The sequence below is a fragment of the Zhengella sedimenti genome (assembly GCF_046506625.1).
In the GTDB taxonomy this organism is placed as follows: Bacteria; Pseudomonadota; Alphaproteobacteria; order Rhizobiales; family Rhizobiaceae; genus Zhengella; species Zhengella sedimenti.
The window spans coordinates 224,630-279,042 of sequence record NZ_JBKFFP010000002.1 but is presented as its reverse complement, the minus strand read 5'-3'; the positions used below and the strand labels follow the sequence as shown (position 1 = coordinate 279,042).

General features: G+C 65.5%; 56 protein-coding genes, 2 tRNA genes and 1 pseudogene (2 of these 59 running past the window's edge). 26 read left to right on the top strand and 33 right to left on the bottom strand.

Translation table 11 applies throughout. From position 1 onward, the window contains the following. From rplI to ACLB6G_RS07000, 5 genes are all read right to left on the bottom strand, one after another. Nucleotides 1-431 carry the 5' portion of a 50S ribosomal protein L9 gene (gene rplI / locus ACLB6G_RS07020; RefSeq protein ID WP_410355430.1) on the bottom strand. The gene continues 178 nt to the left of window position 1, outside the view, so the window shows 431 of its 609 coding nt (coding positions 1-431); its start codon is at nt 429-431; the stop codon falls past the left edge of the window. 31 nt (nt 432-462) lie between these two features. After that, nucleotides 463-1,416 carry a DUF2232 domain-containing protein gene (locus tag ACLB6G_RS07015; RefSeq protein ID WP_410355429.1) on the bottom strand — a complete coding sequence of 318 codons (954 nt, stop codon included), beginning with the start codon at nt 1,414-1,416 and terminating at the stop codon, nt 463-465. Nucleotides 1,417-1,561: 145 nt separating this feature from the next. Next, nucleotides 1,562-1,810 (bottom strand): 30S ribosomal protein S18, encoded by a 249-nt coding sequence (gene rpsR, locus ACLB6G_RS07010; RefSeq protein WP_371273580.1) that lies wholly within the window; start codon nt 1,808-1,810, stop codon nt 1,562-1,564. A 12-nt stretch (nt 1,811-1,822) separates the two neighbouring features. After that, complete coding sequence (gene rpsF, locus ACLB6G_RS07005) at nt 1,823-2,272, bottom strand: 30S ribosomal protein S6 (RefSeq protein WP_410355428.1); 450 nt, start codon at nt 2,270-2,272, stop codon at nt 1,823-1,825. Nucleotides 2,273-2,553: 281 nt separating this feature from the next. Next, a complete protein-coding gene (locus ACLB6G_RS07000; RefSeq protein ID WP_410355427.1) occupies nt 2,554-2,853 on the bottom strand; it encodes a hypothetical protein in 300 nt (99 codons plus the stop codon). A gap of 202 nt (nt 2,854-3,055) precedes the next feature. Here ACLB6G_RS07000 and fabD point away from each other — a divergent pair, with 202 nt between their 5' ends. The 7 genes from fabD (at nt 3,056) to gmk (ending at nt 9,360) form a co-directional block, all read left to right on the top strand. After that, entirely contained in the window at nt 3,056-3,997 is a 942-nt protein-coding gene (gene fabD, locus ACLB6G_RS06995; RefSeq protein WP_410355426.1) for an ACP S-malonyltransferase, read from the top strand. A 40-nt stretch (nt 3,998-4,037) separates the two neighbouring features. Further along, on the top strand, nt 4,038-4,775 hold the full coding sequence (fabG, locus tag ACLB6G_RS06990; RefSeq protein WP_410355425.1) for a 3-oxoacyl-[acyl-carrier-protein] reductase: 738 nt from the start codon (nt 4,038-4,040) through the stop codon (nt 4,773-4,775). 145 nt (nt 4,776-4,920) lie between these two features. After that, nucleotides 4,921-5,157, top strand: coding sequence for an acyl carrier protein (locus ACLB6G_RS06985; RefSeq protein WP_410355424.1), 237 nt, complete (start codon nt 4,921-4,923; stop codon nt 5,155-5,157). An 83-nt stretch (nt 5,158-5,240) separates the two neighbouring features. Beyond that, nucleotides 5,241-6,503 carry a beta-ketoacyl-ACP synthase II gene (fabF, locus tag ACLB6G_RS06980; protein ID WP_410355423.1) on the top strand — a complete coding sequence of 421 codons (1,263 nt, stop codon included), beginning with the start codon at nt 5,241-5,243 and terminating at the stop codon, nt 6,501-6,503. Nucleotides 6,504-6,581: 78 nt separating this feature from the next. Beyond that, entirely contained in the window at nt 6,582-7,760 is a 1,179-nt protein-coding gene (gene mltG / locus ACLB6G_RS06975; RefSeq protein ID WP_410355422.1) for an endolytic transglycosylase MltG, read from the top strand. A gap of 27 nt (nt 7,761-7,787) precedes the next feature. Next, nucleotides 7,788-8,675: a YicC/YloC family endoribonuclease gene (locus ACLB6G_RS06970; RefSeq protein WP_410355421.1), complete on the top strand. Its 888-nt coding sequence runs from the start codon at nt 7,788-7,790 to the stop codon at nt 8,673-8,675. Between the two features lie 10 nt (nt 8,676-8,685). Beyond that, a complete protein-coding gene (gmk, locus tag ACLB6G_RS06965; RefSeq protein WP_410355420.1) occupies nt 8,686-9,360 on the top strand; it encodes a guanylate kinase in 675 nt (224 codons plus the stop codon). Nucleotides 9,361-9,377: 17 nt separating this feature from the next. Here the strand turns inward: gmk and rsmA are convergent, their stop codons facing one another. The 6 genes from rsmA to lptF all read right to left on the bottom strand — a co-directional run bounded on the left by rsmA (nt 9,378) and on the right by lptF (nt 17,008). After that, nucleotides 9,378-10,223, bottom strand: a complete 846-nt coding sequence (gene rsmA, locus ACLB6G_RS06960) for a 16S rRNA (adenine(1518)-N(6)/adenine(1519)-N(6))-dimethyltransferase RsmA (protein WP_410355419.1) — start codon at nt 10,221-10,223, stop codon at nt 9,378-9,380. Beyond that, nucleotides 10,220-11,233 (bottom strand): 4-hydroxythreonine-4-phosphate dehydrogenase PdxA, encoded by a 1,014-nt coding sequence (gene pdxA, locus ACLB6G_RS06955; RefSeq protein WP_410355418.1) that lies wholly within the window; start codon nt 11,231-11,233, stop codon nt 10,220-10,222. The genes rsmA and pdxA overlap by 4 nt, the downstream gene beginning before the upstream one ends. A 4-nt stretch (nt 11,234-11,237) precedes the next feature. Beyond that, nucleotides 11,238-12,179 (bottom strand): SurA N-terminal domain-containing protein, encoded by a 942-nt coding sequence (locus ACLB6G_RS06950; RefSeq protein ID WP_410355417.1) that lies wholly within the window; start codon nt 12,177-12,179, stop codon nt 11,238-11,240. Between the two features lie 83 nt (nt 12,180-12,262). Beyond that, nucleotides 12,263-14,671, bottom strand: a complete 2,409-nt coding sequence (locus ACLB6G_RS06945; protein ID WP_410355416.1) for an LPS-assembly protein LptD — start codon at nt 14,669-14,671, stop codon at nt 12,263-12,265. A 31-nt stretch (nt 14,672-14,702) separates the two neighbouring features. Continuing rightward, complete coding sequence (gene lptG, locus ACLB6G_RS06940; RefSeq protein WP_410355901.1) at nt 14,703-15,797, bottom strand: LPS export ABC transporter permease LptG; 1,095 nt, start codon at nt 15,795-15,797, stop codon at nt 14,703-14,705. Continuing rightward, the gene (gene lptF, locus ACLB6G_RS06935; RefSeq protein ID WP_410355415.1) at nt 15,797-17,008 is read right to left on the bottom strand and encodes an LPS export ABC transporter permease LptF; all 1,212 of its coding nucleotides are present in this window, start codon (nt 17,006-17,008) and stop codon (nt 15,797-15,799) included. The genes lptG and lptF overlap by 1 nt, the downstream gene beginning before the upstream one ends. A gap of 233 nt (nt 17,009-17,241) precedes the next feature. Here lptF and ACLB6G_RS06930 point away from each other — a divergent pair, with 233 nt between their 5' ends. Then, a complete protein-coding gene (locus ACLB6G_RS06930) occupies nt 17,242-18,723 on the top strand; it encodes a leucyl aminopeptidase (protein WP_410355414.1) in 1,482 nt (493 codons plus the stop codon). 3 nt (nt 18,724-18,726) lie between these two features. Here ACLB6G_RS06930 and ACLB6G_RS06925 read toward each other — a convergent pair whose 3' ends face one another. After that, nucleotides 18,727-19,149 (bottom strand): MarR family winged helix-turn-helix transcriptional regulator, encoded by a 423-nt coding sequence (locus ACLB6G_RS06925; protein ID WP_410355413.1) that lies wholly within the window; start codon nt 19,147-19,149, stop codon nt 18,727-18,729. 136 nt (nt 19,150-19,285) lie between these two features. Between ACLB6G_RS06925 and ACLB6G_RS06920 the strand changes: the two genes are divergently transcribed. Continuing rightward, nucleotides 19,286-19,822 carry a cytochrome b gene (locus ACLB6G_RS06920; RefSeq protein ID WP_410355412.1) on the top strand — a complete coding sequence of 179 codons (537 nt, stop codon included), beginning with the start codon at nt 19,286-19,288 and terminating at the stop codon, nt 19,820-19,822. A gap of 11 nt (nt 19,823-19,833) precedes the next feature. Here the strand turns inward: ACLB6G_RS06920 and ACLB6G_RS06915 are convergent, their stop codons facing one another. Then, the gene (locus ACLB6G_RS06915; RefSeq protein ID WP_410355411.1) at nt 19,834-20,124 is read right to left on the bottom strand and encodes a hypothetical protein; all 291 of its coding nucleotides are present in this window, start codon (nt 20,122-20,124) and stop codon (nt 19,834-19,836) included. A gap of 94 nt (nt 20,125-20,218) precedes the next feature. Here ACLB6G_RS06915 and ACLB6G_RS06910 point away from each other — a divergent pair, with 94 nt between their 5' ends. The 3 genes from ACLB6G_RS06910 to ACLB6G_RS06900 are packed head-to-tail and all read left to right on the top strand — an operon-like array spanning nt 20,219 to nt 21,987. After that, complete coding sequence (locus tag ACLB6G_RS06910; protein WP_410355410.1) at nt 20,219-20,668, top strand: DNA polymerase III subunit chi; 450 nt, start codon at nt 20,219-20,221, stop codon at nt 20,666-20,668. Next, nucleotides 20,665-21,366 carry a class I SAM-dependent methyltransferase gene (locus tag ACLB6G_RS06905; protein ID WP_410355409.1) on the top strand — a complete coding sequence of 234 codons (702 nt, stop codon included), beginning with the start codon at nt 20,665-20,667 and terminating at the stop codon, nt 21,364-21,366. The genes ACLB6G_RS06910 and ACLB6G_RS06905 overlap by 4 nt, the downstream gene beginning before the upstream one ends. A gap of 21 nt (nt 21,367-21,387) precedes the next feature. Continuing rightward, entirely contained in the window at nt 21,388-21,987 is a 600-nt protein-coding gene (locus ACLB6G_RS06900) for a hypothetical protein (RefSeq protein WP_410355408.1), read from the top strand. A gap of 12 nt (nt 21,988-21,999) precedes the next feature. Here the strand turns inward: ACLB6G_RS06900 and ACLB6G_RS06895 are convergent, their stop codons facing one another. The 4 genes from ACLB6G_RS06895 to ACLB6G_RS06880 all read right to left on the bottom strand — a co-directional run bounded on the left by ACLB6G_RS06895 (nt 22,000) and on the right by ACLB6G_RS06880 (nt 26,372). Continuing rightward, complete coding sequence (locus tag ACLB6G_RS06895) at nt 22,000-23,043, bottom strand: aldo/keto reductase (RefSeq protein ID WP_410355407.1); 1,044 nt, start codon at nt 23,041-23,043, stop codon at nt 22,000-22,002. A gap of 97 nt (nt 23,044-23,140) precedes the next feature. Then, on the bottom strand, nt 23,141-23,947 hold the full coding sequence (locus ACLB6G_RS06890) for a crotonase/enoyl-CoA hydratase family protein (RefSeq protein ID WP_410355406.1): 807 nt from the start codon (nt 23,945-23,947) through the stop codon (nt 23,141-23,143). After that, nucleotides 23,944-25,836 carry an ABC-F family ATP-binding cassette domain-containing protein gene (locus tag ACLB6G_RS06885; protein WP_410355405.1) on the bottom strand — a complete coding sequence of 631 codons (1,893 nt, stop codon included), beginning with the start codon at nt 25,834-25,836 and terminating at the stop codon, nt 23,944-23,946. Before ACLB6G_RS06885 ends, ACLB6G_RS06890 begins: the two co-directional genes overlap by 4 nt. Nucleotides 25,837-25,877: 41 nt before the next feature. Next, nucleotides 25,878-26,372 carry a DinB family protein gene (locus ACLB6G_RS06880; RefSeq protein WP_410355900.1) on the bottom strand — a complete coding sequence of 165 codons (495 nt, stop codon included), beginning with the start codon at nt 26,370-26,372 and terminating at the stop codon, nt 25,878-25,880. An 87-nt stretch (nt 26,373-26,459) separates the two neighbouring features. Between ACLB6G_RS06880 and ACLB6G_RS06875 the strand changes: the two genes are divergently transcribed. The 3 genes from ACLB6G_RS06875 to trhA all read left to right on the top strand — a co-directional run bounded on the left by ACLB6G_RS06875 (nt 26,460) and on the right by trhA (nt 28,521). Further along, nucleotides 26,460-27,152: a glutathione S-transferase family protein gene (locus ACLB6G_RS06875; protein WP_410355404.1), complete on the top strand. Its 693-nt coding sequence runs from the start codon at nt 26,460-26,462 to the stop codon at nt 27,150-27,152. A 124-nt stretch (nt 27,153-27,276) separates the two neighbouring features. After that, nucleotides 27,277-27,699 carry a nucleoside-diphosphate kinase gene (ndk, locus tag ACLB6G_RS06870; protein WP_410355403.1) on the top strand — a complete coding sequence of 141 codons (423 nt, stop codon included), beginning with the start codon at nt 27,277-27,279 and terminating at the stop codon, nt 27,697-27,699. Nucleotides 27,700-27,864: 165 nt separating this feature from the next. Further along, the gene (trhA, locus tag ACLB6G_RS06865) at nt 27,865-28,521 is read left to right on the top strand and encodes a PAQR family membrane homeostasis protein TrhA (protein ID WP_410355402.1); all 657 of its coding nucleotides are present in this window, start codon (nt 27,865-27,867) and stop codon (nt 28,519-28,521) included. Between the two features lie 14 nt (nt 28,522-28,535). On the opposite strand, the gene ACLB6G_RS06860 is transcribed toward trhA, so the two are convergent. The 6 genes from ACLB6G_RS06860 to ACLB6G_RS06835 all read right to left on the bottom strand — a co-directional run bounded on the left by ACLB6G_RS06860 (nt 28,536) and on the right by ACLB6G_RS06835 (nt 33,762). Beyond that, nucleotides 28,536-29,003: a molybdenum cofactor biosynthesis protein MoaE gene (locus ACLB6G_RS06860; RefSeq protein ID WP_410355401.1), complete on the bottom strand. Its 468-nt coding sequence runs from the start codon at nt 29,001-29,003 to the stop codon at nt 28,536-28,538. A gap of 4 nt (nt 29,004-29,007) precedes the next feature. Continuing rightward, nucleotides 29,008-29,259: a molybdopterin converting factor subunit 1 gene (moaD, locus tag ACLB6G_RS06855; protein WP_410355400.1), complete on the bottom strand. Its 252-nt coding sequence runs from the start codon at nt 29,257-29,259 to the stop codon at nt 29,008-29,010. A gap of 31 nt (nt 29,260-29,290) precedes the next feature. Further along, nucleotides 29,291-29,881 (bottom strand): CDP-diacylglycerol--glycerol-3-phosphate 3-phosphatidyltransferase, encoded by a 591-nt coding sequence (pgsA, locus tag ACLB6G_RS06850; RefSeq protein ID WP_410355399.1) that lies wholly within the window; start codon nt 29,879-29,881, stop codon nt 29,291-29,293. A 100-nt stretch (nt 29,882-29,981) separates the two neighbouring features. Beyond that, the gene (uvrC, locus tag ACLB6G_RS06845; protein ID WP_410355398.1) at nt 29,982-32,048 is read right to left on the bottom strand and encodes an excinuclease ABC subunit UvrC; all 2,067 of its coding nucleotides are present in this window, start codon (nt 32,046-32,048) and stop codon (nt 29,982-29,984) included. Next, nucleotides 32,045-32,806, bottom strand: a complete 762-nt coding sequence (locus tag ACLB6G_RS06840) for an SDR family oxidoreductase (protein ID WP_410355397.1) — start codon at nt 32,804-32,806, stop codon at nt 32,045-32,047. The genes uvrC and ACLB6G_RS06840 overlap by 4 nt, the downstream gene beginning before the upstream one ends. An 11-nt stretch (nt 32,807-32,817) precedes the next feature. Next, nucleotides 32,818-33,762: a calcium/sodium antiporter gene (locus ACLB6G_RS06835; protein WP_410355396.1), complete on the bottom strand. Its 945-nt coding sequence runs from the start codon at nt 33,760-33,762 to the stop codon at nt 32,818-32,820. Between the two features lie 294 nt (nt 33,763-34,056). Between ACLB6G_RS06835 and ACLB6G_RS06830 the strand changes: the two genes are divergently transcribed. Beyond that, nucleotides 34,057-34,728 (top strand): outer membrane protein, encoded by a 672-nt coding sequence (locus ACLB6G_RS06830; protein WP_410355395.1) that lies wholly within the window; start codon nt 34,057-34,059, stop codon nt 34,726-34,728. Nucleotides 34,729-34,805: 77 nt separating this feature from the next. On the opposite strand, the gene ACLB6G_RS06825 is transcribed toward ACLB6G_RS06830, so the two are convergent. The 4 genes from ACLB6G_RS06825 to ACLB6G_RS06810 form a co-directional block, all read right to left on the bottom strand. Further along, complete coding sequence (locus tag ACLB6G_RS06825) at nt 34,806-35,405, bottom strand: glutathione S-transferase family protein (RefSeq protein ID WP_410355394.1); 600 nt, start codon at nt 35,403-35,405, stop codon at nt 34,806-34,808. Nucleotides 35,406-35,443: 38 nt separating this feature from the next. Continuing rightward, nucleotides 35,444-36,115, bottom strand: coding sequence for a ribonuclease T2 family protein (locus ACLB6G_RS06820; protein ID WP_410355393.1), 672 nt, complete (start codon nt 36,113-36,115; stop codon nt 35,444-35,446). A gap of 7 nt (nt 36,116-36,122) precedes the next feature. After that, a complete protein-coding gene (locus ACLB6G_RS06815) occupies nt 36,123-36,551 on the bottom strand; it encodes a hypothetical protein (RefSeq protein ID WP_410355392.1) in 429 nt (142 codons plus the stop codon). Nucleotides 36,552-36,679: 128 nt separating this feature from the next. Then, nucleotides 36,680-37,528, bottom strand: coding sequence for a 23S rRNA (adenine(2030)-N(6))-methyltransferase RlmJ (locus ACLB6G_RS06810; RefSeq protein WP_410355391.1), 849 nt, complete (start codon nt 37,526-37,528; stop codon nt 36,680-36,682). A 93-nt stretch (nt 37,529-37,621) separates the two neighbouring features. Here ACLB6G_RS06810 and ACLB6G_RS06805 point away from each other — a divergent pair, with 93 nt between their 5' ends. Together ACLB6G_RS06805 and ACLB6G_RS06800 are read left to right on the top strand one after the other, a co-directional pair. Then, nucleotides 37,622-39,757: a molybdopterin-containing oxidoreductase family protein gene (locus ACLB6G_RS06805; protein WP_410355390.1), complete on the top strand. Its 2,136-nt coding sequence runs from the start codon at nt 37,622-37,624 to the stop codon at nt 39,755-39,757. Further along, entirely contained in the window at nt 39,754-40,410 is a 657-nt protein-coding gene (locus tag ACLB6G_RS06800; protein ID WP_410355389.1) for a DUF6946 family protein, read from the top strand. Before ACLB6G_RS06805 ends, ACLB6G_RS06800 begins: the two co-directional genes overlap by 4 nt. Before the next feature lie 47 nt (nt 40,411-40,457). Here the strand turns inward: ACLB6G_RS06800 and ACLB6G_RS06795 are convergent, their stop codons facing one another. The 3 genes from ACLB6G_RS06795 to purM all read right to left on the bottom strand — a co-directional run bounded on the left by ACLB6G_RS06795 (nt 40,458) and on the right by purM (nt 42,934). Continuing rightward, nucleotides 40,458-41,159 carry a glutathione S-transferase family protein gene (locus ACLB6G_RS06795; RefSeq protein WP_410355388.1) on the bottom strand — a complete coding sequence of 234 codons (702 nt, stop codon included), beginning with the start codon at nt 41,157-41,159 and terminating at the stop codon, nt 40,458-40,460. A 90-nt stretch (nt 41,160-41,249) separates the two neighbouring features. Next, nucleotides 41,250-41,873, bottom strand: a complete 624-nt coding sequence (purN, locus tag ACLB6G_RS06790) for a phosphoribosylglycinamide formyltransferase (RefSeq protein ID WP_410355387.1) — start codon at nt 41,871-41,873, stop codon at nt 41,250-41,252. Beyond that, nucleotides 41,870-42,934: a phosphoribosylformylglycinamidine cyclo-ligase gene (purM, locus tag ACLB6G_RS06785; protein ID WP_410355386.1), complete on the bottom strand. Its 1,065-nt coding sequence runs from the start codon at nt 42,932-42,934 to the stop codon at nt 41,870-41,872. The genes purN and purM overlap by 4 nt, the downstream gene beginning before the upstream one ends. Nucleotides 42,935-43,132: 198 nt before the next feature. Between purM and ACLB6G_RS06780 the strand changes: the two genes are divergently transcribed. The 6 genes from ACLB6G_RS06780 (at nt 43,133) to ACLB6G_RS06755 (ending at nt 46,268) form a co-directional block, all read left to right on the top strand. After that, nucleotides 43,133-43,687, top strand: coding sequence for a CDP-alcohol phosphatidyltransferase family protein (locus ACLB6G_RS06780; RefSeq protein WP_410355385.1), 555 nt, complete (start codon nt 43,133-43,135; stop codon nt 43,685-43,687). Then, nucleotides 43,662-44,813 (top strand): AI-2E family transporter, encoded by a 1,152-nt coding sequence (locus ACLB6G_RS06775; RefSeq protein ID WP_410355384.1) that lies wholly within the window; start codon nt 43,662-43,664, stop codon nt 44,811-44,813. Before ACLB6G_RS06780 ends, ACLB6G_RS06775 begins: the two co-directional genes overlap by 26 nt. Nucleotides 44,814-44,819: 6 nt before the next feature. After that, the gene (hdaA, locus tag ACLB6G_RS06770) at nt 44,820-45,530 is read left to right on the top strand and encodes a DnaA regulatory inactivator HdaA (RefSeq protein WP_410355383.1); all 711 of its coding nucleotides are present in this window, start codon (nt 44,820-44,822) and stop codon (nt 45,528-45,530) included. A 67-nt stretch (nt 45,531-45,597) separates the two neighbouring features. After that, a tRNA-Pro gene (locus tag ACLB6G_RS06765) sits at nt 45,598-45,674 on the top strand. Nucleotides 45,675-45,856: 182 nt separating this feature from the next. Further along, complete coding sequence (locus ACLB6G_RS06760; RefSeq protein WP_410355382.1) at nt 45,857-46,162, top strand: ETC complex I subunit; 306 nt, start codon at nt 45,857-45,859, stop codon at nt 46,160-46,162. Between the two features lie 29 nt (nt 46,163-46,191). Then, nucleotides 46,192-46,268: transfer RNA gene (locus tag ACLB6G_RS06755), tRNA-Arg, on the top strand. A 119-nt stretch (nt 46,269-46,387) separates the two neighbouring features. Here ACLB6G_RS06755 and ACLB6G_RS06750 read toward each other — a convergent pair. The 3 genes from ACLB6G_RS06750 to ACLB6G_RS06740 are packed head-to-tail and all read right to left on the bottom strand — an operon-like array spanning nt 46,388 to nt 53,022. Beyond that, complete coding sequence (locus tag ACLB6G_RS06750) at nt 46,388-47,263, bottom strand: transglutaminase family protein (protein WP_410355381.1); 876 nt, start codon at nt 47,261-47,263, stop codon at nt 46,388-46,390. A gap of 2 nt (nt 47,264-47,265) precedes the next feature. After that, nucleotides 47,266-49,665, bottom strand: a complete 2,400-nt coding sequence (locus tag ACLB6G_RS06745; RefSeq protein WP_410355380.1) for a circularly permuted type 2 ATP-grasp protein — start codon at nt 49,663-49,665, stop codon at nt 47,266-47,268. Continuing rightward, nucleotides 49,666-53,022, bottom strand: coding sequence for a transglutaminase family protein (locus ACLB6G_RS06740; RefSeq protein ID WP_410355379.1), 3,357 nt, complete (start codon nt 53,020-53,022; stop codon nt 49,666-49,668). It lies immediately after the preceding gene. A gap of 154 nt (nt 53,023-53,176) precedes the next feature. Here ACLB6G_RS06740 and ACLB6G_RS20835 point away from each other — a divergent pair. After that, nucleotides 53,177-53,395, top strand: a pseudogene (locus ACLB6G_RS20835) (transposase); the annotation flags it as partial. A gap of 544 nt (nt 53,396-53,939) precedes the next feature. Then, nucleotides 53,940-54,413: the 5' portion of a selenium-binding protein SBP56-related protein gene (locus ACLB6G_RS06730; protein WP_410355378.1), read on the top strand. 927 nt of this gene lie beyond the right edge of the window; only the first 474 of its 1,401 coding nucleotides appear in the window; it begins with the start codon at nt 53,940-53,942; the stop codon falls past the right edge of the window.

Genomic DNA, 54,413 nt, shown 5'->3' with positions numbered 1-54,413 from the left:
ACGTTCAGCGTGACCGTCACTTCCACTTCCGGATGCAGGGCGATGGAGACGCTCGACAGGCCGATGGCCTTGATCGGCTGGTTGAGGTTGACCATGTTGCGGCCGACCGGGAAACCTTCGCCGCCAAGGATGTCAGCCACGTCGCGGGCCGCGACCGAGCCGTAGAGCTGGCCGGTTTCGCCGGCGGCGCGCACCACGACGAAGGTCTTGCCGTCGAGGCCCTCGGCGATCTTGGCAGCCTCGGCCTTGCGCTCGTTGTTGCGGGCTTCGAGCTGCGCGCGCTCGGCCTCGAATCGGGCCTTGTTGGCAGCGTTGGCGCGCAGGGCCTTGCCTTTCGGCAGCAGGTAGTTGCGGGCGTAGCCGTCCTTGACCTTCACGGTGTCGCCCATGTGGCCGAGCTTGGCGATGCGTTCAAGCAGAATGACGTCCATCGGTGTTGTCCTTTCGATTGTCGTTCGGTGTTCAGGGAAGGGGAGGCGGGCCGCCGGCATCGGACATGCCGGCCGGCCTGCGGGTGTCGGTCAGTCCTGCCAGCGCGAAGACGAACAGGACGGGAATGAAGAACAATGCGGCCAGGTAGGCGGCGCCGAGTGCCGCAGGGCGCCAGGGCTTGCCCATCGAACGGGCATGCAGCATGGCGAAACCGGCCATCATGAACCCGGCGGCCATGGCACCGGACACCGCGGCCCCGATATGTCCCGGCGCACCGGAGACCAGCGTCAGCAGCATCGCCCCGGCAAAGACCGGCAGCGCCGTGCGCGGCATCCTGAGCGCGAGCGGCCAGATGTCGTCGGGCCGCCTCAATTGGCCGGCACGTTTCGCGAACGCCATCGCCGTGTAGAAATTGGCCATCAGCACGCAGACCCATACCCAGGGAAGCTGCGCAGGCACGAGCGTTGACAGCATGGACGCAATCTGGTCGCGCTGTTCCGCACTCAGCTGCATTTGCGGGTCCGCCTGGCGCATCGCTTCCACCAGCCTTGCCGCAAGCTCTGCCACGAAGGCATCGCCGTAACCGTGGACGGCGCCGGTCAGGATGAAACCGGCGGCCACCGCGACGGCAACGTAGAAAAGAATGTCGGCGAGCGGAAACCAGACCAGCTTGCCGGCCGGTCCGCCCACTTCCTCGGCAGGGCGCGCAAGGCCGGCCAGTTGCGCCGCCAGCATGGAGGGGATGACGATGATCGCGGCAGCGACCACGGCGCCCAGCATGCCGGCGACCGCGGCGACAGCGGCGACAGCCGTCAGCGCGGCCACGAATCCGGACATCGCGCCGAAACCGAGCGCGGCCAGCATCAAGGGCAGGGGAGAGAGCATGAACAGAAAGGCCATGCCGCCACTCATCGCGGCCGAAAGGGCGGCTGCGGCAAGGCCGGCCAGAACGCCGGCGCCAAGGGCAATGGTCTGTCGCTTCATCGTTGTCGCTGTCCTGCTCGTCTCAAGCAGTTAGGGGACTTGTCCCCAACCCGGGTTTTGCGTGGCGTCCGCATGCCGTTCATGCGGGGCCTCTCGGCATGGGAAGGCCGGCGGCCTGGTGCCGCCGGGCCTCTTGTCGGTCTGGTTACTGCACCACGTAGGGGAGCAGGCCCAGGAAGCGGGCGCGCTTGATCGCACGGGCGAGTTCGCGCTGCTTCTTCTGGCTGACCGCCGTGATGCGGGACGGCACGATCTTGCCACGCTCGGAAATGTAGCGCTGCAGGAGCTTGATGTCCTTGTAGTCGATCTTCGGCGCATTGGCGCCGGAGAACGGGCAGGTCTTGCGGCGACGGTGGAACGGACGCCGGGTCGGGATCTGGTTGATGTCGACCATGGTCGCTTCTCCTTAGTTGTCGCGGCGCGGGCCGCGGTCGCCGCGATCGCCGCGGTCGCCACGATCACCGCGGTCGCCACGATCACCACGCGGGCCGCGATCGCCACGATCACCACGATCGCCGCGCGGGCCGCGGTCGTCACGGCGCGTCATCATCGCGGACGCACCTTCCTCGAGTTCCTCGACGCGCACCGTCATGTAGCGCAGCACGTCTTCGGACAGGCGCTGCATGCGCTCGATCTCGTTGATGGCGGCGGACGGAGCCGTGATGTTCATCAGCGTGTAGTAGGCCTTGCGGTTCTTGTTGATCCGGTAGGCGAGGGACTTCAGTCCCCAGTTCTCGACCTTGCCGACAGATCCGCCAGCCTGCTCGACGATTCCCTTGTACTGTTCGACAAGGGCATCGACCTGCTGCTGGGAGAGGTCCTGACGGGCAAGGAAGACATGTTCGTAAAGAGCCATTTTCTCTTGCCTTTCTTCCGTTTCGTCCACCGGCCTGGCGGCTGAGCCTCTGCGACTTTCCGGATTTTACCCGCCTGGCAGCGGGGAAGAAAGGCGCCTGGGTGCGGTCGAGAGCGGAGACGGGAAGGGAGGCCGAAGACCTTTTGGCTTCTGCTTTGCCCCCGAAAAGGCAAAACCCTCCGTTCAACCCCCGGCCAGAACCGGCAGAACGGGGCGCTTATACAGGTTTTTGGCGTGCTGGCAAGCCCGCCTGTGAGAGGCGCGGCGATTGCCAGGCGCAGTCAGTTGTTGTCGGGATGGGTCTCTGCCTGCCAGGCAAGTCGCGCCGACGCGACGGTGGCGGCGGTCGCCGCGGCCACGAAGACGGCGCCGAGCACGAGGGTGGCCACCCTTCCGAAATGCAACAGACCGCCCACGGCCCACGCCGAAAGGACAGCGGCCGCATAGGCCTCCGTGGCAATGAAGAGCGTGGTTCCGGCAATGCCCGCGAGTACAGCCGCATTGACGATGCGCTGCGCCGGAACGGCCGGCTGGTTTGCGGCGACGTCAGCGGCAGCAGGTGACGGTTGGATACTGGTCATGAGAAAAAGCCTCGGCCGCTGCCGACATGGAGCGGAACGCAAGGATCGTCACGCCCGAATATGGGCCAAATTGTGGCGCTGAGCCACCCGCGACAGTCTGTATGCGCACGCCTGCAAGGCTTGCGCCCGCTTGACTTTCGCGCGTCACCTGCGCAACGAGGGCCACATACAGGTGTCAGGATGTTTCAGGGAGCAATTCACCATGGCCATCGCGTTCACGTTTCCCGGCCAGGGCAGTCAGTCTGTCGGGATGGGCAGGGACCTCGCAGAGGCCTTTCCGGAGGCGCGTGCGGTTTTTGACGAGGTGGACGAGGCGCTTGGCGAAAAGCTGTCGGCGATCATGTGGGACGGACCCGAAGAGACGCTGACGCTCACCGCCAATGCGCAGCCGGCACTCATGGCCGTCTCGATGGCCGTGATGCGGGTGATGGAATCGCGCGGCTTCTCGCTCGCCGGCAAGGCGACTTGCGTCGCCGGTCACTCGCTCGGCGAATACTCTGCGCTGTGCGCCGCCGGCATGTTCTCGATTGCCGACACGGCCCGGCTTCTGCGCATCCGCGGCAATGCCATGCAGGCCTCCGTGCCCGCAGGCGAGGGTGCCATGGCGGCCATCATAGGGCTTGAAGAACCGGACGTCGCCGCTGCCTGCGAGGAGGTCGCTGTCATAGGCCCGTGCCAGATCGCCAATGACAATGGCGGCGGCCAGATCGTCATTTCCGGCGCGAAGGCGGCAGTGGAGAAGGCGGCGGAACTGGCGTCGGGCAAGGGCGCCAAACGCGCCATCATGCTGCCCGTTTCCGCGCCCTTCCACTCCGCGATGATGGCGCCGGCTGCCGATGCAATGCGCGAGGCCCTGGCGTCCGTCGAAAAGAAGGCGCCCTCCGTGCCGGTCATCGCCAATGTGACGGTCTCGCCGCTCACCGATCCGGAAGAGATCGCCGCGCGCCTCGTCGAGCAGGTGACCGGACGCGTGCGCTGGCGCGAGACAGTGCAATGGTTCGCCGCCAACGGCATCGATACCGCCTATGAGATCGGCTCCGGCAAGGTCCTGACCGGCCTCGCCCGGCGCATCGACAAGTCCGTCTCCGGCATCGCCGTCAACACGCCCGCCGACATCGAATCCGCGCTCGCCGCGCTGGCCTGACCGCCGCCCGCGACGCACGAACCGCGAAAGGAACCTCCCCATGATCGACCTGACCGGCCGCAAGGCCCTTGTCACCGGCGCCACCGGCGGCATCGGCGAATCGATTGCCCGCCAGCTTCACGCGCTCGGCGCGACCGTCGGCCTGCACGGAACGCGGGTCGAGAAGCTGGAGAGCCTCGCCGCCGATCTTGGCGAACGCACCGTGCTGCTGCCGGCCAACCTGTCCGACCGCGATGCGGTGAAGGAACTGGGGCAGAAGGCCGAGGCGGAACTCGAAGGCGTGGACATCCTTGTCAACAATGCCGGCATCACCCGCGACGGCCTGTTCGTGCGCATGTCCGACGCCGATTGGGACGCCGTTCTGGAGGTCAACCTGACGGCGGTCTTCCGCCTGACCCGCGAACTCACGCATCCCATGATGCGCCGCCGCTTCGGCCGCATCGTCAATATCACCTCTGTCGTCGGCGTGACCGGCAATCCCGGCCAGGCAAATTATTGCGCCTCCAAGGCCGGCATGATCGGTTTTTCCAAGTCGCTCGCCCAGGAGATCGCCAGCCGCAATGTCACCGTCAATTGCGTGGCGCCGGGGTTCATCGAATCCGACATGACCGGCAAGCTCAACGACAAGCAGAAGGACGCCATCATGGGCGCCATCCCGATGAAGCGCATGGGCAAGGGCGAGGAGATCGCCTCCGCGGTCGCCTGGCTCGCTTCCGACGCGGCCGGCTACGTCACGGGACAGACCATTCACGTCAATGGCGGCATGGCGATGATCTGAACCGGCGAATTTGGGGCAGGTGTGGTGCGGTCAAGCCCCCAAGTTTTGGCTATTTCCCGTTTCCCCGCCATCTTTCAGCTTGATTACCGGCAGGCCTGCCGTTAACGAAGGCGCACATTTTTCAAACCAAGTCGAGGGTTCCGACATGAGCGATATCGCAGAACGCGTCAAGAAAATCGTGGTTGAGCATCTGGGTGTTGATGCCGACAAGGTCAACGAGGGCGCGTCCTTCATCGATGACCTGGGCGCCGACAGCCTGGACACCGTTGAACTCGTGATGGCGTTCGAGGAAGAGTTCGGCGTCGAGATTCCCGATGATGCCGCCGAGACGATCCTGACCGTCGGCGATGCCGTGAAATACATCGAGAAGGCCTCGGCCTGATCGCTGCTGCCTGGGCGGCCCGGCGGGCCGCCCGCACAGCGCCTGCTTTTCCGTTAAAGCGCTGAACCATTGGAGGGTCTCGCATGCGGCGAGTCGTTGTCACCGGTATCGGCCTGCTTTCGCCCTTCGGAATGGGCGCGGAGCACACGTGGGCGCAAATCCTCGCCGGCAAGTCCGCCTGCCGCAAGATCGATGCGTTCGAGACCGATGACCTTGCGTGCAAAATCGCACACGTCATCCCGCGCGGCGACGGCACCGGAAACACCTTCAATCCCGACCAGTTCCTGGAACAGAAGGAACAGCGCAAGGTCGGCACCTTCATCCTCTATGGCATCGCCGCCGCAGAGGAGGCGATCGCCGATTCGGGCTGGGAAGCGAAGTCCTACGAGGACCAGTGCGCCACCGGCGTGCTGATCGGTTCCGGCATCGGCGGCGTTGACGGGATTGCGGAGAGCACGCTGACCCTGGCTGACCGGGGCCCGCGCCGAATATCCCCCTTCTTCATTCCCGGCAACATCATCAACCTGATTTCCGGCCAGGTCTCCATCCGGCATGGATTCAAGGGTCCGAATCATGCGGTCGTGACGGCCTGTTCCACAGGCGCGCACGCCATCGGCGATGCTGCCCGCCTGATCATGCTGGGCGATGCCGACGTCATGGTGGCCGGCGGCGCCGAGGCGCCCATCACCCGCCTTTCCATGGCTGGCTTTGCCGCCTGCAAGGCGCTTTCGACCAAGCGCAATGACGACCCCGAACGTGCCTCGCGACCCTACGACGCCGACCGCGACGGCTTTGTCATGGGCGAGGGCGCCGGTGTCGTCGTGCTCGAGGAACTGGATCATGCGCTGGCGCGCGGCGCGAAGATCTACGGCGAGGTTATCGGATACGGCCTGACCGGCGATGCCTACCACATCACCGCCCCGGCCGAGGATGGCGACGGTGCCTATCGCTGCATGCAGGCGGCGCTGAAGCGCGCCGGAATGGCGCCCGTCGATCTCGACTACATCAACGCCCATGGCACCTCCACGATGGCCGATGTCATCGAACTGGCCGCGGTCGAGCGGGTGCTTGGCAACGCGGCATCGAAGGTTTCGATGTCATCGACCAAGTCGTCGATCGGCCATCTGCTCGGTGCCGCCGGGGCGGCCGAAGCGATCTTCTCGCTTCTGGCCATCCGCGACAACATCGCGCCCCCGACGATCAACCTGGACACGCCATCGGTCGAAACCGTGATCGACCTGGTGCCGAACAAGGCGCGGGAGCGCCAGATCGACGTGGCGCTTTCCAATTCCTTCGGCTTCGGCGGTACGAACGCGTCGCTCGTGTTCCGCCGCTACCAGGGCTGAGACCGGACCGCCTTTTCGCCATAATGGCTGCCGAAAAGGCGCTTCGTGAATGACGAAGTGAGGCATGGCGGACAAACGATGAACGATACGCCGCAAAACCGTTTCGGCCGCAGTGCGGGCGGGTCCAACGGACCCATCGTGCCGAAGTCGCCGAGCCAGGCCTTCCGGCCGGAACAGGGCACGCCGCCGCCAAGGCGGTCGCGTGCCGCACGCAACCAGTTCGTGGTCTTCCTGAATTTTGCCCTGTCCACGATCATCCTCACCGTCATCGTGGTCGGGATCGCGCTCTGGTTCGGCCGGCAGGAGTTCATGGCGCCCGGCCCCTCGTCGACAGCGACGACGTTCTCCGTGCCACGGGCAGCCGGCACGAGCCAGATCGCGGCGCTTCTGGCGCGCCGAAACCTCATCACCGACGAGCGGATCTTCTCGCTGGGTGTTCGCGCCTTTGGCAATGACGGGACGCTGAAGGCGGGCGAATACGAGATCAAGGCCGGCGCCTCCATGAAGGACATCATGGAATTGTTCAAGAGCGGCCGCTCCATCCTCTATTCGCTGACTGTCCCGGAGGGTTTCACCGTCGCCCAGGTGCTCAAGCGCATCGAGGCGAACGACGTGCTGACGGGGGGCATGCCCGAAGAACTCCCGCCAGAGGGCAGCCTGATCGCCGACACGCAGAAGTTCGAGCGGGGAACTGCGCGTGCCGATCTCATCGAGCGCATGCGCAAGGCCCAGGAACAGCTCGTCCAGCGCATCTGGGAGCGCCGCGACCCGGATATCCCGGTCAAGGACATCAACGAGTTCGTGACGCTGGCCTCGATCGTCGAGAAGGAAACCGGCGTGGCCGACGAACGGCCGCGTGTCGCCGCTGTCTTCATCAACCGCTTGCGCAAGGGCATGCGCCTGCAATCGGACCCGACCATCATCTACGGCCTGTTCGGCGGTGAGGGCAAACCGTCCGACCGGCCGATCTATCGCTCCGACATCGAGAAGCCGACACCCTACAATACCTATGTGATCGACGGGCTGCCGCCCGCGCCGATCGCCATTCCGGGCCGCGCGGCGCTTGAGGCCGTTGCCAATCCCTCGACAACGAACGACCTTTACTTCGTGGCCGATGGCACCGGCGGCCACGTCTTTGCCGAGACGCTGGACGAGCACAACGAGAATGTCCGCCGCTGGCGCGAAATCGAGCGGCAGAGGGAAGCGGAGGCGCGCAAGGCGGCCGAAGGTCAGGACGGCGAGAAACCGGCCGAGTGAACGTCCGGCGAGCGGGGGAGGCGGGAGATGGCGTTGCAGAGCATGACGGGCTTCGCCCGCGCGGAGGCTGAGGCAGTCGGCGCCACCTTCGCCTGGGAACTCAAATCGGTCAACGGCAAGGGCCTCGAGGTGCGCCTGCGGCTCCCGCAGGGCCTGGAGCGCCTTGAACAAGCCTGCCGCGCCGCCATCCAGCGCCGCTTTTCCCGGGGCAATGTCCATGCCGGCCTCACCGTCACGCGTGCTGCGGGGCAATCTTCGTTTTCCGTCAACCGGGCTTTCCTCGAGGAAGTCGCCGTCCTGGCCCAGCACCTGAGCAAGGAATACGGGTTTCGCCCCGCCTCGGCAGACGGCATCCTGGCGCTGCGCGGCGTTCTCGACCAGGGCGATGCTGCGGAAAGCGCGCAGGAACGCGAAACCTTCGATGCCGCGGTCCTCGATCGTCTCGAATCCGCCCTGGACGAACTGGCCGGGATGCGGAGCCAGGAAGGCAAGGCGCTCAGCGCCTTCCTTCTGCTGCAGATCGACGAGATCGAGGTCCTTGCCCTGCGCGCCAGGGCCGATCCCTCCCGTGAACCGGGTGAAATCGCCAGGCGGCTTGCCCAGCAGGTCGACCTCCTCATGGCGTCCGGCAAGCAGTTTGACGCCGACCGGCTTCACGCCGAAGCCGCGCTGCTGGCATCCAAGGCCGACATCAGGGAAGAACTGGATCGCCTGATGACCCATGTGGCCTCGGCGCGCGAATTGATCGCCTCTGGCGGGCGGGTGGGGCGAAAGCTCGATTTCCTGGCCCAGGAGTTCAACCGCGAGGCCAATACCCTGTGCTCGAAATCCAACGCCGCCACGGTGACCGCGATCGGCCTTCAGATGAAGGTGGCCGTCGACCAGTTCCGCGAGCAGGTCCAGAACATTGAATGAGGTGCCGGCCATGACGAACACGCAGACCAGGGGTGCCGGTCTTCCCTCCGCCGCAATCCGGCGCCGCGGGCTGATGCTGGTCCTGTCATCGCCGTCGGGTGCCGGAAAGTCGACCATTGCGCGGAACCTTCTGGAAAACGACAAGCAGCTTGAACTCTCGGTCTCGGTCACGACGCGTCCGCGCCGGCCCTCCGAGATCGACGGCGTGCACTACCATTTCGCCACGCAGCGCGATTTCGAGCGCATGCGGGATACCGACGCCCTGATCGAGTGGGCCGAGGTTCACGGCAATTTCTACGGAACGCCGCGTGAAGCGGCAGAGAATGCGCTGGCCGAGGGCCGCGACATGCTGTTCGACATCGACTGGCAGGGCGCCCAGCAGATGAAGGAGAAGATGCGCGCCGACATCGTTTCCATCTTCATCCTGCCGCCCTCCATGGCCGAACTGAAGGCACGGCTGAAGCGCCGCGCCGAAGACAGCGACGAAGTCATCGAGCGGCGCCTCGCCAATGCGCGGTCGGAGATCGAGCACTGGCGTGAATACGATTATGTCGTGGTCAATGACGATCTCGACAGGGCTTTCACCGCAGTGCGGGCCATTGTTTCTGCCGAACGCCTGCGCCGCGACCGGCGGCCGGGCCTGTTCGATTTCGTCAGCGGGCTTCTCGACGAACAGCCGGCCTGACCGCGGGCCGCCGCCGTTCAGGCGAGATTTGCCAGCCGGACGAATTCGCCGATGGTCAGCGTTTCGGCACGCCGCGTCGGGTCGATCCCCGCTTTCGCCAGAAGTGCTTCACCGCCGAGCGATTTCAGGCTCTGGCGCAGCATCTTCCGGCGTTGCCCGAAGGCGGCGAGCGTCACACGTTCCAGCCTGTTCAGCGCGCAGGGTTCCGGCGTGACGCGGGGAACCAGGTGAACCACGGCGGAACTGACCTTGGGTGGCGGCGAAAAGGCTTGCGGCGGAAGCTCGAAGGCAATCCGCGCCTGCGAACGCCATCCCGCCAGCACGCCGAGCCGTCCGTAGGCTGAGGTGCCGGGCGCCGCGACGATGCGCTGCGCAACCTCCTTCTGGAACATCAGCGTCAGCGAACGGTAGAAGGGCGGCCATGGCTCGGCCGTCAGCCAGCCGGTGAGCAGTTCCGTGCCGATATTGTAGGGCAGGTTCGCCACGATCCGCACATCGTCATGGCCCCCGGCGAGTGCCGCGAATTCCGTTTGGAGCGCGTCGCCCGCGACGATATCGAGCCGGCCCGGATACCGGGCGGCGATTTCGGCCAGCGCCGGCAGGCAGCGCTCGTCGCGCTCGACCGCGATCACGCGCTTCGCCCCGCCGTGCAGCAGCGCCCGTGTCAGTCCGCCCGGTCCCGGTCCGACCTCGATCACGGTGACACCCTCCAGCGGCCCGGCGATCCGTGCGATCTTGGCGGTGATGTTGAGGTCCAGGAGGAAATTCTGGCCGAGCGACTTCTTTGCCGCCAGCCCGTGCGCGGCGATCACGGCACGCAGCGGCGGCAAACCGTCCATGCTGGTTCCCTCTGTCCGGTTCATGTCCGCCCGCTTTCGTGGGACGCCATGTCCGCAGCCATCCGCAGCGCCGCGATGAAGCTGTCAGGCCGCGCAATGCCCTTGCCCGCGATGTCGAAGGCGGTGCCGTGGTCGGGCGACGTGCGGATGAAGGGCAGGCCGAGTGTCGTGTTGACGGCATCGTCAAAGCCGAGCGCCTTGGCCGGGATCAAGGCCTGGTCGTGATACATGCAGATGGCAACATCGTAGCTGGCCCGCGCGCGGTCATGGAACATCGTGTCGGCGGGCAGGGGGCCGGCAATGTCATGGCCCTGCGACCGCAGCCGGTCGAGCACCGGCCCGATCACTTCGATTTCCTCGCGGCCGAGGCTTCCGCCTTCGCCGGCATGCGGGTTCAACCCGGCCACCGCGATGCGCGGCTGCTTGAGCCCGAACCGTGCCTGCATGTCGCGCGCCGTGATGACCAGGGTTTCCTCCAGCAGGTTCGGCGTCAGCGCTTCCGGAACGTCCGCCAGCGGTATGTGGATCGTGACCGGAACGGTGCGCAACTTCGGTCCTGCCAGCATCATCACCGGCCGCACGGCCTTGCCGGTGGCGTCGAGGGCCAGCTTCGCCAGATATTCGGTATGGCCGGGAAAGGCGAAACCGGCCTCGTAAAGCGGCTTCTTCGCAATCGGCAAGGTGACGATGGCGGCCGCTTCGCCGGCCATGGTGTCGGTCACCGCCCGTTCGATCGCGCCGGTGATCATGCCGGCATGGGCAGGATCGGGAACGCCGGCGCGGACTGGATGGGTGCAGGGCAGGTGGAGCACAGGGAGCGCCTGCCCGAATACGTCAGCCGCCTGCGCCGGCCGCGAGATTTCCTGCACCGGCAGGGTGTGGCCGGCCTCGATGGCCCGGGCGCCAAGGACGGTGCTGTCGCCGATGAGATAGAATGGCGGCAGGCCCGCGGCGTCGCGCCCTAGCCAGGCCGAAGCTGCGATCTCCAGGCCGATGCCGGCCGGGTCGCCGCCAGATACCGCGAGCAGGTTCAAGGGCTTAACGCTTGACGATCCGGGCCCTGTCGCGCAGTTCCTTCATGTACTTGTCGCTCAGCTTCTTCGCCTGCTCATCCATGTCGCCCTCGTTGGTGAACACCATCTGGGCGACGCGATCGTCGGAAACCAGCTTTGCGCGGCAGATGGCGATGAATTCGGCGCCACGATCGGTCACGCGCACCTTGGTCGCCTGGCCTTCGTTGATCGCCTTGATGAGCGGCGCCCAGTCCGGCGGCAGTTCCGGCTCGAGAACGCGGCCGAGATCGCGAACCGTCACGTCAAGCAGGCCCTTGGCCTGGTTGTGTGTCTGGTCGCACCCGTTGAAGCGGGCGCGCATGTTCTCGGCTTCACGCTTGCGCGTGTTCAGCTTTGCATTGCGCTCCGCCGCGGGCACGACGAAGATGACCTGCTGCAGGATGTATTCCGTTGCGGTCGGCTTGTCGCCGCCCTGCTTGAGCATGCGTTGCACGACGTCCTGCTCGCTCATCTGGCCTTCGGCCCGGAAACGCGCGCGCAGCAGCGCCTGCCAGCCCATCTGGACGCGGATGAATTCCTTGAAATGGGCGGACGTCACGCCGGATTGGGCGAGAATACCCGAAAGCTGCTTCGTCGAGAGCTTGTTCTGCTTGGCGAAATTCGCGAAATTCTCGTCGATGGCCGTCTGTGGAATATTCACGTTGAGACGCTTCATTTCCACCGAGCGCAGCGCCTGGTCCACCATCTCGTCGGCGGCCATGCTGTTGAGGTTGCCGCTGCGCCGCTGCAGCCGCAGGAATGCCGCCCGCCGCGCAATGTCATAGCTCGTAACGGGCAGGTTGTTGACGATGTAGCGGATCTCGGACGCCTGGGCCGGCGTGGAGAAGCCGGCCTCGGACAGGGGTGACAGGACGAACGCGGTAGCGAGCGCGCCGGCAAACAGGATTGTCTTCATGCGAAGGGTCATGGCGGCTCCGTTGAACTGGCGTGTTGGTGTCTTGGCTCCCCGGGTGCCCATTGTATGCGGCAAAAGCATGACGTCAAACCGCGTCAATCGCTTCGCACCGCCTGCCCGGAACCGAAATCGCCCAGCGTCCGGAAGGCAAGGCGGAAACCGAAGGAGCGCGTCGGATCGGCGGTCGGGAACCGCGGATTGCGCACTTCCGAAAAATTCATGCCGAAAGTGAAGCACTCGTCATCATACAGGAAACCGATCCGCTTGCCGGTCACGATGTCGTACTGGAGATTGTAGGTCAGCCCGCCGCTGACCCTCCAGTATTCGGCGATCTTGAGGCTTGCATCGCCAGCCACCTCGACCCGGCGCTCGGGGAACGAATAGGTCGGCTGCGGGGCGATGTCGGTATAGCGCAGCAGGATCGAACCGCGGTCATGCACCAGGCCGGCGCGCGCTTCGAAGCGGCGCAGGCTGAACGTATCCTTGTCGAACCGTCCGGACACCGAGGCGGTCAGGCCGTTCGGGCTTGCCAGGCCGAACATGCCCACATAATCCGAGCGCGCCGTTTCGAGGCCGGACTCCGCGCCTGCCGCCACCAGGTCAGGCTGCGCATAGGGGTTTTCGCCCGCCAGGTGGAAGGATTGGCCGAACAGGCCGTTGGCGGTCCAGCCATTGGCGAAGCTGCCGGAATAGCGCAGGCCCAGGTTGGCGCGCGTCCCGCCCTCGATGCGGTCCCATCCGGCGAACTTGTCGCGTTCGAACAGGTTCGCGGCATCGAAGACAAGGCTCTGGGAATCCTCGTTGGGCAGGCCCAGCGCCGCCTGGTAGGGCGCGTCCGGCCGCGCGAAGATCTGCGCCATCGGCTCGAAGACATGCGTGGCCGACGTCGTTGAGAACAGGATCGGCCAGCGCAGTTCCAGGCCCGCCGTCGCCATGTAGCGGAACCAGGCGTTGCGCGTATTCACCGCCACGCCGATGTTCCGGCCCAGATCGCCGATGGCATCGCGCGAGGCCTGGTTGAAATCGGTGAAGAAGCCATCGCCGCGCAAGCCCAGCATGGGCGTGATGACCAGGCCATTCTCTGTGATGAAATTGCGCTTCCACTCCAGTTCGGCCGATATGCGCTGGCTGGTTCCGGCAAGGCCCGGGAGCGTGTTGATGCCGTAGATGCCGTTGCCCAGGATCGGGTTGCCGATATCGGTCAGGATCTGGCTTTCCAGCAGGTTGTTGCCGGTATGCGTGACGTCGCGGTAGATGCTCTGCGCGTTGATGTCGAGCGAAAGCTCGCCGCCGGCGACCGGTTCGTCGAAGGTCTTGGAATAATCGAAGGAGGGCAGGGCCCAGGCCTGCCGCTCGTCGCGGGCGCCCGCCGTCCCCTTCAGGGCGTTTTCCTGCACGTCGAACTTCATGAAGCGCAGGTCGAAATAATTCCGGTCGTTCAGCCCCGTCAGGTAGATTTCCGAACGGTGGACGCTGTCGTCGAAGCCCTCGATGCCATAAACCCGCGAGAAATTCTTGTCGGTCTGGTACAGCAGGTCCCAGCCGAAGATCCAGCGCGGATTGAGCTGGAACTTGCCCTTCGTGCCGACCATGTAGCGGTCCCGCACGGAGCGGCTGACATTGTCGCTCTTGAACGCGTTCGGGGCGCGCTGCCGGATGCCGGCGCCCTTGATGAAGAACTCGCCATTGTCGAACCGCTTGCGGAATTCCACCTCGCCCATGAAGCCCTGGCGCGAATAGTAGGTGGGTGTCAGCAAGAGGTCGTAGGTCGGGTCGAGCGCGACATTGAACGGCGTTCCGATGCCCCAGCCGAGTTCGGAATCGTTGGAGATGCGCGGGAACAGGAAACCTGTCTTCTGCCGGATCGTCGGATCCGCCATCGAGAAGCTCGGCAGATAGGCGATCGGTATGCCCAGGAACTCGAAGCTGGCGTCCTTGAACCGGACGACCCGTTCCTGGCCGTCCCAGATGATGCGGCGTGCCTTGATCTGCCAGACCGGCGCGCGCGAGGGATCTTCCGCGCAGGGTTCGCAGGCCGTGTAGACGCCGTTGTTGAAGGTGGTGACATTGCCGCCCTGGCGCGTCGCGCTCTCTGCTGCGAATCGGCTGTTGTCGGTGGTCTCGACGCGCAGCGCATTGACGAAGCCGTCGCCCAGGTCATCCGTGATATCGATCTCTTCGGCATAGATGCGGTTGCCGTTGCGCTCGATGATCTCGACATTGCCGGACGCCATCACGCGCCGCGTGCCCTGGTCGTAGGTCACCTGCTCGGCGACCACCTTGTAGCCGTCATAATCGATCTGGACATTGCCGCGCGCGCTGACCGTGCCGCGATCATTGTCATAGACGAGCGTGTCGGCTTCCAGAAGCATCTGCGCGTTGGGGTCGGTGCTTCCGGCGAAGGCCTCGAAGTCCTGCGCAACGGCCGGCCCGGCGCCAAGAGGCATGCCGGCCGCCGCGAGAGCGACAAGGCTCACGCCGGCAAGGCGCGCGGCCAGTCTCAAGGATCGTGCTGTCCCCCGAACGCGCACCACCTTATCCGTCCTCCCTGTGCAGAAGAAAGCTGATCCCGATGAAGGCTGCAATCACGACGGGCGACCATGCTGCGATGACGGGAGGCACGAATCCGGAGCTTCCAAACGCTTTGACCAAAACCGAAGCGACATAAAGCAGAAAACCCGCCGCGATGCCACCCACGATCATTGCGCCGGACTGTCCGAAGCGGACAAAGCGCAAGGACACCGTGGCCGCGATGAGAGTCATCGCGACAAGCAGTGCGGGTAGAGCAATAAGCGAATGGAATTGCATCCGCAACGGGTAAGCCGGATATCCGAAGGCCCTTGAAACTTCAATTTTTTCCGGCAGTGAGAAAAAGGGCACAGAATCCGGTTCGGCCAGTCGCTGGCTCACCAGTTCGGGCCGCAGGTTCGTCGGCACACGGGCCCTTTCCATTGTTTGCGGCTCGGCGCCGAGGCGGGTTTCGCGCACATTCTGGAGGTACCAGGCTCCATCGCGCAGAAAGGCCCGTTCGGCGTCCTGCCGGCGCGCGATTCCACCGTTTGCGTCGAGATGGATGAAGACCGGGCTTGCCAGCGCGATTCCGCCCTGAAGAACGGCCTTGGCGCCGATGATGGTCTCGCCATCATCGGTCTTCTGGCGCAGCCACGGCACGGTGGTTGCGATGCTCGTGTTGGATGCCAGCGCCCGCCAGTCGGCCTCGATCGTCTTGGCCTGCTCGAAGCCATAGGCAGACAACGGATTGAGCACGGTGACGGCCAGTGCCCCGAAGGTGAAGGCGCCCAGGCAGATCGGGCCCAGGAATTGCCAGGCCGAGACCCCGGAGGCACGTGCGACCACGAGTTCGTGGCGCCGGTTGAGCGAGATCAGGGTTGCCATGCCGGAGAACAGGGCGATGAAGGGCACGATCTGCTGCATGAGAAAGGGGATGCGCATGGCGGAGATGAACAGCGCGCCCTGCATCGTGTATTTCGGCAGGTTCGACGTGCGTGAGGAAAACTCGGTGAAGTCGATCAGGAAGGCCAGCGCGAAGATGCCGGTGAAGAACCAGGCCGTGATCACCGCATAGCGGCGCAGAAAGTAGCGTCCGAGCGTCCATCCGGGAAAGGCGATCACGCGGCGGCCTCCCGGATTCCCAGCCAGGCCCGCAGGCCGGCCGGCAGCATGGCGATGGCGCGCCGCCGCATCGCTTCCGCCGCGGCTTGCAGCCGCTCGGCATGACGCGTGGGCAGTTCCAGCGTGCGCGACGTGGCGAACAGCCAGGCCGTGAGCGCAATGGTGACGATCGGGATGACGTAGAGCATATAGCCGAAGAAGGCGCTCTGGTCGGCCTTGCCGAAGCTGAAATAGCCCGCCCAGCGCACGAAGAGCACGGTCGCCATGGTCGATACCATCGGATGCAGCCGCGCTTCGCGGTGCGAGCGCGCATTGCCGGCAATCGAAAGCGCGATCAGCCCGAACACCAGCGGGTTCAGCCATGTCGTCAGGCGCGAATGGATCTCGGAGACGAACAGGCCGGGCGCGGCTTTCAGGTATGGGTCGTCAGGGTCGGGATCGAGCAGGTAGGTGAGGGGCCGATCCTTGGGCCAAAGGCTGACCTTGCCAGCGGCCGGCGTGAACTCCGCCAGGTCGAAGACATAGGAGTTGAACCGGATGATGGAGACCGGTTCGCCGGGCCGGTTGCGGTGGATTTCGCCGTCACGCATGGCCAGGAAGTTGGCGCCGTCCTTCTCGCCAAGCACCCCGGTCTTGGCAAAATAGATCAGGTCCACGTCCTTCGTCCGCGAGTCGGCGACGAAAATCGATCCGAGCTGTCCGTCCGGCCGGCGTTCGCCGATCTGCAGGAAGAGATTGTCGTCGATGCGCCGGAATGCGCCTTCCTGGATCAGCGTGCTGATCAGCCCGGCCCGGGCTTCCGATATCATCTCGCGCACCCTTTCGCGGGTGACCGGGGCGAGCACGTTGTGGACGAGGAAGGTGACGACGCAGGCCGCCGCCGCCAAGACGAGCACGGGCTTGGCAAGGGTGATGCGCGATGTGCCCGCCGCGTTGATGACGATCAGTTCGGAATCGGTATTCATCGTCGTCAGCGCGTGCGCCACGCCGATGGCCACCGCGATCGGCAGGATCTCGGGCACCACGTTGGGCAGGATCAGCGTTGCCAGTTGCAGGAAGGCGAAAGCCGATTGCCCGGTGTCGGTGACGAGATTGATGCGGTTCAGCACCTGGACGGTCCAGGCGATTGTCAAAGTGGAGATCGTTGCCGCAAGGAAGACGGACGTCATGCGCCGGAGCAGGTAGCGTTCGATGATGGTCAGAGTCATCCCGTGTCCCTGTCGGCCGATGCGTTTGCCCTGTCTCCCCGGAGCAACCTCTCTGGCAGTCATGCGGTTTGCTGGCCAGAACCCGCCTGTCCCTCTTAATGGGCGAAGCTTGGCTAAAAAAGGGCCAATAAACGCGGTTAACGAAGAGTTGCGTTCCCGTCCAGCCTTGCCAATCACATGAAAACGCCCAAGATCAGCAGCTTGCAGAGAGATTCCCGAAAACCGGAGTAGTCATGTCCCCGCGCCCATCCATCAAGTTTGCAAAATTGTCGGTTCCCGCGAAGGGCGCCGTGATCCTTCTGGCGGGAGACCAGGCCGCGCTCTCGGAAGCGGCGCACGCCTGCGATCCTGAAGGGGTTGCGGGCCGCGCGGCCGACGACGCCGATTTCAAGGGCAAGCTTGCCGCCACGCTTGAAATCCTGGCGCCGTCCGGCCACGGCTTCTCGCGCCTGGCGCTGGTCGGCACGGGCAAGCCTGACGAGCGCACCGGCAATGCCTGGGCGCGCATCGGCGGTGCTGCGATGGGGGCGGCGGGGAAGGCCGGTGATGTCGCCGTCATCGCCGATCTTGCCGATGGCGAGGTGCCTGCCGAGGCTGCCGCCGAACTGGCGATGGGCATGGTGCTGCGGTCCTATGCCTTCGAGAAATACAAGACGAAGAAGGAAGGGGCAAAGGACAAGGCCGCGAAGGTGACCATCCACTGCGCCGATCCGTCCGCCGCGAAAAAGGCCTGGGTGGCTGCCGAGGCGCTGGCCGAGGGCATGATGCTTGCCCGCGACCTTGTCAACGAACCGGCCAACATCCTTGGTCCGGAGGAATTCGCAGCGAAGGCCAAGGAACTGGAAAAGCTCGGCGTCGAGGTGGAAATCCTGACCGAGAAGGAGATGAAGAAACTCGGCATGGGCGCGCTGCTGGGCGTCGCGCAGGGTTCGGTCCGTCCGCCCCGCCTCGCCGTCATGCAATGGAAGGGCGGCAAGGCCAAGGATCAGCCCGTCGCCTTCATCGGCAAGGGCGTCGTCTTCGATACCGGCGGCATCTCCATCAAGCCCGCTGCCGGCATGGAGGACATGAAGGGCGACATGGGGGGCGCGGCCGCCGTGACCGGCCTGATGCACACGCTGGCCGCCCGCAAGGCGAAGGTGAATGTGATCGGCGTCATCGGCCTTGTGGAAAACATGCCCGATGGCAACGCCCAGCGCCCCGGCGACATCGTCACCTCCATGTCGGGCCAGACCATCGAAGTGCTGAATACCGATGCCGAAGGCCGTCTCGTCCTCTGCGATGCGTTGCACTACGTCAACGACCGCTTCAAGCCGGCCTTCATGATCAACCTGGCCACCTTGACCGGCGCCATCATCGTCGCGCTCGGCCATGACCATGCCGGCCTGTTCTCCAACAATGACGAACTGGCCGAAAGGCTGTTCAAGGCGGGGCAGGACACGGCGGAAAAGGTCTGGCGCATGCCGCTGGCGCCCGAATATGACAAGCTCATCGATTCCAAGAATGCCGACATGAAGAACATCGGCGGGCGCTGGGCCGGATCGATCACTGCAGCGCAGTTCCTGCAGCGTTTTGTCGGCGACACGCCCTGGGCGCATCTCGATGTCGCTGGCACGGCCATGGGGTCGCCGACAAGCGAGATTTCGAAGGGCTGGGCCTCGGGTTTTGGCGTGCGCCTGCTCGACCGGCTGGTGCGCGATCACTACGAGGGCTAGGGGTCAAGCCCCGCTCTTGCCATTGGCGGCGCCCGCGTGGCGCCGCGCATTGGCTTCGACGCGAGCGAGCAGGTCGAAAAGCATGACGGCTTCCTGATCGGACAGACCGTCCAGCAGGCACGCGTTCACGTCCTCCCAGAACCGGCGCAAATGCTCCAGGCTTGCCGCGGCAGGGCCGGGATGAACGTGAATTGCCCGCCGGTCCTCGGCGCTGGCCTCGCGGCGCACAAGCCCCTTCTGCTCCATCCTGTCCAGAATGCGCGAAATCGCCGGCGCATTGTTGCCCGTGTATTGCACCAGGTCGCCCACGGACAGGCCATCGCGCTGCCACAGCGCCGACAGAACCACCCACTGGGCCAGCGTGAGATCATGCTCTGCCAGCATGTCCTGGCACATGGCCGTTGCCGCGCCAGCGGTAAAGTTCAATGCACGTCCCAGCGAGCGGGGGGCTTGCAAACATTTTGTTTCCATGTAATCATTTTCCATGTAAATATTATTGCGGATTTCGCCGGCGAAAGCAAGCTCGGCTGCGTCCGGACGGTTCCGGCAGAAAGGTTTCACGATGACGCCACCCTCCCGCTATCATCCTCTCCTCGTCGCGCTGCATTGGCTGATGGCGGCAATGATCATTGTCGCGCTTGTCATGGGCGGCGCCGTGCTGGCCGAAACGCCGAACAGCGATCCCGGCAAGATCGACGCCTTGCGCGGGCACATGATCTTCGGTCTGCTGCTCCTCGTCCTGGTTCTCGTGCGTCTTGCCGTGCGGCTGCGCACGCGCAAGCTGCCGCATGCGACCACCGGCAATCCGCTGCTCGACCGAATTGGCGTCTGGACTCATCGCGCCTTTTACGCCCTCGTCATCCTGGTGGCAGCGTCCGGCATCGGCATTTCCGCCCTGGCTGGATTGCCGGGAATCGTCTTCCTGGGCAATGGCGAGCCGCTGCCGGCCGATTTCTGGGCCTATGCGCCGCGTTATGGCCACGCCGTTCTCACCAAGCTGCTTGGAATCCTGATCCTTGCCCATGTGGCCGCGGCATTGTGGCACCAGTTCGCAAGGAAGGACCGGCTGATGGCGCGGATGTGGTTCGGCAAAAGCTAGCCGCGCCGCGGTCAGGGCTCTTTCGGGAGATCCGGGAAGGCGGCCTGCGGCTTCGGCCCGATCGCCCGGATTTCCCGGGCCGTATCGTCAACCTGTTCGCTGAGCGTCCGCTCGACGGCAACCGGTTTTCTCACTTCGAGGCGCGGCACCCTCGTCTTGAGCATGGAATCGGGATCGGGTGCGATGGGCCGGATCGTGTTGCAGGTCACGCCCTGGCTGCCCCGCTGCACGCACTGGGCCAGCGCGGATGGCACGGCGGGCAAGGTTGCAAGGAGGACAGCGGCGAAGAATGTGCTTTTCATGATACCGGATATCATGTGAAAAAGCGGCGCGGGCAAGGCGCAACCGGCCATCGCATCGTTGCAAGGCCGCGCCTCGCAGACCCATATGGATGTCATGGCCGAGGTTCTTTTCTATCATCTGACCGAATCCACGCTTGAGGAGGCGCTTCCCGCCCTCCTCGAGCGCTCGCTGCAGCGAGGCTGGAAGGTGGTCGTCCAGACCGGAACCGAAGAGCGGCGCGACGGGCTCGATCTTCACCTGTGGACCTATGCCGACGAGAGCTTTCTCGCCCACGCGACGGACCGCTCGGAACACGCCGCGGAGAATCCCGTCATCCTGACCACCGGCGAGGTCAATCCCAACGGCGCGACGATCCGCTTCCTGGTCGATGGCGCCACGCCTCCCGATCTTTCCGCCTATGAGCGCGGCGTCTTCATGTTCGACGGGCACGATCCCGAACAGCTTGATCATGCGCGCGCGCAATGGAAGGCGCAGAAGGCAGCCGGCCACGACCTGACCTATTGGCAGCAGACGCCGGAGCGGCGATGGGTGAAAAAGGCATGAGTTCAGACGGTTCCGACGATTTCCGGACACGGCGCGAAGCGATGAGGGCGCGGATCGATCCGCTTGACCGCGATGCCGGCGAGACCGTGGCCGACCGCAAGGCCTTCTTCGACCAGGTCTATGCCATGGCCGGAGGTGACGAGGCCGCGGTGCCGTGGGCCGACCTGAAGCCGAAGGACAGGCTGGCGGGCTGGCTTGCATCGCACCCCGGCCATGGCCAGACGGCCGTCGATGTCGCATGCGGGCTGGGCGACAATGCCGAGGCGCTGGCGGCCGCCGGCTACGCGGCAACAGCCTTCGACCTGTCGGAAAAGGCGGTCGAATGGGCGCGCCGCCGGTTTCCGGATACACGGGTCGACTATCGCGCGGCGAACCTGCTGACGCCGCCGCAGGACTGGATCGGCGGCTTCGATCTCGTGCATGAGTGCTACACCATCCAGTCCGTGCCGCCGGCCATGCACCGCGATTTCTCGCGCGCGGTTGCTGCGCTTGTGAAGCCCGGCGGCAGGTTGCTCGTCTATACGCGGCTGCGGCCCGAAGGCTCGGCCCATGAGGGTCCGCCCTGGCCGCTCATGCCGTCAGAAACGGACGTCTTCGAAGAGTTCGGGCTTGTCGCGGAAAGCCGCGAGCGCTTCGATGTGGTACGCCCGGACCGCGCCATCGCGCATGAATTTTCCGTCTGGCGCAAGCCGGATTGACCGGCGCGGGGGAGGGCGCACATGCTTCGGTTCTTTTTTCTGCTTCTCATGCTGGGCGGTCTTGGCGCGGCCGTCGGTTATCCCTGGGCGGTCGAGAATTTTTCCGGCACCGAACTGGGCACCATCCGCGTCTATGACCGGGACACGGGGTTCAAGCCGGCCCGCGTGATCGTCTCGCCGGTCGATGCACCCGTGCGCGTCCTCGTCGACCTGACGGCGCTGCCGCAGCGCGTCCTGCCGTCCGACAGGACCGTGATCGACATGGTGATCGAAAGCGCCGATGGAACGCAGCGCACGGAACGGCTCGAATTCGCGCCCACCCAGGCCAACCGGGAGGATGCCAGCCTGTCCTCCTCGCAGGTTTACCGGGCCTCCGCCGGCACGCTGGAGCCGCGCATCACCGACGAATACACCTTCACCTTCACGCCGACCGGCGGTCAGACGATCGAGATGCAGGCGATGGACCTCGTGCTTCGCCGCAATGCGCTCGCCTGGGACAGCCGCATCCAGCCGGCAGGCTTCATGGCCGCAGCCCTCGGCTTCATCGGCTTTGTCCTGGCATTCAGAAGCCGCAAATCCGCACCGCGAGAGCCCCGGCGCCGCCGCTGGGGCCGGCAATAGCGGTTTCAAACCTCAAAACGGTACGGGATAGCGCCGGTGGATAGCCTCGATGTGCTCAAGCACATCCGCGCCAAGCACCACGTCCCGCGCGCCGATATTGGTCCGCAGTTGGTCCATGGACGTGGCGCCGATGATGACGGAGGTCATGAAGGGGCGTTGCAGGCACCAGGACAGCGCCATCTGCGCCGGGTCGAGGCCGCTCTCCCGGGCAAGCCCGACATAGGCTTCCATCGCCGGGATGGCGTGTTCCTGCCAGCGTCCGCCGAGATTGTCGGTGATCGAGCGGCGTGACCCTTCCGGCACGGCGCCATTCATGTACTTGCCCGTCAGGATGCCGGTCGCCAGCGGCGAATAGGCCAGAAGGCCCACATCCTCGTGGTGGGAAAACTCCGCCCAGTCCGTATCGAACAGCCGGCACATGAGGTTGTATTCGTTCTGCACCGAGGCAACGCGCGCGCCGCCGCCCTTTTCGGCGATGTCCAGCATTTTCGCGACACCCCAGACCGAATCGTTGGAAACGCCAAGCGCCCGCAGCTTGCCCTCCCGGACCAGGTCGCCGGCCGTGCCGACGATTTCCTCCAGGTCGGCCAGGGCCTGCGCCTTGTCCTGTTTCCAGGGCTTGAAGGTCCAGTTCTGACGGAAATGGTAGGAGCCGCGATTGGGCCAGTGGATCTGGTAGAGGTCGATATAGTCCGTGCCGAGGCGGGCAAGGCTCTTCTCCACGGCTTCGCGCAGCGTCTTTGAATTGGCCGGTTCACCATCGCGCACCGTCCTGTTGCCTTGGCCTACGATCTTGCTGGCGATGACGATATCGTCGCGCTTGCCCCGTGCCTTGAGCCAGGATCCGATGAATTCCTCCGTCCGCCCGGCTGTCTCGGCGCGGATCGGGTTGGTCGGGTACATTTCCGCCGTGTCGAGGAAGTTGATCCCGGCGCTGACGGCATGATCCATCTGGGCGTGGGCCTCGGCCTCGCTGTTCTGTTCGCCCCATGTCATGGTGCCGAGGCAGATTTCGGAAACGGCGATGCCGGTCCGGCCGAGCGGTTTCATTTTCATCGGTTGAATGTCCTGGTTTTTCGTGGCGGGTGTGTTGCGCCAAGACATAACCGGCATGGCCGGCTTGTCCAGACCTGCCGGTTGCGGGCGCGGCCTTTCAGATGTCGTCGAAATCGCCGCCGCGCCCCTTGCCGGCGGAAAAGCGCGCCGCGCCGCCCATGCCGTCGCGGGTGAAGGTTTCGAGGCTCCGCCATTCGTTCGCCAGCGCCTGCGCCGGGTCCTTGCCCCATTGCGTCAGAGCGCTCATCCGGTCGGCTTGCATCGTCGATTGCGGAAAGCGGGTCAGCGTTCCGGCCAGTTCCACCGCGGTATCGAGCGCACTTCCGTCGGCGCAAACCGAGGTCGCAAGGCCGATTGCAAGACATTCGCGCGCATCCACCTTGCGGCCGGTCAGGATCAGGTCCATCGCCCGGCCCTGGCCGACGATGCGCGGCAGGCGTACCGTGCCGCCATCGATCAGCGGCACGCCCCAGCGCCGGCAATAGACGCCCATATAGGCGCTTTCCTCCATTACGCGCAGGTCGCACCACAGCGCCAGTTCCATGCCCCCGGCCACGGCCGGGCCGGAGATGGCCGCGACGACCGGTTTGGAAAGAAGCAGCCGCGTGGGCCCCATCGGGCCGGGGCGCGGGTCGGAAGCCGGATTGTCCCAGTCGTCGCCGATGGCATGGCGCGAAAACCAGTCCGAATCCATGCCCGCCGAGGCCGCTTTGAGGTCGAAGCCGGCGCAGAACGCGCCCGTCACGCCGGTCAGGATCGCCACGCGCTGGCTTTCGTCCGCCTCGAATGCGAGGAAGGCATCGTACAGCGCCGATGCCATGGCCGGGTTGACCGCATTGCGCGCCTCCGGCCGGTCGATCGTGACGACGGTGACCGCGCCGCGCGTTTCCACCCGCACCGTCATGATGCCATCGCCTCCTCGTATTCGGCAGACATCTCCAGCCAGCTTTCCTCGGTCTGTGCCAGCTTCGCTGTCAGGTCGGCGCGCTCCTTGCCCAGATCGGCGGCTTTCTTGGCGTTCTTCTCGTAAAGGGCAGGGTCGGCCAGTTCGGTCTCGATGGCCTGAATCCGTTTGCCAAGTTTTTCCATCAAGGTCTCGGCTTCCTTGATCTTTCTGGCCAGCGGCTTGAACTGCTCGCGCCGTTGCGCCGCCTCGCGCCGCTGGTCCGCTTTCGAGATCGGGGCGGGGCCGTCGTCCTTCGGCTTCTTCGCCTCGTTCGCGGCTTTGGCCGCGCCGGTGATGAACTGGCGGTAGTCGTCGAGATCGCCGTCATAGGGCTTGACGCCGCCGTCATGCACCAGCCACAGCCGGTCGGCAGTCGCTTCCACGAGATGCCGGTCATGCGAGATCACGATGACCGCGCCGGGAAAGTCATTGAGCGCCTCGATCAGCGCCTGGCGGCTGTCGATGTCGAGATGGTTTGTCGGCTCGTCGAGGATCAGGAGGTTCGGCCCGTCAAAGGCGGCAAGCCCCATCAGCAGGCGGGCCTTTTCCCCGCCCGACAGGTTCCGGGCCGGCGTGTCCATCTTTTCCGTCGCCAGCCCCATCTGCGCAACGCGGGCACGCACGCGCGCTTCCGGTTCCTTCGGCATCAGCGCGCGCGCATGGTCGACGGCGCTGTCGTCGGGCCGCAGGTCGTCCATCTGGTGTTGCGCGAAAAAGGCGACCTTCAGGTTTGGCGACAGGGTGAGGGAGCCGGTCTCGGGCTGAAGCCGCCCGGCAATCAGCTTGGCGAAGGTGGACTTGCCATTGCCGTTGGCGCCCAGCAGCGCGATGCGGTCATCGGCATCGATGCGCAGCGTCAGCCGCTTCAGCACGGGCTCACCGGGCGTGTAGCCGACCGACACGCCCTCCAGCGCGATGGCAGGCGAGGCGGCGCGCTTTTCGGGTTCGGGAAAGCGGATCGGCGCGACATGGTCGTTGACGGCAGCCGCGATCGGCGCCATGCGTTCCAGCGCCTTCAGCCGGCTCTGCGCCTGGCGCGCCTTGGAGGCCTTGGCCCGGAAACGCTCCACGAAGCTTTCCATGTGCTTGCGCTTGGCTTCCTGCTTTTCGCGGCTCTTCTCCTGCAGGATCGCCTTTTCGGCGCGCTGGCGTTCGAACTGGTCATAGGCGCCGCGCCAGAAGGTCAGCTTCTGCTGGTCCAGGTGGACGATGGAATTGACCGCCCGGTTGAGCAGGTCGCGATCATGCGAGATGAGCAGCACGGTGTGCGGATAGCGCGCCAGGTAGCTTTCCAGCCAGAGCGTGCCTTCAAGGTCGAGATAGTTGGTCGGCTCGTCCAGCAGCAGCAGGTCGGGCTCGGCAAACAGCACGGCTGCGAGCGCCACGCGCATCCGCCAGCCGCCCGAAAAGCTCTTTGCCGGGCGCTTCTGCGCGTCGGCATCGAAGCCGAGGCCGGCGAGGATGGCCGCCGCGCGCGCTTCGGCCGAATGGGCCTGGATGTCGGCCAGCCGCGTCTGGATCTCGGCGATGCGGTGCGGGTCCGAGGCTGTCTCGGCTTCCCCCATGAGGGCAAGGCGCTCCGTGTCGGCCTTGAGCACGATCTCGATCAGCGGCTCGTCGGTGCCGGGCGCTTCCTGCGCCACCTGGCCTATTCTCATGTTTTTCGGCAGGTGGATGGAGCCGGTTTCCGGCGCCAGGTCGCCGGCGATGGCGCGAAACAGGGTGGTCTTGCCCGTGCCGTTGCGCCCCACCAGCCCCGCCTTGGCGCCTTCGGGCAGCGACAGCGTTGCGTGGTCGATGAGCAGGCGGCCTGCAATGCGCAAGCTGAGGTCGGTGAGCGTGATCATGGCCGCGCGTTGTGACGCAAGGCGCGGCAGGGCGCAAGGGGTCAGGCGAAGCGCCGCCCCTCCGGTGTGCGGTGGAAATAGATCAGGTCCAGTTCCGGCGGCGTGCGCCCGAGCACGGAAAGGATCATGTGCGCCTGCCCGCGATGATGGGTCTGGTGGTTGAAGAAATGCGAAAGCGCCGGGGCAAGCCGCTGGCTGACCGTCCTGAGGTCCGTCATCGTCGTGTAGGTGAAGCGCCCGGCGACCGCCGCCTCGTCCAGGCCTTCGACGAAGGCGAGGATTCGCCTGTCCTCCGCCTCGCGCGCGGCGCGCAGGCTGGCGAAATCCTCATGGAGGATGGCATCCAGCGAGGGCGGCGTCGTGCCTTCGCCCGTGAACCGCTTCATCCACACGCGGTCGCCGACAAGGATATGGTTCAGCGTGCCCTTCATCGACTTGAAGAACGCGCCGCAGTCGAACTGCCAGGCGCGGTTATCGAGTTCGCCGGCCGCGTCGTAGAGCCGTCCGTTCGCCCAGGCATTGTAATGCGCGAACATCTGGAAATTTTGTCTGGCGTCCACTTTCCTTGTCTCCCGCCTGCCGCGATAGTGGCGCCACAATAACGATTTGCGAGGGACAGAACAGTGACCATTCAGCTTTACGATCTCGTCGGCGCCGATGCCGCCCGCCCGTTCAGCCCCCATTGCTGGAAGACGGCGATGTCGCTGGCCCACAAGGGCCTGGATTTCTCCCGCGTGCCGACCCGCTTTCCCGAGGTAGCGAAGATCGAGGGCGGGGCGTCGAAGACCGTGCCGGTCATCAATGACGGCGGCAGGATCGTCTCCGACAGTTTCGCCATCGCCGAATATCTCGACGAGACCTATCCGGACCGCCCGTCCCTGTTCGGCGGGGAAGGCGGCCGCGCCACGGCGCGCTTCGTGGAAAGCTGGACGCAATGGGTCATCCACCCGCAACTCGTTCGCGTGGCCATCATGGACATTCACGACTGCCTGTCGCCGGAAGACCGGGAATGGTTCCGCGCCGACCGCGAGGGCAAGTTCGGCAAGCCGCTGGAGGAGTTGCGCATCTCCGGCCAGGAGGCGCAGGCGGCGTTCCAGAAGTCGCTCGATCCGCTGCGCGCAACGCTGAAGAAGCAGGCCTTCATCGGCGGCGCCGGCCCGCTCTTCGCCGACTACATCGTCTTCGGCGCCTTCCAGTGGGCGCGCGTGGTCTGTCCGCACGAATTCCTGGAGCAGGGCGATCCGGTGACGGACTGGTTCGCGCGCTGCCTAGACCTGCATGGCGGCCTCGGGCGTGAAGTTCCAGCCTGCGGTTGAGGCGGTGTTTCGGGCGTCTTTCGTTTTTCATCCAGACGCGCTATAGCGCCCGCGAACCGGCGCTGCGGGCCGCGCCCGCGGCGCCGCGCCATTCCAGCAAAACCAGAAGGATCCGAGGACCATCATGGCCATTGAACGCACATTTTCGATGATCAAGCCCGACGCAACGAAGCGCAACCTGACCGGCGCCATCACCAAGATGCTGGAAGATGCCGGCCTGCGCGTCGTCGCTTCCAAGCGCGTGTGGATGAGCCGCCGCCAGGCCGAGCAGTTCTACGCCGTCCACAAGGATCGTCCATTCTTCGGCGAACTGACCGAGTTCATGTCCTCCGGTCCGACCGTCGTGCAGGTGCTGGAAGGCGAGAACGCCATCGCGAAGAACCGCGAAGTCATGGGCGCCACCAATCCGGCCGACGCCGCCGAGGGCACCATCCGCAAGGCGTTCGCCCAGTCCATCGGTGAGAATTCCGTGCACGGCTCGGACGCGCCGGAAACGGCCGCCGAGGAAATCGCGTTCTGGTTCGGCGGCAACGAGATCGTCGGCTGAACCGGGACCGCCCGCCATCGCGGGCGAAGGGATGCGAAAACCGAAGGCCGGGCCGCGCGCCCGGCCTTGTGCTGTCAGGCTTCCGTTGGGTTACCATTGTTTCACCGATTTATGTCATGATCGTCGTGCAATAGAACCGGAAACAATGATAACCGGCAGGCAGGCGTGTTCGATCACAGGGAATATACGGCCCGCGAGATCCTCGCTGACGGCATCGTGCACGGGATCGCCATCGCGGCGAGCCTGGCAGCGGGCGGCGCCGTGCTGGCGCTGGCGGCAATCTACCTGGAGCCGGGCATCCGGCTGGCGCTGACCGTCTATGCGGTGACGCTGATCGCCATGTTCTCATTCTCCATGGCCTACAACCTCATTCCGCATCCGCCGCTCAAGCCGCTTCTGCGCCGCTTCGACCAGGCCGCCATTTTCCTGAAGATCGCCGGCACCTACACGCCGCTGACGGTGATGATCGGTTCGGTCTTCTCGCACACCATGCTGGCGCTGATCTGGCTGGCCGCACTTGCCGGGGTGGCGCTGAAGATGTTCGGGCGCATGCATCGCGACCGCTACACGATCCCGCTCTATCTCGCGCTGGGATGGGCGAGCGTGTTGCTGGTCTGGCCGATGATGGAAACCCTGCCTTTGGTCGATGCCGTGCTGATCATCGCCGGCGGCCTGCTCTACACGGCCGGTCTCGTCTTCCACGTATGGCATTCGCTGGCCTACCAGAACGCCATCTGGCATGGCTTCGTGGCCGCCGCGGCCGCATGCCATTTCACCGCCGTGGCGCACGCCTCATTCACGTTGGGCGTGCTGACGGCCTGATCCGTATCTCTCGACTATTCCCAGCGTCTCGCCGCGTCGTCGTCGGCTTCCTTCGCATCCACCCAATGCCCGGAGGAGCCGTCCGCCAGATGTTCCTTCTTCCAGAAGGGCGCGCGGGTCTTCAGGTAATCCATCAGGAAGGACGCGGCGTCAAAGGCCGCCTGCCGGTGCGCGGAGGCGGCAACCACGAGGACGATCTGGCCGCCGGGCTCGATCCGGCCGAAACGGTGAATGGCCGTCAGGCCGGTCAGCGGCCAGCGTTCCACGGCCTGCGAGGCGATCCGCGAGATCTCGGCTTCCGCCATGCCGGGATAATGCTCCAGTTCGAGCGCCGACAGGCGCCCGGCCTCGTCACGGCAAAAGCCGGTGAAGGTCACGACGGCGCCCACGTCGCCGCGTCCGGCCGCAAGGCGCGCGACCTCCGACCGGATGTCGAAGTCCTCCTGCTGGATGCGCACCAGCGGCGTGACGGCGGCCGGCATGGGTTCAGCCTCCGGTCATCGGCGGGAAAAGCGCGATCTCGAAGGGCGTGCCGATCTTTTCGGAATGATGCACATGCTCCATGTCCAGCGCCACGCGGATGGCGTCGGAATGCTCCAGCGCGGCGGCATATTCCGGACCGCGGGTCTTCAGCCAGGCCAGCAGGTCGCGCACCGTCACGACTTCGGCCGGCAGGTCGATATCTTCGCTTTCCTTGCCGATCCGTTCGCGCACCCAGGCGAAATAGACAAGTCTCATGGCCGGTGAACCTCCGCGGTCGGGATTGCGCTCATTGGTCGATCATGTGTTTCAGCCCGGCGCGGAAATAGTCGTAGCCGGTATAGAGCGTCACGAGGGCCGAGACCCAGAGCAGGAAAAGGCCGGTCTCGGTTGTATAGGGCAGGACCTTGTCGCCGGCCGGGCCGGCCAGCAGGAAGCCGATGGCCAGAAGCTGGATCGTCGTCTTCCACTTGGCGAGGGTGGTGACGGGCACCGAGACCTTCAGTTCGGCCAGGTATTCGCGCAGGCCCGAAACCAGGATTTCCCGGCACAGGATGATGATCGCCGCCCACAGCGACCAGCCGGCAATGGTCTTGTCGGTGTCGGCTGCCAGCAGCAGCAGGCAGGTCGCCACCAGCAGCTTGTCGGCGATCGGGTCGAGCATGCGCCCGATATTGGAAGTCTGCTGCCAGGCCCGCGCCAGGTAGCCGTCGAAGAAATCGGTGATCGAGGCGGCCGCGAAAATGCCGAGCGCCGCCCAGCGCGCGAAATCGCTCGATTGCAGGCGCCCTTCCATGAAGAAGCACAGGCCGATGGCCGGAACGGCGAGAATACGGCCATAGGTCAGGATATTGGGAAGGGAGAATGCGCGCGATGCCATGCAAGCCAGTGTCCAGTCTCGATCTGCGACAGTCAAACCAGATGCAGGGCGCGCCGGTCAACCGCGTTTGCGATGCAGCCATGGCTGACTGCGTGTCAAATCAGCCTTTTTCGTGGAAATGGTCGTAAATCACCCGTGCCGTCTGCTCCGAAATCCCTTCGACCGCCATCAAGTCCTCCAGTGCGGCACGCGAGACGGCCTTGGCGGTTCCGAAATGGTGCAGCAGGGAACGCTTGCGCGCCGGGCCGATGCCGGCGATCTCGTCGAGCGGATTCTTCACCATCTCTTTCTTGCGCCGCGCCCGGTGCGAGCCGATGGCGAAGCGGTGCGCCTCGTCGCGCAGGCGCTGCACGAAATAGAGCACGGGATCGCGCGGTGGCAGCGAGAAATCCGGCCGGCCTTCCACGTGGAAGCGCTCGCGCCCGGCATCCCGGTCCGCGCCCTTGGCCACGCCGATGGCCGTTACGGCCTGCGACACGCCCAGTTCGTCGAGAATGGCACGTACGGCGCTCATCTGGCCCTTGCCCCCGTCGATCAGGATGAGGTCCGGCCAGGCGGGGAAGGCGGCTTCCTCGTCATCGCCGCCGCCGGCGGCTTCGGCGGCACGGTCGGGAATGCCGTGCTCCTTGACGAGGCGCGAGAAACGCCGCCGCATCACCTCGCGCATCATGCCGAAATCGTCGCCGGGCGTCAGTTCCTCGTCCTTGATGTTGAACTTGCGGTACTGGTTCTTCACGAAACCTTCCGGCCCGGCCACGATCATGCCGCCGACCGCATTCGTGCCCATGATGTGCGAATTGTCGTAAACCTCGATGCGCCGGGGCACGGCCGGCAGCCCGAACGTCTCCGCCAGCCCTTTCAGAAGGCGGGCCTGCGACGATGTCTCGGCCAGCCGCCGCCCCAGCGCCTCGCGCGCATTCTGCAATGCGTGATCGACAAGGTCCTTTTTCTCGCCGCGCTGCGGCACGCTGACCTGCACCCGGTGACCGGCCTTGGCCGTCAAGGCCTCGGCCAGAAGCGCCTGGTCCTCCACCGCTTCCGAAAGAAGGACGAGGCGCGGCACCGGCTTGTCGTCATAGAACTGCGCCAGGAAGGCGCCGAGGACTTCCGCGCCTTCCAGCGCCGCGTCGGCCTTGGGGAAATAGGCCCGGTTGCCCCAGTTCTGGCCCGTTCGGAAGAAAAAGACCTCCACGCAGGTCTGCCCGCCTTCCTGGTGGATGGCGAAGATGTCGGCCTCGTCCGTGTTCTGCGCGTTGATGCCCTGGTGGCTCTGCACATGGGACAGGGCCGAAAGCCGGTCGCGATAGACCGCTGCCCGCTCGAAATCGAGGTCTTCCGCCGCCTGTTGCATGGCTTCGGCCATCTGGGCCTTCACCGCCTGCGACCTGCCCGAAAGGAAGGCCTTGGCCTCGGCCACCAGCAGCGCGTAATCCGCCTCGCCGATCTCGCCCGTGCAGGGGCCGGCGCAGCGCTTGATCTGGTAGAGCAGGCAGGGCCGCGTGCGGCTGTCGAACACCGAATCGGAACAGGTGCGCAGCAGGAAGGCCCGTTGCAGCGCGTTGATCGTCCGTCCCACCGCGCCGGCGGATGCGAAGGGGCCGAAATAGTCCGCCGCGCGCGAACGCGCCCCGCGATGCTTGAAGATGCCGGGCGAGGGGTGGTTCCTCGTCAGCACGATGTAGGGGAACGACTTGTCGTCCCGCATCAGCACGTTGAAGCGCGGCCGCAACCGCTTGATCAGGTTGGCTTCCAGCAGCAGCGCCTCGGTCTCGGTGCGCGTGACGATGAACTCCATCGTCGCGGTCTCGCCGATCATCCGGGTGATGCGGTTGGAATGGCCGCGCCCCTGCGCATAGTTCGAGACGCGTTTCTTCAGGCTGCGTGCCTTGCCGACATAGAGTACGTCGCCGGCCGCGTTCATCATGCGATAGACGCCGGGGCTGTTCGGCAGGTGCTTCACGTAAAGCTGGATCGCCTCCGCGCCGGTCGCGCCTTTCGGGTCGACGTGGCTGTCGGTCCACTCGATGGCGGCCAGCAGGTCGGCCGTATCGGTCGGCGGGGCTTCCGATTCCACTTCGTCTGCCAAGTCGTCCGCGCCGTCATCGAGGTGCGGATCATGGCCGGCGATGTCGTCCATGGCAGCCGGCGTTCTGCGCCGGCCGGTCATTCCGCTATGCCCGATATGTCGGGGGTCTCCCAGGCCAGGTGCTGGCCGCCGTCGAGCGCCACGATCTGGCCGGTCACGGACCGGCTTTCCCACATCCAGCGGATCGTCGCGCCGAATTCCGCGAGCGCCGGGCCGCGCCGCAGAATCAGTCCCTCGACCTGGGCGTCGAAATCCGCCTGGTCCTGCCGCTCGTTCGGCAGCGTCGGCCCCGGCCCGATGGCATTGACGCGGATACGCGGGGCCAGCGCCTGCGCCATGGTGCGCGTCGCCGTCCACAGTGCGGATTTGGAGAGCGTGTAGGAATAGAAGCGCGGCGTCAGCGACAGGACCCGCTGGTCGATCATGTTGACGATCAGGCCCTCGGCATCCTGCGGCAGCCGCCTTGCCATGGCGCTGGCGATGAGCGATGGCGCCTTCAGGTGAACCGCGAAATGGCGTTCGAACTGGTCGATGTCGAAATCCGTGATGCTGTCGTCCTGGAAGACGGAGGCGTTGTTGACCAGCAGCGTCACCGGTCCGAGGGCGTCCTGGGCCGCGCCGACGAGATGCGCCGCCGCGAAGGCATCCTCCAGGTCGGCGCGCACGGCTGCCGCCTTGCCCCCATCCGCCCGAATGTCGTCGGCCAGCGCTTCCGCCTCGTCCGGCGACCGGTTGTAGTGAATGGCGACGGCGAAACCATGCGCGGCGAGGTCGCGGACGATCGCCGCACCGATGCGCCGCGATCCGCCCGTGACAAGTGCCGTGCCGCGTTGAGCCATGATCCGTTCCCTCAGGTTACGAAAATCGACCACGTATAGCCGGCATAGGCAAGGACCATCACGATGCCGATGGCGCGGCCGGCGGAAAGGCGCGCATAGGCGAGAGCCGCCAGGATCAGCGTCGTCGCGGCCATCACCCAGTTGTCCACGGCGATGATGCGCTCGGAAACCGAAAGCGGCACGATCATGCCGGTGATGCCCAGGATGCACATGATGTTGAAGAGGTTGGAGCCGACGACATTGCCCATGGCGACGGCCGACGACCCGCGCAGCACGGCGGTCATGGTGGTGGCCAGTTCCGGCAGGGAGGTGCCGACAGCGACGATGGTCAGGCCGATGGCTTCGTCGGAAACACCGAACGCACTGGCGATGTCGCTGGCGCCCATCACGGTGAGCTGCGCGCCGACGGGAAGGCCGATCAGCCCGCCCAGGATCGACAGGCCGATCCGGTACTTGTCATGCGGCGCTTCGCCGATCTCTTCGTGGTAGTCGTCCTGGGGTTCCTTGCGCGTGCGCGCGGTGTGGATCTGCCAGGCGATGTATCCGGCCAGCATGGCGAACAGGGCTGCCCCCTCCAGCCGACCCAGGACACCGTTCATCGACATCCAGATATAGACGGCCGTCACGCCGAGCATGGCTGTCATGTTGCGCCGGAGCCCCGGTTCCGTTGCTGCCAGTGGCGCGATCAGCGCCGGCAGGCCGATGACCAGCAGCACATTGGCGATGTTGGAGCCGACCACATTGCCGATGGCGATGCCGGGCGCGCCCGAAAGTGCTGCCTGGGTGGAAATGAAGAGTTCCGGCGCAGAGGTTCCGAAGGCAACCACGGTGAGGCCGATGACGAGCGGCGATATGCCGAGATTCTCTGCCAGGCCGACCGCGCCCCGCACGAGATAGTCGCCGGCGAACACCAGCAGGACGAGGCCGGCTGCGAGAATGAGAAAGCTGAGAATCATGAGGCATCCGTCGGAAGGGCACTTGCCCGACCTATATAGGCGCCGGTCTGCCCCCCTCCAACCCCGGCAATCCGAATGTCACGCCTGTGGCACGATGGACACATCCTCTTTTTGCCGCATTGCAGCCGGGAAAACTCCTTGTTCCCGGTCTCCTTAGGACAAATTCCGGGCAGAGATTGCGACCGGTCCGGCGAGGGGAAATCCCGCGCCTGCCTCCCGATGCGGGGACCGGCGCCGGGCCCATGGAACACTGCCGCCAGCGTTGCGTTGGATGGGCGGCAAAGGAGAAAGAGCATGACCATGAGTGTTATCAAGAACCGTACCGCCGCACTGGCCGCCGGCATTGCGTTTGCCGTCCTTGCCGGCCCGGCAATGGCCGCCGACGCCATTGCTGAGGCTCCGCCGGCACCCCCGGCTGCTCCCGTCTACGAGGAAGCCCCGGCTGGCTGGGAAGGCGCCTATCTCGGTGTGACCGGTTCCTATTCGGCGGGCGAAGCCTCCCATTCGCAGCCGGTGCCCAACAGCCATGTCACAGACGGTTTCAAGGGCGGTGCCTTCGGTGGTTTCAACTGGCAGAACGGCCAGTTCGTCTACGGCCTGGAAGGCGATGTCAGCGGCGGTGAAGTCGATGGCAACAATGCCGGCCGCGGCTTCGAATCCGCAGTTGACGGTTCGGTCCGCGCGCGTGCCGGTCTCGCAGTGGGCGAGCGTACCCTCGTTTACGGCACGGCAGGTCTTGCCGCCGCGCGCCTGAAGGCCGCCGAGGGTGGCGTGATCGATTCGAAGACGGGGCTTGGCTGGACGGCCGGTGCCGGCGTCGATGTCAAGGTCACTGACGACGTGTTCGCCCGCGGCGAATACCGCTACACCGACTATGGTTCGCAGACGTTCCAGACCGGTTCGGGTGCCAACACCGTCAATGCCGACGAGAACCGTTTCACCGTCGGCCTCGGCGTGAAGTTCTGATCCGGCACTGACCGGCAGCAGAAAGAAACCCGGGATGCACCCGCATCCCGGGTTTTTCGTGTCTGGTAGGCTTTGCCTCAGCCATGGGGCACGAGGGCAGCCAGATCCGGATATTTCTCGTCGAACTTCTTCACCCAACGCACGAGTTTCGCCCGTCCACGCTCCCATTTGCCCTCGAAGCGCAACGATGCGTAACCGAGCGCGGCACGCAGCGCGAGATGACCGCCATGGACCTTCCCGGTCAGGCGCGGCGGGTTCGCATTGAAATGGTCGAGCGCCCGAGTCGCTTTCGTCCACTGCTTGTCCAGCCAGGGCTGATGCACAATCTCTTCGGGCCGGAAGCGCCGCTCGTAGACATGGGCCAGCAGCGCATCCATCAGGCCGTCGGCCAGAGCCTCGGTGACTTCCGCGTCCGTGCGCTTGGCCGCATTGGCTGGAAAGATGCTGTTGCGTTTTTCCCGGTTGATGAATTGCAGGATCATGGCGCTGTCGAACACCGCCCGCCCGTCATCGGTCAGAAGCACCGGGATCTTGCCGAGCGGGTTGTTGCCGATCAGCAGATCGGGCTCGGCATTGGTGTCGACGCTGACCGCTTCCAACGCGTAGCCGGCGAGTGCCGCGGCCATGCGCGCCTTGGCGGAATAGGGGGAGGGACCGGAATAGAGCAGTTTCGGCATGGGTTTTCCTCGGGTCGGGTCCGGACTGTCCGGACGTTTCACTGTTTTGCCGGCATGGCGAGCCTCGGGGTGCGGCAACCGGCGCGATCCACTTGCGGGCAGGCGGTGAAGGCGAGCGAGCGGTCAAGGCAGATCCGCACCTCGCGCATCAACCGGCCGTCGCAGGCGACCGCGATCTCATCCGGATCCAGCCCGCGATTGGTCCGCATGAAGGCGTTCTCCACCTCTTTCGGGCTGATCGTGCCGCCGCCGATCCCCGGCGGGATTCGCACCCGTTCGCGCGCCTTTCGCGTGAGCGCGAAATAGTCGCGTTGCGAAAGGCCCGAGCAGGTGCCGTGCTTGCGCCATTCATGCGCGGCAAGGCCGTCGGTCGGAAACAGGTCGCGCACCGATGAGAGAAGCTGGCGCGGCACGCGGTCGGGTTCGGATGACCGGCAATTGGCGGGATAGCCCTTGTCCTTCTGGGGCCACAGCCCGTGCACGACAAAGCCGTCCGGACCGTTGCGCCCGCATTGCCGCCGGTCGGCGCGCGCGCCCTCTGCCTCGCAATAGGACGGCGACCAGGAAAGCGCCAGGACATAGAAGTCGAAACCGTCACCGGCAGGCTCTGCCTTGCTGGCCGAAGTCGTGGTCTGGTCCACGCCGGCATCGCCGCACCCGGTCAGGAAGGCAGCCAGCAGCGCCGCGCAAAGAGGCAGCCTGGATGTCATCCCGGCCTCAGCGGACCACGCGGCACCAGGCGTTGTAGACCTTCCAGCGGTCGAAGCCGGCGACGCAGAACTGGACGCCGTCGCCGAACTTGCCGGCAAAGCCCATGCCGTCCTCGATCATGTACCAGACCGAGCGGCGATGGCCGTCGGACATGTGCGCCGTCGCCTTGCAATAGCGCCGCGAAATCATCGTGTGGGTGGCCTTGGAAGCGGGCACGAACCGGCGCTCGTGGACATGGTCGAACGACACGATCCGCACATCGGGCAGGTGCGGCACGTGGCGCACCTGGTAGGCGAACTTGCCGGTGATGACCCGCAGCACGCGGGCGTCGTCGCATTGTGCGTCGAAACCGATGAAGTTGAACGCCTTGGCAGGAGCGGTGAAAGCGGCTGCCAGCACCAGGGCGCTGATGATCTTCGTGGCCAAACGGAACATGATGCGCCTCGCTCGATGGATGGGCCGGTTCAGGATTCGCTGCCAGTTTGGAATGACGCCGGGCAGGGGTCAAGCAGCAGTTGCCGCCCGCCCGGACGCCGCAGCCTGAGCACGACGGGTCTCGGCGCTCATTCGCCCGCCAGCCATTCCACCGACCATCGCGCCACGCCGTCCTCGGCCATCACCGCGCCGATGACCGGCAGCAGCGTCCGCATGTCCGCTTCCAGCGTGAAAGGGGGATTGACGACGATCATGCCCGAGCCGTCGAGCCGCGGCTCGGACGAGGGTGCGCGCACCGACAGCGTGATGTCGAGGATCTTCGGGATGCCGCTTGCCCGGAGCCTGTCGCGGAAGGCGGCAACCGCCTTGTGGTCCTTGACGGGATACCAGAGCGCGTAGGTGCCGCCCGGCCAGCGCCCGTGCCCGGTTTCGAGCGCCTGTGCGAGGCGGTCGAAATCGCCCTCCTTCTCGAAGGGCGGGTCCATCAGCACCAGCCCGCGCTTTTCCTTGGGCGGCAGTTGCGCGCCGGGCGCCAGCCATCCGTCCAGTTCGATCACGCGCACCTGGTAATCGCCCGCGAACAGCGCCTTGAGGCGTTCGGCGTCTTGCGGATGCAGTTCGATCGCCGTCAGCCGGTCCTGCTTGCGCAAGAGGGTGCGGACGAGAAATGGCGAGCCGGGATAATGCCTTGCCCCGCCGTCCGGATTCATCGCGCGAACCGCCTGAATCAATGGCTCAAGCAGGGCGCCGGCGTCTGCGGGAAGGTCGGCCTCCATGATCCTTCCGATTCCGCCCCGCCACTCGCCGGTCTTCTGCGCCTGTTCGCCCGACAGGTCGTAGCGACCGGCGCCGGCATGGGTGTCGATGACGCGGAACGCCTTCTCCTTGCCTTTCAGATACACGACGATTCTCGCCAGTACCGCATGCTTGAGCACGTCGGCGAAATTGCCCGCGTGGTAGACGTGGCGATAGTTCATGTCCGCTCGCAACCGTTTGCCTGATGGATGGCATCACGCCTTTTCATGCTTCCTCGCCTACACCGGCGGCGCGCTTTCGGCTAGGGTGGGGCCATGAACCAGCACGCTCAGATCCGCATCGGCCACTCGGCCTGCCCGCACGATTGTCCCTCGACCTGCGCCCTCGATGTCGAGATCGGCGCCGATGGCCGCATTGGCCGCGTTTACGGGGCCAAGGAAAACACCTACACCGCCGGCGTCATCTGCGCCAAGGTCGCCCGCTATGCCGAGCGCATCCATCATCCCGACCGCCTGACGAAACCCTTGGTGCGCTCCGGCGCGAAGGGTGGCGGCGAATGGAAGGAGGCAAGCTGGGAGGCGGCACTGGACCATGTGGCCGAACGCCTGGCGGAAGCGGCCCGCCGCGGAGGCTCCGAGGCCGTCTGGCCCTATTACTATGCGGGCACCATGGGCCTCGTTCAGCGCGACGGCATTCATCGCCTGCGCCATGCCATGAAATGGTCCGGCCAGTTCGATTCCATCTGCACCAATCCCGCATGGACCGGCTTCGTCGCCGGCACGGGCGCGCTGCGTGGTCCGGATCCGCGCGAGATGGCCCGGGCCGATTGCGTCGTCATCTGGGGCACCAACGCTGTGGCCACCCAGGTCAACGTGATGACCCATGCGGTAAAGGCCCGCAAGGAGCGCGGCGCGAAGATCGTCGTCATCGACATCTACGACAACCCCACCGTGAAGCAGGCCGACATGGGCCTCGTTCTCAAACCCGGCACCGACGCTGCGCTGGCCTGCGCGGCCATGCATGTCGCCTTCCGCGACGGCCATGCCGACCGGGACTATCTGGAGCAATTCAGCGACGATCCGGCCGGCCTCGAAGCCCATCTGCGGACCCGCACCCCGCAATGGGCCTCGGCCATCACCGGGCTCGGCGTTGACGAGATCGAGGCGTTCGCCCGGCTCGTGGGGACGACGAAACGCACATTTTTCCGGCTCGGCTACGGCTTCACGCGGTCGCGCAACGGCGCGGTGGCCATGCATGCGGCGGCGTCCCTGGCCACGGTGCTGGGAAGCTGGAAGCATGAGGGCGGCGGTGCCTTCCATTCCAATTCCGGCATTTTCCGCCTCGACAATGGCGAGATCACCGGCACGAAACTGATGGACCCGAAGGTCCGCCATCTCGACCAGTCGAAGATCGGCCGCGTGCTGACCGGCGAGGCGGACAGCCTGAACGGCGGCCCGCCCGTGACGGCGCTCTTCATCCAGAACACCAACCCGGCCAATGTGGCGCCCGAGCAGCGCAAGGTGATCGCCGGCCTGATGCGCGACGACCTGTTCGTCTGCGTGCACGAGCAGTTCATGACCGATACGGCGAAGCTGGCCGACGTGGTGCTGCCCGCCACCATGTTCATGGAGCATGACGACATCTACCGCGGCGGCGGCAACCAGCACATCATTCCCGGCCCGAAGCTCGTCGGTCCGCCCGAAGGCCCGCGCTCCAACCATTTCGTCATCAATGAACTGGCGAAACGCCTTGGCGTCGCTCACCTGCCGGGGTTCGGCAAGACGGAACGCGAACTGATCACGGCCATGCTGCAGAAGCGCGGGCTCGGCACCTACGAGGAGCTTTGCGAACGCCGCTGGGCCGACATGCAGCCCTCCTTCGAGGAGAGCCACTATCTGGGCGGCTTTGCCTTTCCCGACGGCCGGTTCCGTTTCCGCCCGGACTGGACCGGAACCATCGCGCCGAACCGGCCGCCCAAATCGGTCGGCCTGCTCGGCCCCCATGGCGACCTGCCGGCCTATCCGGATCATTTCGAGGCCATCGAGACGGTGGACGACGCCCATCCCTTCCGCCTCGCCACCTCGCCGGCGCGGCAATTCCTCAATTCGACCTTCACGGAGACGCCGGGCTCCAGCCGTCGCGAAGGCCGGCCGGAACTGATGATCCATCCGGACGACGCGGCCGAAAACGGCATTGCCGATGGTGCACGGGTGGAAATCGGCAATATGCGCGGCGAAGTGGTCCTCCATGCGCGCCTGTTTGAAGGCGTCCGGCGTGGCGTTGTAATCGCCGAAGGCATCTGGCCCAACGCCGCCCATGAGCGCGGCGAGGGCATCAACGTGCTCACCGGTGCCGATTCCATTGCGCCCTATGGCGGCGCGGCCTTCCACGACACGAAGGTGTGGGTGCGCGGCCTTGTTACCGAAGCCGGGCCGGGAAGCCGGCCATGACGCGGATACTGGTTCCGTCGCGGGGTTTGGAAAGCTGGCAGGCCCTGCTGGCGGATCCGCAGAACCACTGGCGTGAGGGCTATTCCGCCATGGCCGTCGCGCGCTCATGGGAGGCCGCGCGGGGACTCCCGCCGGAAATCGCCGCTTTGTTTGGCCCCGAAGCTGAACTTTTGCTGGCTATTCCCGAACACACGGTCCGCCTGCCCGGTAGCGGACGGGCGAGCCAGTGCGACGTGTTCGCCCTGCTGCGCAACGGGAATGAAAACGTCGCGATGGCGATCGAAGCCAAGGTCAACGAACCGTTTGGTCCGACGGTTGGCGAATGGCTGGCGGAAGGCGGGGCAAACCGCGACGAACGTCTGTCGGGTCTCTGTCGCTTGCTGGGAGCGAAAGCGATGCCGGATCAATCCCTGCGTTACCAGTTGTTCCACCGAACGGCTGCAGCGGTCATCGAAGCCCGACGCTTCGCTGCTCCCCATGCCTGCATGGTGGTCCAGTCGTTCTCGGCGAACAATGCGTGGCTGGAGGATTTCCAGGCCTTCGCCCGGTTCCTCGGCCTCGCCCTCGAGCCTGCAGAGGCCGGAACCGTTGTCTTGCCGGATGGCATGAAACTGTCGCTCGCCTGGGTCAGGGGTACCCCGGCATATCCCTGATTCTCGTGGAGAACCAACCGCGTTATTGCCTGCTGGACGACCGGGCGTCAGGCCATGACCCGCCCATCCAGCACTTGTGCCCGGAAGGCGTCCAGAAAAGTGCCGATCTCCGAAGATGACTGGCAGAAGCTGCGCAACGGCGATTCGACCGGGACGGTGACGATGTTCTCCAGCGAGCCGTAAAGCGAGGCGTCCAGCGAGCATGGCCGGTCTCCGAAGAAGAACGGGCCTTCCATGGCTGCCTCGATGGCTTGAAGGTCGCAGATGCCGAAACGGGCAATTTCGTCGGCCGGATGGCGTCCCAGCCCCTGGCCTTTCAGGTCACGGGCGATCCGGCGAACCAGCATGGGGAAAACGAGACGGCGCACCGGCCATGGGGCCTTGCCGAAAAACAGGTCGCAGGTTCTTTCCCTCGCCATGATCCAGCGCGAATGAACGAGGGCGAAATAGAGATGTTCCTCGACCATGCGGCGGAAAGCCATCGCGATCGCGCGTTGCCGGTCAGTGAGTTGGCCGTCGAAATCAATGCCTTTCACCTCTTCCAGATAGCGTTGGATGAGGCTTGAATCGGCAATGGTCCGGTCGCCGTCAACCAGCATGGGCAGCTTGCCCGTCCGGCTCTTCATCGGCAGGCCGGGCCTGGTTTCGAAGTCCAGTCCGGACATGACCAGAAGTGCTTCGGCCTTGAGCCCGAAGGGGGAGGGGCAGCGCACGCCGCCTGCGGGTGCGAAGGTGATCAGTTTGAGCATGCGGGCGATCCGTTCGCTGATAACGCTGTGACCCGTTACCATGCCCATGAAGGCAACCCGTTGTCAGCAGGCAAGGCGCCGGTTTGCGCTTCAGATGCGGAAAACAGCCTTGCCGCCGCCGCCCATCCGCACGTCGCCGCGCGCCAGCATGGCGAGTGCTTGCGGATAGGTGGCGTGTTCGGCGTCGAGCACGCGCGCGGCCAGCGTTTCCTCCGTGTCGCCCGTTTCGACCGGCACCGCCGTCTGCGCGATGATCGGCCCGTCGTCCATGTCCGGCGTCACGAAATGCACCGTGCAGCCATGCACCCGCACCCCTGCATCCAGCGCGCGCTGATGCGTGTCCAGTCCCTTGAACAGCGGCAGCAGGGCAGGGTGGATGTTGATCATGCGGCCCTGCCAGGCGCGCACGAAATCCGGCGTCAGCAGGCGCATGTAGCCGGCCAGCGCGACGATCTCGATCTTTGCCGCGCGCAGCGCCGCGTCGATGGCCGCGTCATGGGCCTCGCGGCTGCCATGGTCGCGATAGGCGATGACCTGCGTCGCGATGCCGGCCGCGCGCGCGGTTTCCAGGCCCTTGGCATCGGCCTTGTTGGAGATGACGAGAACGATTTCGGCGGGATAGGCCGGGTCCATGGAGGCCTGGATCAGTGCCGTCATGTTGGAGCCGCGCCCGGAAATGAGCACGGCGGTGCGCTTGCGCGGGGTGCTGGTCACAGGTCGAGCGCCCCGGAATAGGTCACGCCATGTTCGCGCCGCGGCACGATGCGGCCGATGATCTCGACATGCTCGCCCTCGCGCTGGAGAATGGCGATGGCCTGTGCCGCCTGGTCGGCCTCCACGACGGCCACCATGCCGATACCGCAATTGAACGTGCGCAGCATTTCGCGCTCCGCCACGCCACCCTGTTGCGCCAGCCAGGAGAACACGGCCGGCACCTCGAAACCGTCCAGATCGATCTCGGCGGCAAAATGCTCCGGCAGGACGCGCGGGATGTTCTCGGTGAAGCCGCCCCCGGTGATATGCGCAAGCGCCTTGATCGCGCCCACTTCGTGGATCGTCGCCAGCAGCGGCTTGACATAGATGCGGGTCGGCTCCAGCAGGGCTTCGCCCAGTGTCTTGCCCTCCGCGAAGGGCGCCGGATCGAACCAGCCGAGCCCGCTCTTTTCCACGATCTTGCGCACCAGCGAATAGCCGTTGGAATGCACGCCGGAGGAGGCAAGGCCCAGGATGACGTCACCTTCCATCACGTGGCCCGACGGCAGCAGCGTGCCGCGTTCCGCCGCGCCCACCGCGAAGCCGGCGAGATCGTAGTCGCCGCCGGCATACATGCCGGGCATTTCAGCCGTCTCGCCGCCGATCAGCGCGCAGCCGGCCTGGCGGCAGCCTTCCGCGATGCCCGCCACGATGGCCGCGCCCTGGTCTGGGTCCAGCTTGCCCGTGGCGAAATAATCGAGGAAGAACAGCGGTTCGGCGCCCTGCACGACGAGGTCGTTGACGCACATGGCGACAAGGTCGATGCCGACGGTGTCATGCTTGTCGGCATCGATGGCGATCTTGAGCTTGGTGCCCACGCCGTCGTTTGCCGCCACCAGCACGGGGTCCTTGAACCCGGCCGCCTTCAGATCGAACAGGCCGCCGAAACCGCCGATCTCGCCGTCCGCGCCGGGGCGGCGGGTGGATCGGACCATGGGCTTGATCTTCTCCACAAGGCTGTTGCCGGCATCGATGTCCACGCCGGCATCGGCATAGGAAAGGCCGTTCTTTGTCTCGCTCATGGCGTCTTCCGGGGGTTGTTCGCGTGTCAGGCTGCTCATGGCATGAAAAGGGGCGCGCCGGCAAGGACGGGCGCCGGGCAGGCCGCCGGGTAGACACGCGTTTTCCCGCGCTTTCACGGCCTCGAAAGCGGCCGTCTTGCCAATCCCCGGCGCCAAGCCCACATTTCAGGCAAATGCAATGGACAGGCAGGCTGACGCGTGACCATTCCCAATATCATTACCGTTCTGCGATTCCTGCTGGTGCCCTTCATCATCAATGCCATGCTGGACGGCCACATGGGCTGGGCGCTGGCCGGGTTCGTGCTGGCCGGCGTTTCGGACGGCGTGGACGGCTTCATCGCCCGCCAGTTCGACCAGCGCTCCGAACTCGGCGCCTATCTCGACCCGCTGGCCGACAAGCTGCTTCTCGTCAGCGTCTTCGTGGTGCTCGGTTTCATCGGTGAACTGCCGACCTGGCTGGTGATCGCCATTGTCAGCCGTGACGCCATGATCGTGGGGGCCGTCACCCTGTCCGCCGTCATGGGGCATCCGGTGAAGGTGCATCCGCTGTTCGTCTCCAAGGCGAACACGCTCGTCCAGATCCTGCTCGCCACCGTGGCGCTGGGCGAACTGGCCTTCGCGCCCGGCCCGGAATGGCTGCGCTCCGGCCTCATCACCGTGACCGCGCTCTTGACCGGCGCTTCCGCCACGGCCTATCTGGTCACCTGGCTCCAGCACATGGGCGGTTATGGCGCGCACGAAGAAGACACCTGATTTCGACGCCGAGGATGCGGCGGCCGCCGAGGCGGGCGCGGCGCTGCGCCGTCAGGCGATCTTCTGGCTGATCTTCTTCGTTGCCTTCCTCGGCTTCCTCTACGTCTTCCGCTCCATCCTGCTTCCCTTCGTCGCCGGGATGGCGCTGGCCTATTTCCTCGATCCCGTGGCCGACCGGCTGGAACGTGCCGGCCTGTCCCGCCTGGCCTCGACGATCGTCATCCTGATCGGCTTCATCGTCGCCTTCCTGCTGGCGCTGATGATCGTCGTGCCTGTGCTCGCGACCCAGTTGGCCGGCTTCATCGAGCGGCTGCCCTCGCTTGTCTCCGGCCTGCAGAACCTTGTCGGCAGTTTCGACCCGGAATGGATCAAGCGCGTCGTCGGCGCCGATCCGCAGGGCATCCGCGACGGTGTCAACACGCTGCTCACCCAGGGCGCGGGCTTCCTGTCCACGCTCGCGCAGTCCATCTGGAGTTCGGGCAAGGCGCTGGTCGACATTGCCGGCCTGTTCGTCGTCACACCTGTCGTCGCCTTCTACATGCTGCTCGACTGGGACCACATGGTCGCCCGTGTCGACGGCTGGATCCCGCGCGACCATCTGGAGGCCGTGCGCGAGATCGCCCGCGACGTCAACACGGCCGTCGCCGGCTTCATCCGCGGGCAGGGCACGGTCTGCCTGGTGCTCGGCATCTTCTATGCCATCGGGCTGACCGCCGTGGGCCTCAATTTCGGCCTGCTGATCGGTCTCGTCGCCGGGCTGATTTCGTTCATTCCCTATATCGGCTCGCTGGTCGGTCTGGCCGTGTCGATCGGTGTCGCGCTGGTCCAGTTCTGGCCCGACTGGATCTGGATCGCCGCGGTCGCTGCCGTCTTCTTCTCCGGCCAGTTCCTGGAGGGAAACATCCTGCAGCCCAAGCTGGTAGGCGACCGCGTCGGCCTGCATCCGGTCTGGCTGATGTTCGCCCTGTTCGCCTTCGGCATGCTGTTCGGCTTCGTCGGCCTGCTGATCGCGGTGCCAGCCGCCGCCGCCGTTGGTGTGCTCGCCCGCTTCGGCCTCAAGTCCTATCTTGCCAGCCCGGTCTATCGCGGCCATTCCCATGGCCCGCGCGAGGGAAGCGAGGGCTGATCCGCCATGTCCGCCGCGCGCGACGATGCACCCCGGCAATTGCCGCTCGATCTCAGCCATGAGCCCGGCCGCTCGCGCGACGAACTGGTGGTCAGCCCGGCCAATGCGGAAGCCGTCGCCCTGGTCGACAACTGGCCGGACTGGCCGTCGCCGGTGGTCGTGCTCGCCGGCCCGGCAGGGGCGGGCAAGACGCATATCGCCACCATCTGGCAGGAGGTTTCCGGCGCCGTGGCGCTGAACGCCGGCAGGCTGGACGCGAAAGCCCGCGCCGATGCCGTCGAGGCCGGTGCCGCCCTCATCGACGATGCCGGTGAACCGGGACTGGACGAAACCGGCCTGTTTCATCTGATCAACGAGATGCGCGGGTCGGGCGGGCGCCTGCTCCTGACCGCGCGCCGCTTCCCCGGTGCCTGGGGCGTGACGCTTCCCGATCTCGCCTCGCGCCTCCGTGCGGCGACGACCGTGGAGATCGCCGAACCGGACGAGGCACTGCTGACCGGCGTCATCACCAAGCTTTTTGCAGACCGGCAGCTGATGGTCGACCCCGGCGTTGCCGGTTTCCTCGTCCGGCGTATCGAGCGCTCCCTGGCATCGGCCGCCGCGGTCGTCGAAGCGATCGACAGGGCGTCGCTGGAGCGGCGCAGCCGCATCACCCGCCATCTTGCCGGTCAGGTCATCGCGGCGCTCGATGACCGCCAGGGCCATCTCGATCTTTGAGCACGGGCGGCGGCAAAACCGGTTGCGTCCCGTTCGCCGGGCGTGTATCCGGCTTCTCGTCGGAGTTCGGAGCGTAGCGCAGTCTGGTAGCGCATCTGGTTTGGGACCAGAGGGTCGCAGGTTCAAATCCTGCCGCTCCGACCAACGTCATTCCCACAACGAAGCGGCAAGGAACAGGCGTGGCGCGGACGCGCCGGCGCACAAAGGGTATTTACCCCGCGAACCCGTCGCGTATATAGCGTTGGTCGAGAGGGAAGGTCGCTGCCGTCTGTCGGCGGTCATGCGGTTCGGCCCGACGATCGACAGCAAGACTGCGGGGAAACGTGATGAGCGCGCGCATTTTCAGTCCGGCCAAGACCGCGATGCAATCGGGCAAGGCGAAGACGGGCCGCTGGATCCTGGAGTTCGAGCCGGAATCGCCGCGCAAGATCGATCCGCTGATGGGCTATACCACCTCGTCCGACATGAAGAGCCAGGTAAGGCTCACCTTCGAGACGAAGGAAGAGGCCATCGCTTACGCGGAGAAGAACGGCATTGCCTATTCGGTGCGCGAACCGAAGGAATCCAAGCGCCGCCAGATTTCCTATTCCGACAATTTCCGCTACGACCGCAAGACGCCCTGGACGCACTGAGCAGCGCGCTCTTGCGGGAAGCGCGGCACGGCCCCTTAGCTCAGCTGGATAGAGCACCGGCCTTCTAAGCCGATGGTCGCAGGTTCGAATCCTGCAGGGGTCGCCAGTTTCTTCAGTGCAGATATCCCTTCAGGTTCAATATCTTGTTGTCCCGGGTTCAATCCGTTGGGGCGGCGGTGTCGAGGCGTTGTCGCAGGGCCTTTCAGGCCACCTGGTCCCGCTCGCTCACACCGAGACCATGTCCACGGACTGCGTCGTTGTCTGCCGGCCTGAAAGCCGCATGTGGCCCTTGACCGGCGCCACATCGAAGTAGTCGCGTCCATAGGCGACGACCACGTGGTCCTGTCCCGCGTCCATCCTGTTCGTCGGATCGAGTTCGGCCCAGCCTGCCTCGCCGCCGCACCAGACACGCACCCAGGCGTGCATGGCGTCGGCGCCTTCCAGCCGCGGCTGCCCCTTCGGCGGCAGGGTGCGCAGGAAGCCGCTGACATAGCCGGCCGGAATGCCCAGCGAGCGCAATGCGCCGACCATGATGTGGGTGAAATCCTGGCAGACGCCACGCCGGGCGGCGAAGGCGTCGGCATGGGGCATGTCGACGGCGGTGGAGTCCGGGTCGAAGGTCATTTCGTCATGCAGGGCATTGCAGACGCGCCGGGCGGCTTCGAGCACCGTTCCGGCGCCTTCCGTGACACCAAGCGCCCAAGCGGAGATGGCGCCATCCGGCGGCACGCGCGGCGAGGGCGGCAGGAAGTGGTGCGGGCTGTCCGGCCCGAGCGATCGCCGCGATGCAAGATCGGCTGCCAGGTCCGCCAGCGCCAGCGCCGGTCCGGGTATTGCAGCGGATGCGGGACGCTCCACCCGGGCGCGCATCTCGAACCCTGTCCGGGTCACCGCTTCCCCGTAGCGGATGTCTATGGCGGCGTTGCCGAAGAAATCGCGGCGCTCGGCGCGTTCGACCGGTTGCGGCGTGAATTCAAGCGAAGCCTCCAGAACCCGCTGGATGCCCTGGATGTCGCGCGGCAGGAGACGCAGGAGATGGCGCCCCGCGTCGGCGGGCGCGTCGTAGGCATATTCGATGGCAAGGCGGATATCGTACAGCATCGTCAGTGCAGGTAGGAACCGGCCAGCAGGGCCGGAAGCTCGCCGGCATGCTGCGCCAGGTCGGCGAGACTGCCGGCGGTCACCTGGCCGGCGGTTGTTGTGGAAAGGGCGGTCACCAGTTCCATGACGCGGGCCTGGAACGGTGTCAGTGTATCGCCGCCCCCTTTCGGCAGGAAGATGGCGTGGTCGTTCATGGCGCGGAACTGGTGATGCGCCGAACGCGGGTTCATCTCGTCGAGCAACAGGAGTTCGATCACCGTATCGCGATCGGTCTCCACCGAATAGCGGCGGCGGTGGGTCATCACCGAATCGCCGACCTCGATGGCGAGATCGAGCGCGCCGGCGGGCGCGTTCTCGCCGGTGCAGTCCTGAAGCAGGCGCAGCATGGCCTGCGCCCGTTCGATGGCGCGCCCGATCCCTAGGAACCGCCACCCGGTGAACCGGTACATGTTCTCGTGCACAAGACCGGTGAAGCCGGAAATCTTGCGCAACAGCACGCTGTAGGCGCGCGCTGCATCGTCGCCTGTCGTCACGCGGGAGGCGAAGTTCACGGTTGTCTGTTTCAGGTCGACCAGCGCGTTCCAGCCGTCGATGGAGAAGCGGTCGCGCACGTTTCCCGCGCTGCGCAACGCGGCATCGAGGTCGGCGATCAGTCCGGCCGGTACCGGACTGGCCGGATCCACGCCGATGAATGCGAGCTGGCCGCTAATGTGGCTGGCCAGCGGGTAATCGGCAGAGCCGGATTCCGCGATGCGCAGGTGATAGGCGCGCAGGAGCCGGATCTGGTCCTCGGCCCGCTCCACGTAGCGGCCGAGCCAGAGGAGATTGTCGGCCGCCGTCGATGGCAGCGAACCCGGTTCCGTGCGACGGCGTTTCGCCCGCTTGCCCGTCAGCAGCGTATCGGCCGGTTCGGGGCGCTGCGCCATCACCCAGACATCGCAGACCGACCCGCCGCGCTGCATGGAAATGTCGGTGCTTTCCCCGGAGCGCCCGATGCGCGCGAACCCGCCGGGCATCGCCGTCCATCCGTCGTCGGTCCGCGCAAGAAACACCCGCAGGCTCATGGGCCGGGCGACCAGGCGGCCTTCGTCCAGCGCCGGCGCGGTCGACAATGACAGGATTTCCTGCGCGGCAAGGCTGGCGCCGTTCTGGCGGACCCAGTCCGGATTGACGTCGCCGCCATCCACCGTCTTGCCGGCGATCACAACGTCCGGGCCGTGATCGAAGGGCAGGCGGGTGGACATGGCGTTGTCGATCGTCATGCGTCCGGCATTGGCGATGGCATATTCGCGGGCGTTTTCATCGCCGCACCACCAGGTGGCGATATTGGGCAGGGCAAGCGGCTTTCCGGTGAGGTATTCCGCGATGCGGGGCGTGAAGGCCATCATGGCGCGCGCCTCCAGCACGCCGGAGCCGAGCGCGTTGATCACCGTGCATGAGCCCGCGCGCAGCGCACCGAGCATGCCCGGCGTTCCGATCCGTGATCCCTCTTCCAGTTCCAGCGGGTCCGCCCAGCCCGAATCCAGGCGGCGCCACAACACGTCGACCGGCATCAGGCCGGATACCGTCCGCACCATCAGCCGGTCGTTTTCCACCGTCAGGTCGGCCCCCTGCATCAGCGTGAAACCGAGATAGCGCGCGATGTAGGCGTGTTCGAAATAGGTATCATTGAGCGGTCCCGGCGTCAGGATGGCGACGCGCCCCCTGGCGGTCCCCCGCAGCGCTTCCAGCGCGTCGCGGAAGCGGCGGAAGAACCCGGCCAGGCGCATGACGTTCGATTCGTGCATCAGGACCGAGAAGGCGCGGTTGGTTGCCATGCGGGTCTCCAGCGCGAAGCCGGCGCCCGACGGTGCCTGCGTGCGGTCGCCGAGCACCCACCAGTTGCCGTCCGGCCCGCGTCCGATGTCGAAGGCGACATGGCGCAGGAAAGCCCCGCCGCGCGGCTTGATGCCCACCGCCGGTCGCAGCCATTCCGGGTTGGCGGCCAGCAGTGCGGGCGGCAGAAGGCCTTCGGCGACGAGCCGGTTTTCGCCGTAGAAGTCGGCCATCATGCTTTCCAGCAGATCGGCGCGTTCTGCCAGGCCCGCCGCGATGGAATCCCATTCGTCCTGCTCGATCATGAGCGGAACGTGGCTCAGCGGCCAGTCGCGCTCGGTCGATCCCTCCCTGCCATATTGGCGGAAATAGACGCCACCGTCGCGCAGGTACTGGTCGGCGCGGGCGAGCGCGAGGTCAAGTTCTTCCGCGCTCAATCCGGCCAGATGCCGCAGCAGCGGGTGCCAGACCGCCCGGATATTGCCCTGGAAATCGATGAGTTCGTCCGCGATTCCGGGCAGCACCCGGTAGTCGCCGAGCAGATGTGCCAGGTCGATGTCGGGGACGTCCAGTTGCAAGTCGCTCATTCAGGCTCCTGCCGGACGCCGCAGATCCAGCGTCAACGGAAATTCCGGATGCGGCATTTCCGCAAACGGCATCCTGGCGGCGGGAGTATGGCCGGAATGTTCGAACCGCGCCAGCCTTCGCGCCTCCGCCTCATTCGCGTTGACCGGGAATGTCTCGTAGTTCCTGCCGCCGGGATGGGCGACATGATAGACGCAGCCGCCCAGCGCACGGCCTGACCAGGTGTCGAAGATGTCGAAGGTGAGCGGCGCCTGCACCGGTATCACCGGATGAAGGGCCATGGCCGGCTGCCATGCCTTGAAACGCACCCCGGCGACAGCGACGGATGCCTCGCGAGTCTTCTGCATGGGAACAGGCCTGTGGTTGCAGGCCACGCGGTAGCGGTTCGGGTCGGCGGCATCCAGCCGGACCTGGAGGCGTTCGGTCGAACTGTCGGTATAGCGGGCGGTGCCGCCGATGGCGCCCGTCTCGCCCAGCACATGCCACGGCTCCAGCGCCTGGCGAAGTTCCAGCTTTACGCCCTCGTATTCGACCGCGCCGCAGAAGGGGAAGCGGAATTCCGCCTGCGCCTCGTACCATTCGGGCCGCAGGTCGAAGCCGTGGTCGCGCAGGTCCGCCAGCACGTTGAGGAAGTCTTCCCAGACGTAATGCGGCAGCATGAAACGGTCGGCGAGCGCCGTCCCCCAGCGGGTGAAGTTGCCGGAAGCGGGCGATTTCCAGAACCGCGCGATAAGCGCCCGCAGCAGGACCTGCTGGGCCAGGCTCATGCGCGGGTCCGGCGGCATCTCGAAACCGCGGAACTCGACGAGGCCCAGTCTGCCTGTCGGCCCGTCCGGCGAATAAAGCTTGTCGATGCAGATCTCGGAACGGTGCGTGTTGCCGGTGACATCGGTCAGCAGGTTGCGCAGCAGCCGGTCCGTCAGCCAGGGCAGGGGCGGCTCCCCTTCCGACGGGTGCGGGATCTGCGCCAGAGCGATTTCCAGCTCGTAAAGGCTGTCGTGCCGGGCTTCATCGATGCGCGGCGCCTGGCTGGTCGGGCCGATGAAAAGGCCGGAGAACAGGTAGGACAGGCTCGGATGGCGCTGCCAGTGAAGGATGAGCGACCGCAACAGGTCCGGCCGGCGCAGGAACGGGCTGTCCATCGGCGTCGCCCCGCCCACCACGACATGATTGCCGCCGCCCGTGCCGGTATGCTTGCCGTCGATCATGAACTTGTCGGCGCCCAGCCGCGATTGGCGCGCTTCCTCGTAGACGCCCTGCGTGATCGCCACGCACTCGTCCCAGGTCGAGGCCGGGTGAATGTTCACTTCGATCACGCCGGGATCGGGCGCCACCCGGATGACATTGATGCGCGGGTCGGGCGGCGGCGCGTAGCCCTCGATATGGACACGCAGCTTCTCCTGCTCGGCCGCCGCCTCCACCGCGGCCAGCAGGTCGAGGTAATCCTCGACCGCCTCCACCGGCGGCATGAACACGCAAAGCCGGCCGTCCCGCAACTCCACCGCCAGCGCCGTGCGCACCGCGCCGCCGGTCTCCCCGGCGTGCTGCTGGACCACGTCCTGCACATGCCCGCCCGGCGAGAAGGAGGCCATTTCCTGGGCCCGGCCCGGTAGCGGCTCCGGTTCGCCCCGGTCTTGCGGCCGCGCGAATTCGGGCAGGTCATCCCTGGGCTCCGTCGGGTCGGCGATGTTGACATAGGGATATTGCGACGGCGGCACGTAGGGCAGCGAGCCGAGCGGCAGGCGGAAGCCGACCGGGCTGTCACCCGGCACCAGGAAGAGGTGGCCGCGCCTCGGCTTCCAGCGCTCCGAATGCCAGCGGCGCGTTTCCGAGGCGCGCGACTGCCAGCGCTGGACAGGCAGCACGTAGCCGGACGGCTCGGTCAGGCCACGGTCGAACACGCGTGCGATGCGGCTGCGCTCCTCCGGGTCCTTGAGCTTTGAATTCTCAGGTGTGACGTTTTCCGGGAGCTTGGCTTCCTTGAGCAGCCATTCGGCCGGGTCCTCGAAGGCGGGAACGACGAAGTCGCGGTCCACGGCAAGCTGCTCGGCCACGGCGCGTAGCAGACGGTCGGCGTCGCCGATGCCGGCGCCCGTGTCGTCGTGCTCGCCGGCGATCAGGCTTGCATTGCGCCAGACCGGCTTGCCGTCGCGCCGCCAGAACAGCGAGAAGGTCCAGCGCGGCAGGCTTTCGCCGGGATACCACTTGCCCTGGCCGTAATGCAGCAGCCCGCCCGGTGCGAAACGGCCGCGCAGGCGCCGTATCAGCGTGTCGGCGAGGCCGCGCTTCATCGGGCCGACAGCTTCCGTGTTCCATTCGGCCGATTCGAAGTCGTCGATGGAAACGAAGGTCGGCTCGCCGCCCATGGTCAGCCGGACGTCGCCTGCCTGCAGTTCGGCCTCGACCTTGCGGCCGAGCGCATCGAGCGCCTCCCAGGAATCCTGCGGGAACGGCTTGGTGATGCGCGGATGTTCAGAGACGCGGGCGACATGCATGTCGAAGGCGAAATCGACTTGCGGCACGCCGGACGAGGAGAACCCGCCGGCGATCGGCGCGGCATTGCGGTAATGCGGCGTCGCGGCAAGCGGTATGTGGCTTTCGCCGGTCAGCAGGCCCGATGTCGGATCGAGCCCGATCCAGCCTGCGCCGGGCAGGTAGACCTCCGCCCAGGCATGCAGGTCGGTAAAGTCGTGATCGGTGCCGGCCGGCCCGTCAAGCGCCACGAGATCGGGCTTGAGCTGGATGAGATAGCCGGACACGAAGCGCGCGGCAAAGCCCAGGTTGCGCAGCACCTCGACCAACAGCCACGAGGAATCGCGGCACGATCCGCTGGCCTTTTCCAGTGTTTCCTCCGGCGTCTGCACGCCCGCTTCCATGCGGATCAGGTAGTCCGTTTCTTCCGATATGCGCCGGTTGAGATCGACGATGAAATCCACCGTTCGCTTGCGGCCGCGGTCGATCGTGTCGAGAAAGGCGGCCAGGCGCGGCGTCAGCGGTTGCGCCGTCCGGTAGATGGACAGGTCGTCGCGCAGGTCCTCCGGATAATCGAAGGGCCACGCCTCCGCCGATTCCTCCACGAAGAAGTCGAACGGGTTGTAGACCGTCATGTCGGCAACGAGGTCGACCTCGATCTTCAACTCCGTCACCGGATTGGGAAACACGAAGCGCGCCAGCCAGTTGCCGTAAGGGTCCTGCTGGTGATTGACGAAATAGCCGCCGGGCGAAACCTTCAGCGAATGGGAGATGACGCGCGTTCGCCCGTGCGGCGCCGGGCGCAGCCGGATGATCTGCGGCCCCAGCATGACCGGACGGTCATACCGGTAATGGGTGAGGTGATAGACTTGCGCTTTGATGGACATGGTTTCCGACCGGACGGGCTTGTCGCCCCTGTTGACGAGGATGGTGACGAGCCCCGGAGCGATGCCGGAAAGTGACCCATGTTTCAGTTATGTTTGATGGGTCATGCCCGGGTCAAGACGTCGCGGCTTTGCGGAAGGGGCGGCCGGCTCACGCGTTGCGGCGATAATCGCCGTGGCTGCCAATGCCGAGGGTCGCAGGGAAATCAACGGCCTTGGCATCGGCCCTTCCGAAGCCGGGACCTTCTGGACCGGGTTCCTGCGGTCCCGGCGCGCCCATGCCGGCGAGACCTGGCGCAAGGTCGCCGAACAGCTGCGCATGCGCTCGCCCAGGCTGGCCGATCTCATGGACGCCAGCGCGCGCGACGTGCTGGCCTGCACGTGGCAGTAGTGACTGGATTGTGCCAGGTCAGAGAGGATCGGTTTGATCGCGATTCAAACAGGAAGCAAGGCAATAAACAATAATTGTAATAATTACGAATATCTAAATAAATATGTGGCATGTGAAAATAAATTGACAAAAAATTCTTTCAAAAACAGAATGTTTGGAAAAGGAATTCTGCATGGGCGAATTCATGGAATAATCGGTCGTCGACCCGTCTGGTTTTCTGGTTGGAGCAATTCCAGCGAAAGTGGACGCCGGTTTCGCGTCCGGAATTGCGCAAGAACAACGACATGGAGCATTGGAGCGATCCAACGAAAAGCGGAAATGTTCTAGGTGTGACGAAATGGCCGAACCGGGCAGGCGGTATCTGTCTTTGACGGGATCATGTCCGGTTCACCATCGCAAGGAGGGATGAACGCCGCACCGGTGTAGCGGAGGAAAGCAGCCGATTGCCGTTTGGCCGGCAGGGTGTGGCCGGATTGAAGGGCCAACGGGTTGGCGGAAGGCGCAAGCAAAACAGAACAGGGAGGAAAACATGACCTTGAGACCGGATCCGACATTCTATCCGTCAGCGCGACTTGCAATGGAAGGCCCCAGGGAAAAGCTTGCCTTTACCTTGATGCTCAGCCCGGATGGTTCGCAGCCCGACGGACTCGCGGTTGTGGATGTCGATCCGGGCTCGGCGACCTTCGGCCAGATCTTGCACAGCCTGTTCATGCCCTATACGGGAGACGAATTCCATCATTTCGGATGGAATGCATGCTCCTCGGCGCTCTCGCCGCTCACAGGCCACGCCTTTCTGGAGAGGCGTTACCTCATCATTCCCGGCATCCGGTCTTCCAGAATTTACGTGATTGACGTGAAGAATCCACTGGACGCGAAGATTCACAAGATCATCGAGCCCGAAGAACTTTTCGAGAAGACCGGCTATTCGCGTCCGCATACGATCCATTGCGGACCGGAAGGGATCTATGTCTCCACGCTTGGCGGAGGCGGAGAAGACGGCACC

Excerpts from the sequence above, each read along its gene's own strand:
- ACLB6G_RS06985 (WP_410355424.1), top strand. The coding sequence starts at position 4,921 with ATGAGCGATATCGCAGAACGCGTCAAGAAAATCGTGGTTGAGCATCTG.
- rsmA (WP_410355419.1), bottom strand. The coding sequence starts at position 10,223 with ATGAACCGGACAGAGGGAACCAGCATGGACGGTTTGCCGCCGCTGCGT.
- ACLB6G_RS06825 (WP_410355394.1), bottom strand. The coding sequence starts at position 35,405 with ATGCCGAAACTGCTCTATTCCGGTCCCTCCCCCTATTCCGCCAAGGCG.
- ACLB6G_RS06860 (WP_410355401.1), bottom strand. The coding sequence starts at position 29,003 with ATGCCGGCCGCCGTCACGCCGCTGGTGCGCATCCAGCAGGAGGACTTC.
- pgsA (WP_410355399.1), bottom strand. The coding sequence starts at position 29,881 with ATGGCATCGCGCGCATTCTCCCTTCCCAATATCCTGACCTATGGCCGT.
- lptF (WP_410355415.1), bottom strand. The coding sequence starts at position 17,008 with ATGACTCTGACCATCATCGAACGCTACCTGCTCCGGCGCATGACGTCC.
- ACLB6G_RS06795 (WP_410355388.1), bottom strand. The coding sequence starts at position 41,159 with ATGCTCAAACTGATCACCTTCGCACCCGCAGGCGGCGTGCGCTGCCCC.
- ACLB6G_RS06800 (WP_410355389.1), top strand. The coding sequence starts at position 39,754 with ATGACGCGGATACTGGTTCCGTCGCGGGGTTTGGAAAGCTGGCAGGCC.
- ACLB6G_RS06810 (WP_410355391.1), bottom strand. The coding sequence starts at position 37,528 with ATGAACTATCGCCACGTCTACCACGCGGGCAATTTCGCCGACGTGCTC.
- ACLB6G_RS06820 (WP_410355393.1), bottom strand. The coding sequence starts at position 36,115 with ATGACATCCAGGCTGCCTCTTTGCGCGGCGCTGCTGGCTGCCTTCCTG.
- mltG (WP_410355422.1), top strand. The coding sequence starts at position 6,582 with ATGAACGATACGCCGCAAAACCGTTTCGGCCGCAGTGCGGGCGGGTCC.
- gmk (WP_410355420.1), top strand. The coding sequence starts at position 8,686 with ATGACGAACACGCAGACCAGGGGTGCCGGTCTTCCCTCCGCCGCAATC.
- ACLB6G_RS06750 (WP_410355381.1), bottom strand. The coding sequence starts at position 47,263 with ATGCTGTACGATATCCGCCTTGCCATCGAATATGCCTACGACGCGCCC.
- ACLB6G_RS06775 (WP_410355384.1), top strand. The coding sequence starts at position 43,662 with ATGGCGCGCACGAAGAAGACACCTGATTTCGACGCCGAGGATGCGGCG.
- moaD (WP_410355400.1), bottom strand. The coding sequence starts at position 29,259 with ATGAGACTTGTCTATTTCGCCTGGGTGCGCGAACGGATCGGCAAGGAA.
- ACLB6G_RS06830 (WP_410355395.1), top strand. The coding sequence starts at position 34,057 with ATGACCATGAGTGTTATCAAGAACCGTACCGCCGCACTGGCCGCCGGC.
- ACLB6G_RS06910 (WP_410355410.1), top strand. The coding sequence starts at position 20,219 with ATGGCCGAGGTTCTTTTCTATCATCTGACCGAATCCACGCTTGAGGAG.
- ACLB6G_RS06740 (WP_410355379.1), bottom strand. The coding sequence starts at position 53,022 with ATGTCCATCAAAGCGCAAGTCTATCACCTCACCCATTACCGGTATGAC.
- rpsR (WP_371273580.1), bottom strand. The coding sequence starts at position 1,810 with ATGGTCGACATCAACCAGATCCCGACCCGGCGTCCGTTCCACCGTCGC.
- ACLB6G_RS06760 (WP_410355382.1), top strand. The coding sequence starts at position 45,857 with ATGAGCGCGCGCATTTTCAGTCCGGCCAAGACCGCGATGCAATCGGGC.
- hdaA (WP_410355383.1), top strand. The coding sequence starts at position 44,820 with ATGTCCGCCGCGCGCGACGATGCACCCCGGCAATTGCCGCTCGATCTC.
- ACLB6G_RS06840 (WP_410355397.1), bottom strand. The coding sequence starts at position 32,806 with ATGGCTCAACGCGGCACGGCACTTGTCACGGGCGGATCGCGGCGCATC.
- fabD (WP_410355426.1), top strand. The coding sequence starts at position 3,056 with ATGGCCATCGCGTTCACGTTTCCCGGCCAGGGCAGTCAGTCTGTCGGG.
- ACLB6G_RS06900 (WP_410355408.1), top strand. The coding sequence starts at position 21,388 with ATGCTTCGGTTCTTTTTTCTGCTTCTCATGCTGGGCGGTCTTGGCGCG.
- ACLB6G_RS06930 (WP_410355414.1), top strand. The coding sequence starts at position 17,242 with ATGTCCCCGCGCCCATCCATCAAGTTTGCAAAATTGTCGGTTCCCGCG.
- ACLB6G_RS06885 (WP_410355405.1), bottom strand. The coding sequence starts at position 25,836 with ATGATCACGCTCACCGACCTCAGCTTGCGCATTGCAGGCCGCCTGCTC.
- ACLB6G_RS06815 (WP_410355392.1), bottom strand. The coding sequence starts at position 36,551 with ATGTTCCGTTTGGCCACGAAGATCATCAGCGCCCTGGTGCTGGCAGCC.
- ACLB6G_RS06835 (WP_410355396.1), bottom strand. The coding sequence starts at position 33,762 with ATGATTCTCAGCTTTCTCATTCTCGCAGCCGGCCTCGTCCTGCTGGTG.
- ACLB6G_RS06970 (WP_410355421.1), top strand. The coding sequence starts at position 7,788 with ATGGCGTTGCAGAGCATGACGGGCTTCGCCCGCGCGGAGGCTGAGGCA.
- uvrC (WP_410355398.1), bottom strand. The coding sequence starts at position 32,048 with ATGACCGGCCGGCGCAGAACGCCGGCTGCCATGGACGACATCGCCGGC.
- ACLB6G_RS06920 (WP_410355412.1), top strand. The coding sequence starts at position 19,286 with ATGACGCCACCCTCCCGCTATCATCCTCTCCTCGTCGCGCTGCATTGG.
- ACLB6G_RS06905 (WP_410355409.1), top strand. The coding sequence starts at position 20,665 with ATGAGTTCAGACGGTTCCGACGATTTCCGGACACGGCGCGAAGCGATG.
- ACLB6G_RS06895 (WP_410355407.1), bottom strand. The coding sequence starts at position 23,043 with ATGAAAATGAAACCGCTCGGCCGGACCGGCATCGCCGTTTCCGAAATC.
- ndk (WP_410355403.1), top strand. The coding sequence starts at position 27,277 with ATGGCCATTGAACGCACATTTTCGATGATCAAGCCCGACGCAACGAAG.
- ACLB6G_RS07015 (WP_410355429.1), bottom strand. The coding sequence starts at position 1,416 with ATGAAGCGACAGACCATTGCCCTTGGCGCCGGCGTTCTGGCCGGCCTT.
- ACLB6G_RS06745 (WP_410355380.1), bottom strand. The coding sequence starts at position 49,665 with ATGAGCGACTTGCAACTGGACGTCCCCGACATCGACCTGGCACATCTG.
- ACLB6G_RS06890 (WP_410355406.1), bottom strand. The coding sequence starts at position 23,947 with ATGACGGTGCGGGTGGAAACGCGCGGCGCGGTCACCGTCGTCACGATC.
- ACLB6G_RS07000 (WP_410355427.1), bottom strand. The coding sequence starts at position 2,853 with ATGACCAGTATCCAACCGTCACCTGCTGCCGCTGACGTCGCCGCAAAC.
- rpsF (WP_410355428.1), bottom strand. The coding sequence starts at position 2,272 with ATGGCTCTTTACGAACATGTCTTCCTTGCCCGTCAGGACCTCTCCCAG.
- ACLB6G_RS06880 (WP_410355900.1), bottom strand. The coding sequence starts at position 26,372 with ATGTTCGCGCATTACAATGCCTGGGCGAACGGACGGCTCTACGACGCG.
- ACLB6G_RS06805 (WP_410355390.1), top strand. The coding sequence starts at position 37,622 with ATGAACCAGCACGCTCAGATCCGCATCGGCCACTCGGCCTGCCCGCAC.
- fabG (WP_410355425.1), top strand. The coding sequence starts at position 4,038 with ATGATCGACCTGACCGGCCGCAAGGCCCTTGTCACCGGCGCCACCGGC.
- ACLB6G_RS06950 (WP_410355417.1), bottom strand. The coding sequence starts at position 12,179 with ATGACCCTTCGCATGAAGACAATCCTGTTTGCCGGCGCGCTCGCTACC.
- purM (WP_410355386.1), bottom strand. The coding sequence starts at position 42,934 with ATGAGCGAGACAAAGAACGGCCTTTCCTATGCCGATGCCGGCGTGGAC.
- fabF (WP_410355423.1), top strand. The coding sequence starts at position 5,241 with ATGCGGCGAGTCGTTGTCACCGGTATCGGCCTGCTTTCGCCCTTCGGA.
- ACLB6G_RS06915 (WP_410355411.1), bottom strand. The coding sequence starts at position 20,124 with ATGAAAAGCACATTCTTCGCCGCTGTCCTCCTTGCAACCTTGCCCGCC.